Origin of the sequence: Brevibacillus nitrificans, from assembly GCF_003710965.1 — a bacterium.
In the GTDB taxonomy this organism is placed as follows: domain Bacteria; phylum Bacillota; class Bacilli; order Brevibacillales; family Brevibacillaceae; genus Brevibacillus; species Brevibacillus centrosporus.
Genome location: NZ_RHHU01000002.1, coordinates 115,343 through 169,940, shown reverse-complemented (window position 1 = coordinate 169,940; position 54,598 = coordinate 115,343). Strand labels below are relative to the sequence as shown.

Here is a 54,598-nt window from a genome sequence, read left to right as displayed (position 1 = left end):
GGTGGGAAATGACTGTTCTCGCCTGCCAATTCCCCAATGCAAAAAAACAAGCGGAAGAAAGTCCACTGTGACTTATTTCCGCTTTTCTTCTTCCCATGAGAATACGGTTTTCATCAACGCTAAAACAAGAGCCTGATCCGTAGCAGGACGTTCAGAGAGCATGACAACAATTTCCCCAAGAGGGGTGTGAGGATCAAGCGGATCAATGGAGTGCAGGAGCTGCTCCAAGGAAGTCCCTAAGCTACGGGCAATTTTCAGCAGGGTCTCAAGGGTAAGGTTCTTCTCTCCCCGCTCGATTTGGCCAATGTAGTTGGTGTGCAGTCCAGACCGCTCACCCAACTGCTCCTGGCTAAGCCCTAGATCTAGACGGAGACTGCGAATTCGATCACCTAGCATTTTTGCGAGTTGTTTCGTACTCTCTTCCATTTGGTCCCACCTCAAGTCAAGCGTACTAGAGGGGAAAAACCATTTACACACACTATAAATAGTAATTGACTATCAAATAACACCTATAAGATAATATAGGAAGATTCTACTAAATCCGATGAAATCTTCTATGTTCCGACAATCATTCATACAAAAATAGATAGGCTAAAAGTCATCAAGGGAGGATGCTGAAGGAATGGGAGCAGGGAAAAAGATACTCAACGGCGTGAACAAGTTTTATGGTTTCATGACCAGTCTGGGTATCATCGTATTAGCTGTTTGGCTCATCGCTTCATGGATGGGGGTGGATGTACAGGGAAAGATTGAGGAAGCCGCTGATCCAGGCAAAAAGTATGTGGAGGCCATCAAGAGCAGTTCCCTACAGCAGTACTCAGACGAACCAATCGGTGAGGTGATGGAATACTTACACTCCGAACCAAAATGGACGTATACCGAGTCGAATGGGAAGAAATTTGTAGAGTTTTCCGGCCTGTACTACTCGGAGATGGAAAACTATGAGTTACAACTAAAGTTTGAACTCAACGATAACGGCACATTTAATGTGTCCTACGTTGCAGTGGACGGGCGACTCCTAGGGAATTTGGAGGCAATGGAGTTTTTGACGAAAACCTTCAATGATTACGAAACCATTCGTCAGGCAACCGGTCAACTTACTAATAGCTAATGGTAATGAATAAAAATCAATGACGAAAAGTTTTGTAATGGAGCAAAGTATCAACGAGACATGCCAAGGAGGAAAGGGAATGGGTGCGATTGTAAAATGGGCCATTGGCGGAGCCGTCGTTGGTGTCATCTACTGGATGTTCAACTACAAGGACGTTGATTTCTTGGTTGCCCTCTTTTTAGGTGCTGGTGTGGGCATCATGATTCGAAAATGGCTGTTCCGTGTATTCTGGCAATAAACCATAATCCAAAAACAAGAATGGGATTACCTTCTGCAACATCGGGAGGTAGTCCCTTTTTGTATTTCTAAGGGGGAAAGAACATGAGGACGATCAAAACGAAGCAGGATCTGCGTTTGATTCGCGCAGCGCAGGTGTTTTCCGTTACATTCACGGGGTACCTGGAGGAAGAATTTCTTGGTCTGAAAGAGGCATTTGACTTCGACGGTTTAGACGAGGCGTTCACGCTAGAAATGTACGGCTACATGGTTGTCTTGGAGCTAGGAGACAACCTCCGGGATCTGTCCGTAGTTGGTCTAGACAGGGAAACAGGAGGACTCATTGGTAGCCTGCCGGAGTTTGTCGAGAAGGTGGAACGCAACAGTGAGTGCTGGTACAAGGTCGTCGTTGTCTACTCCAATGAATACGCAATGGCCTTCTATGTTCCTGAGATCGTCATAGTCGATGACGAAGAAATAAAAAACTGGTTAGAGGAGAATGCAAAATGAAAACGATAAATGAAGCATCAAAACGGGTAAACATTGTACGGATTCAAATGGTACGGGAATCTAGCCTCCTGTACCCGCAACGCCGCATTCGGATGGCAAAGGATGTCGTAGGACTGTTCCAGTCGTTTCTTCAGGAATCGGATCGCGAAATATTTTTCCTCCTAGCACTTAATGTTAAAAATGAGCCAACTGCCATTCACACGGTTTCGGTTGGGTCGTTGGATAGCACGATCGTTCATCCAAGGGAAGTGTTCAAGGTTGCCATTTTGTCGAACTCTGCCTCGGTAATTGTTGCCCACCTTCATCCAAGTGGTGATCCCACTCCTAGCCAGCCTGATCTAGACGTGACAAAGAGGCTCCAAGAGGCGGGGGAGTTGCTGGGTATCCCTGTTTTGGATCACATCATTGTCGGTACAGAGGGTGCCTACGTTAGCTTGAAGGAAGGAGGGTACATGTAAGGATGGAAACGCGGAAAATGTTTTCTTCGGAAAGATACGTAACACGAGGAGTCAACGAAGCCGTTCCGTTTGAACTGCAGCTCATACTGTGGAGCATCCTTGAGAAAAGACAAGAAAGGGGCGATCAGTTGGATTACCTCCAAATTTTCGAGCTTTCTGCAGAGTGGGTGGATGGTGAGCCGTTGCAGAAGGTCGTGAATCGGCAGGAGCAGCCAATCCATCAGGAAGCTTTTTACGTGGATCACATCGAGAATCTAGCTATCGGGGTAACGGTTTGGATCATGGATTCAGGGAAGTACAGTACAGCCTTACTTCCCGAAGAAAATTGAGGTGGTGATCTGTTCGCAGTCAAGAAAGGCTGATTGAAGCAACATGGTTTGAAAGGAGGAAGCAGTCATGCATCCAATACTACAAGCAGTAATCTGGGATATAGCAGAACGAGTCCTTGATGGAATGAGCAGGGAGGAAGCCATTGCACAGGTAGCGAATGAGCATGGACTCATGGCAGAAGATCTTCACACGCTGTTACAGTAAACAAATGAATCCAGCCTCGTGCAGAGGGGAAGGAATCATGGGCAGACGTTGTTTGCCCTCTTTTTTTGCTTTCACACACGGAGGAACATTTTGATAAAGTCGACGTCGATGTCGACGTTTAGGTCGACTTTTTACGAAATGGGGGAAATCGAACAATGGAACACATGGGAATGTTTCGCAGAAAAAAGAGAAATCTCAACCTGACTGATAAAAACAATGGGAATCATGCAGATCATGGCATTGATTGGGATAAGGGGAAACAAAGCCAACATGGTGGTGAGGATCAATTTCCCCTTTATTGGGGGGAATCCGAAATAGACGAAGAGGAGGAAATGGAGGATGAACATAATCAGACATTCGAATCAAGCGGGCAAAGCGAAAAGAGGGAAATGTCGTTCGAGATGTTGAGTGGGTTCACCAAAAGGCCGGACTTCGAAGCGAACAATCAGAAGCTGACCATTTACGTAGAAAAAGCCCTCATGGAGGAAATTGGGAAGCTGAAGAAAGAGCGATACATCAAGAGCTATAGTTCATTAGTAAATGAGGCAGTGAAGCAGTATTTGACCACAAAACGCTGACGATCAAAACAAAGAAACTCAAGCGTTGAAAAGCGTGCAGGGTTACTAACTTCAGGGGTACAATAATAGGAGCAAAGGAAAAATAACCGAGGTGAAGGGATATTGCGTGTATCCGTCTCTTTCTTACGAGAGTGGAAAGGGAGGGAATCATTGCCGTTTGAAAGGTTAGGAGATAAAGGAGTTTATATGGGAACCAGTCATGAACGTGAGATCTTGAAATACATCGATCAGGAACTGCAAAACGGCGGTATAAAACCGTATAAAATGCGAAAGCTGTTGACTATTAAACTCTACGTAGAAGGGGGAAAACCAGCAGAAATTGCGGAAGGATTGGGAGTAACCCTACGAACCGTTCAAAGAAACATATCCGGATTCAATGCGACAGGATTATCGTTTTTACGAGATAGTAAGGAGCCTGGAAATAGAAACAAACTGGATGGAGATCAAATACAACAGTTAAAAAACGATCTGAAGAGAAACCCAGAGGAATTTGGATTCTTAATGCCAGAATGGACAGCTCCTTTACTCGTGAAACATATCAAGAATACATTCAAGGTGAAATTGTCGGATGAGAGTTGCCGAAACATGCTCGCAAGTGTAATGGCTAACGAACGGAAAGGGACACCTTCCAGTAAAAGAAAAGCTTTCTCTGAAACGGTGTCAGCAATGCTTCTTGAAAAGAAAGATATTTGGGCTGTGACGAGCATCTATTTAGGTATTCGGCAAGGTGGAAAAAATAAACGTGGCTTATACCCTTACAAAGAGGAAGATCTGATTAAAACACCAGTGGAAATAGAGATGGCCAAAATAGATTTAACGGATAAGGCCAGAAAAGAAATCGTCCACTGCGCTCAGCATCTTAAAACCAAGGCGTTTGTCTATCATTATCAGAGCGCTTTTGAAGAAGATACATTTGCGATGGAGACGATTCTGAAAAAAATTGTGAAGAATAGTGCCCAGGACGAAATCATCCTTCTCATGGCCAAAAGTAGTTTCAACAAAAGGTTACTATCTAAGATAACAAACAAGAAGGGAAAGAGGAGCATCCGCGTTCTATTTGCCCCCTTTGGTGCTAAAGAATTACAGTCGCTTGCTTTTATAAAGGCTAATCTACTAGCACGCTTTAAATTGATGGATAAAAGAAATAAGCGAATAAAAGTGATAAATCAGACCAGGAAGGAGAGCATCATTCGTTATCTTGAAAGGCTAAGTCAAAATGAATAAACGACATAATTGTTTGGTTTTTAAAAGTGTCATGAAATTCATTGTATAGGCCGTTTACGGCTTATTTTTTTTGGTTTTCATCAAGTCTCTTTTCTTTCCCTACTTTTATTAGCAGAAACTGCTGCCGAATAAGGAACATGGCATGAATGGCTGCACTTTGAAGCCGAACCTCGTTTTTTTGTAATCTAAGAGTGCAAACAACAAGACCAGTCATTCTAGCCAAACAAAATAATGGAGGAAATCACAAATGACATTTGCTCTAAAGAAAGGCTACCCAGTCCATCCACAGGGTGAGTTTGAGTCCGTAATTTCAGGAATCTGGATGGAAGAGGATTGTGAAGTGGAGGTAAAAGGCAAGAAAAAGAAGTCTGATCTCATCATGATCGAGTACAAAACAGAACACGGAAAACTCACACAGCGCTACTTTCCAGTGATGGAAGAGGATACCGACCTGGGAAAGGTGGTGAAAACGATCAATAATGACAAGATACCGGATGAAATCAATGATCCAGAAGATTTCTTTGAAGGCAAAACGATTGGAATTGTTGTGAAACACAACAAATCGAGTACATCAGGTCGCACATTTGCCAATGTTGCTGAAGTTTACAGCATGAATGATGACGGCCACGAAGAAATGGATCAGGACGAACCGGACGAAGATGATGATGACTTAGATCTGGAAGATGAGCTAGACGAAGCATCGGATGATACCGTGTCCGATGAAGATATTGATGACGAGTTCCTAGAAGACGACCCAGCGCCAAAAAGGTCTAAACGGCACAATGCGTCAAACTGGACAAGCAACTCTTACGATGACGAGACAGACGATTTCACCGATTGATGGAAATCGTAATTTACTCAAAGTAAAACGCTCTGCCAACTATAACAGTAAAAAAACGGAGGTACTAACCATGACAGCATTCAATCATCCAATCACTCTCAACATTCAAGTCTATACCAATCAAGAAAACGGTATTTCTACCGTACAGGTTCAAAGCGATGGGCAGCAATCTGTTCAGGAAGTGGTTACTCAACCCACTGATCTCGAGGCAATGAGACGATTCTATGAGGATTCATGGGGGTTGATCGTTCTGCGCTTTACCAATTACAAAGGCATCCTGTTTAGTGAACTGCCACGAGAAGAGGCATCAAAGGGGATCCAAGAGATACAAACATCTCTCTGGAATCTACCTGTGCGTCCAAATGCCATTGTCGATGGAGATGGGGACTTCACTGTAGCGTGGGTGGTTCCCAACGATAGAAGATTCTGTGGATTTAGCGCGGAAGATCTGAATCGGGTGAATGACAACGTCATAGCAACCATCGCCTCTTTGGGATTGACTACACCTGAATACGGGGACATCGGCTTGGTAGAAGAGCTGTTTTCACTTCCGGTGGATCAGTACGATGAGCACGTAGAGAAACGAGCGAAACTGGAGGCATTTGATCGTATGGCTGGTCTACAGATCGTGGTTCGTCAGACTACCTAAATCATAGCAAACCATTGGCTAAAAGAGTGAGCAACGTCACTCCCCTATTGGGGGAGTGACCCTCAAAAAATCAAAGGAGGGTCTCCCATGCCCAAAAATAATATAACGACCGAGATGAGGGAAGAGGCACTACAGTTTTATGTAGACCATTTCAGAGGTTATTATCTGGAAGCTTGTTTCACTGACTATAAAGGAATGGAATTGGATCAGCTTCCGATAAGTGTGGCATCTCAATGCAAGCAGAGGATTGTTGATGCTTTGAAGCAACTACCTGTACTGCCTTTTCATATCCAGCAACGTGAGGATCGTGTATCTGCAATGTGGTGCATTCCGTTTGGAAGGATGTTTCTCCCATTTAATGACGACGCGTACTGCATAATGATGAATAACTTTTTCGACAATGTAGCCACCACGATCGGAATTAGTACACCAAAAATGGGCAAAATTTCGAGATTCCATGATTCAGATCATTTTGAAAAGGAAGATGTACAAGTTCGTGAACATTTCCGACTCATTAAGCCACTTCTGAAATTTGATGAGATGTGTGGCCTGCGACTTACTGTTGGGAACCTTTCGAAATCATTAGTCAAAGACAGCTAAACTCAATCTTTTCAACGGAAAACTGTAAATAAACCATTTTTTAAACATGTACTATATCTTTGATTATCGGGATGTGTACCTGAAAGGGATGCATCCCATCCATATCAATCCAGGAGGAAAGAAAAATGAGACTCAGAGAGGCAGCGGATCAGTTTATTAAGCACCTGTCAGCCGCAGAGCGAAGCCAGCAGACCATCAGTGGCTACGGGAAAGACCTGCGCATGTTCAATCAGTTTTTGACGCAGTGGTACAATTGCGAGCCGTACCTGGAAGATATCGTAGCTAACGATATCAAGAACTACTTGGTGTGGCTCAAAGAAGTGCGGAATAATGCACCGGCCAGCCGATCAAGACACTTCCACACCATGCGTTCGTTCTTTTCCTACGCGTACCGGAATGAGTGGGTGCAGCGTGACGTATCGCTTTCGGTGGAAGGCGTGAAGATCCCACAAAAGGAACGGGCATATCTGTCCGAAGTCGAGGTGAAACAGTTGTTAAATGCCATGAACCATCCTCTGATTCGGCTGATCGTGGAGACGATGTACCGGACAGGCCTTCGGGTCTCAGAATGTCTGAACCTGACAATGGATACAGTTGATCTTGATAACAAGGTTATCCATGTTGTGGCCGGAAAAGGAAACAAAGACCGTTTGGTACCCATCTCTTCAGCCTTGCTGCCTTTGCTTCAACAGTATGCGACTCATGAACGGGTCACCACCCCTTCCCCCTACTTCTTTGCTACGAAAAAGACGGGGAAAGTGTCTCCTGTTTACGTCAATCATCATCTCGGAAAAGCAACAAAGGCGTTGGGATGGAAGAAGCATGTAACGGCACACATCCTCCGTCACAGTTTCGCCAGCCAATTGGTGAAGAAAGATGTGGGCTTGGTACAGATTCAGAAGCTGCTCGGTCACAGTTCGCTGAAAGTCACCAGCGTCTATACACACAGCAACCTCGAACAACTGAGTAAAGCGGTCAACGAACTATAAAAAGGAGGTTATAACCATGGCAATCGAACAAGAGAATCTACCCGTCTATGATGATCGGGTCAAGGAAATTCTGCACGGATTGACTGAGGGAAAAACGAGAGAAGAATTGGCTGAACGGTATGAATACAGTGACTACCGTTCGCTAGACATGTATATGCGGCGACGTAACTTTACATGGGATCGGCAACGCCAGAACTATGTTCCTGCCCACTCCCGGCTGGATGGACAAGATCTGGACTTGCTTATCAGTGAATCTTCCAAAGCAGCACAAGTCATCTCCCTCTTCAAAAAGGAGGGAGCGGATGCCAAAACCATCTCCAAACGGTTGGGATTCGGGGATCACCGGGAACTGGCAGCGTACATGAAGGGGAAAGGATACGCCTGGTCAGCTGAAAAGAGTAACTACGTCAAGCAGACGGGCACCCAGCAGGATACGGAAGCATCGAGTGAGCGAAGCGAAGCAGCTCCTGACAATCCGGTTCCCTCATCGAATGCCACAATGGTAGACCTTCCTGGATTGTCGCGATTCCTGCCGATCCTGGAAATGCTGGAACGAAACCGAGACAGGTTAGTTGACCTACTTACTCCAGCATCTGAAACCGGAAACATCCCACGCTACGTGATTCCAGGTGTGTTTGTCACTAAGTCGGTTCACATGACCAATACACTGGACCAATTGGTGCGGGATTTTAGCAGGGAGAAGAACATGAGCCAGCGTGATATTTTCGTTGTGGCGCTTATAGAGTTTTTCCGTCGCTACGGGTACGAACGGGAAGTGGAGACACTTTTGGGTCAGCGATAAAGGTGATTGTCTGTGTGGCGGAATCGGCGGTGCGGTCGGTGCAAAATCTCTTGAACCTAGTGTTACCAAGGGTTGGCACCGCCCCGCTCATCGTCTCACAGCCAAGCGTCAATGGTTGGCCATAGGTTCTTTTTTTTCAATCCATACAAAGGGGGAGCATACAGGTGGCAAGAGAAGAGGGCAAGATTGGGAGAAAGAAGGGGAGGTTGGTTAGCCTTGCCAATGGCGAAGAGGTTGACCTAGGAGCGGCGATTGACGTTGACCAATACGTGACCAATTTGGACACAGGAGAAGTGACGGTTCAGTTGTCGTTTATGGACAATGAAAAACGCGTTCGTAGATCGCTAAAGAGAAACGAGCTTACGAAAGGCGGTATAAGCCAATTAACGCGGTATGGTGCAGATTGTTGGCCGGAAGTTGCGGACGCATACGTGTCCAATTTACGGAAGCAGATCACCAAAATGAAGCGAAATTATGAGCATAGCAACGTAGGGTGGGGAACATACGAGGAACAACCGGTGTTCAAGTTACACAAGGGAATTGGCTTTCCATCTACCTACGATGGGTTGAAGTATGATCTAAAACCAAAAGGCACACTCGATTCATGGTGCCAGATGATACATGAGGAAGTCCGAGGGAATCGCTGGCTAGAGTTTGCTCTTGCTGCGGGGTTCACAGCTCCACTGCTTTCTATCCTAAAAGAAGAAGCCCATATGGATTCATTGTTCTTCAATTTCTATGGTACAAGCAGTACGGGAAAAACGCTTACGACGCGGTTAGCAGCCAGTATTTTTGGCCTACCCGATACGGGGAAAAGAGGATTGCTGGTTACTTGGTACGGAACCGATCAGGGGATATTATATAATCTGCATGGCAACTACGGGGTACCCATTGTGATTGACGATACTTCCATGATGGAAGAAGGAAAAGATCTGACGCAATTCGCTTACACGGTTGTAGCGGGGCTTGCTAAGATGGCACTCACGTCACAGGGAACGAAAAGGGAGCAAGATGACTGGATGACCACCATTTTCTCCAGTTCCGAAAAGTCCATTTTTGAGGAAACCGATCAACGATCTGGAATTCGAGTTCGCTTTTTTGAAATTAATGAACCCGAGCTGACTCGATCAGCGGAAAATGCGGAGCGCATTGAGCAGGTGATCCTCAAAAACTATGGTCATGCGGGACCGATTTATGCAGAACATTTGCTGAAGATTGGGAATGAAGAGATTCAGCGTCGCTGGAGAAAAAGCCGTCAGGACTTGTTGGCACGATTGGAGGAGAAGGATAGCTTTACAAAACGCATTGCCGGTAAATTGGCGATTGTGAAACTCGCAGGCGAATTGGCGAATGAAGCCCTCCAATTAGGACTAGACTTGAATCAGTTAACGGAAAGCCTGTTGCACATCGAACGAAAGTCGATGAGTGAGCGAAATAAGGGAGACGAGGCATATCAGTTCATCATGGAGTACTTTGTCCGTAATCGGTACAAGTTTTTCCGTGATAAAAGTGATTGGGACAAGAACAAGCCGATTGTCGGGAAGTACGTGGAGAAAAACGGGATCGTCACGCAAATTCAGATTCCCAAGGAAGAGTTTGAAAAACTGATGAAACAGGGAAAATTCAATGTTGAGCAGGTCGTTGCCAAGTGGAAAGAGTCAGGTCGGCTGATCCACGAAACGGGAAAAAACACCCTGTCGCGTGTGTTCCAACCAGGGGTACCGAAGATGCCACAGTACGTCTTTAAAGTGGAGACAATCAATAACGATGAAAAGCAAACGAATAGAGCGGAGAAATCTGCTGTTCATGAGCAATCATCTGACAGAGAATTACGACCGATTAAAAGCAAGACTCCTAAAGCACAGGTGAAGCGTACTCAGACCCAAGGAGGTTTTTCACTCCAAAAGAGGTCAATCCCCGAATGGATGAAGGATGCGGGACAGGTTCTACTGGAAAGCGAGTAAATGGGAAAGGTCTGCCGATGAGGTAGGCTTTTTTGTTTTTGCGAAGTGCTTAAAGCATATCGAAGGTCAACATCTCTCTTTCAAAGAGATCGTACCCGTCAAAACAATCGGCAGTACGATAAAGAGGATCGGTAGAAGCGTTGAGCCACATGGGAGGTGGGCAATTCGCTTTGACCGATCCGCCATTTGGAGAAAAAAGGACAATCTCAAAGTTTACCATTGATCTGAACGAGTGTTCTACTTAATAAGCTACGTTTTTTGAAATAAAACCCTTAGTGAATGTTCCATCGCCATTTGGATAAAGCACAAACCAGAAGTTTTTATTCTCACCTATTGCTGCAAGAGGGGTAAATTTAACAAATGAACCAAGGGAATTTCCTTGCGCAGAAGGGATATTAAACAAATACCCCTTATCCAATCTGACACTAATGACCTTCGGTGATATGGTCTTAAAGCTGGTTGTATTATTCTTTGACACGTATAAGGCTGTCTTTCCAAACACGACCGCGTACCACCCAGATAGATTCACATTATCCAATTCTAGCGGTGTACCATAGGGGAGGAACCCTATGAGGTTCTCTGCTTTGTTTTCAGTATCTTTAAGCAGCGGTGCTTTCTCAACAGCAATAATCACTACGGTCTTCCCAAAGGTTGGTTTCACCATAGGAACTTGTGGACTTGGTGCTGGTACTAAAGTCGAGGGTGGTACGGGTAAAGGACGAATTGTATATTCAACAAAAGTGGAATTCCAGATTGGTGCTTCTTGGTTTACGTCGGGCAGGATGACTTTGGATCCCGCACCTGCGAAGATTCCTGGTGAGGAAATAAAAACTGTTTTTCCCTCGTACATCCAAATGGAGATCACTCCAACGCCGTATTCAATCATGTACATATCTCCGTTCGCTCGAACTACAAGGGCTTTACTATTGTTGTCCATGACCTTGTGTAAGTAAACGCGTTCAAATGAGGTAGCTGATGCTGGAGAAATCAGGGTTAACAATAAAAGTAAAGTAAGACAACCGATCGACCATCTTCGCATTTTCATCATCCTTTTTTGCTATTGCTTGGTCTTATATAGAACCTTATGCCGTTGAAGAGAAGAAAATGGTTTCCAGGCACTATTTTTGTAGTGACGAACCGGCCAGAAGCACCCTGTGGAGCAATAAGTGGGTCGGTGGGAATCCTTGAGCCATATGGGATGGGGACAAATCGCACCGCTCACTCCGCCAATCGGGGAAGCTAGCGCACACGGTGGCTTATTAAGAAGTTACGCCAGAGGATACCTTTTGTGGTGCGATAACCGGGTCGGTGGGAATCCTTGAGGGACATAGGCTAGGACCAAATCGCACCGATCGCCCCGCCAATCGGAGAAAACAAACGCGCTAATGTCTCGCAGAAAAACGATACAGTGACTGCCCATAGTGGAGGCAAGGACCTTTCATAAAAATGTACCGACTGCACCAACAGCGTCGGTGGGAATGGGAGGGTAATCCTCTAATGAGATAGGTTAGAACGAATAAAGAAGGATTATATGACAATGATAGAGGAACCAAGGCAAATGAATGTAGGATGAGAGATCGTACTACATCTAAAATATCTTCATAACCATAGGAGGAACGAAAGACGAAAGGTGGCTACTTGAGCCACCCAGACAAAAAAGAACAAAAACGAGGGGTGGAGAAAGAAGCTGCCTTTCGGAAAAAGTGGATTAGGGATAAATGATTTTATCTTTATTATTTTATTTATATTTATATATAATTATATATATATAAATATATAGGTATAAAAATAGATACAAAAAATCTTGTCTACATTTTCGTTTTTATCCCCTGAAAACAGCGGAGCGATCGGTGCGATTTTGCGAAATCCTATGGGAGACATGGGATCTCAGCGACCCGCTCATTGCACCGGATTGGGACAACCTGCGTGGCGAAAGTATATGTACCAAAACCTTTAGAAAACCAAAATGTAGTTGCCCTATTTTCCAAAACATGTAGAATTCCATTCTTTTGAGTTGAGTTTCTTCCATTATATATAGATCAACAAAAGACGCTGAATCATGTTGGTGGAATTCGATGGGAGACAAGGAGTTTGAGATTAGGATAAAATAGGATTTTTCTGCTTAATGTTGTGCTATTAACGCTAAACAACTGGTAGTTAAGTTTGGTACTGCAGTTGATGAAGACACTGTTTTGGATGCAGCAGGTGCACTTAAAGCCAACGTTTTCAAAAGCAATGGTACTGGCCTGACTGGAACTGGAGAGTTCAGTGCAGATTCTAAAACTCTTACTATTACACTGACTGGTACTTCCGAAGGAACTTACCTGTTCTCTGTAGCTAAGGATACAGTTAAGTCTTCAACTGGTGCGTTCATCGCTGAGTACAACGAAAAAGTATCTTACACTGACTCTGTAGCTCCTACATTGGTTGGAACTGAAACAGTTAATGCTTCTACTGTAAAAGTTAACTTCTCTGAGCCAGTTAAGAGCTTTGGAACAATTTCCGCAAAATTGGCAGATGGTACAGACCTTTCTGCACTAGTTACTGCTGGTGCTTCTATCGATGGAAATGCCGTTAAGTTCAACCTGAGCAATGCTGGTATTCCTTCTGGTAAAGCTATCAGCGTTACTTTTGTAGGTGTAACTGATCACGGTGATAACTTGGTAAGCCCTAACCCAGTTACAACTTCCTTCACAAAAGGAATCAATGATGGTGTAGCTCCAACAGTTACTGCAGTAACTCCTGTAAACGCTAAGAAATTTGAATTGAAGTTGAGTGAGCAAGTTGAAGGCCTCACTGTAGACGACATTGAAATTGGTGGCGTTGCATTGGTTGCTGGTACTGATAAATTGACTCAAGATAAAACTGATAAGACTAAGTATGTTGTTGAGTTGAGTGCTGCTCAACAAGGTCTTGTAACTGTATCAATCGCTGCTAACAAATTTACTGATCTGTCTGGTGAACAAAATGCCGCGTTCAGTAAAATTGTGAACTTTACTACTGACTCTGTATTGCCAACTCTTGCTTCTACAAGTGTTGCTAAGAAAGACGGTAAAGAAGTATTGACTCTGACTTTCAGCGAAGATGTAACAGTTAATGCTGGTGCAGTAAGTGCTACAGCTAAGAAGGTTGTAGACTTTGTTACTTCTAATACTACACTCTCTTTCAACGCTTCTGATGTTAAAGCAGTTGCAGGTTCTTCGAAAGAGTTTACTATTGAATTGAACAAGGTTACTGAACCTGCTTCTGCACCATTGGTACAAGGTGCTTCTTACACTGTTGATCTTCCACTTAACTTTGTAACCGACACTGCTGGAAATCAAAACGTAGCTGCAACTGCAGCATTCACATTTACTCGTGGTACCGATGCTGATACCAAAGCACCTGCACTCGATACAACTTTCGATGCTGCTGAAACAGGTGATAACGTTGCTAGCAACGGTATTCTGGTTGTGGATACCAACACACTTCAAGTAAAATTTGACAAAGCAGTTGATGGTGCATCCGCAACAAATGCAGCTAACTACAAAGTTACTGGAGCAACTGTAACATCTGCTACATTGACAGCAGGTAATGTTGTTGAACTAAAATTGGCTGCTGATTCAAACACTTACACTGGTCTTCGTTCCGTAGAAGTTAGTGGTGTTAAGAGCAAAGATGGCGTTGCTATGACAACACACTCTACAAAAGAATACCTGAAAGAAAATGTTCGTCCAACTGTTTCTAGTGTTGCAGTTACTAGCATCACTCCGGATGACCCAGCAACTACACCTGCAGACGAATCTGCTTCTGTAGTAACACTCACTTTCAGTGAAGATGTTGTAGCTGGCGCTGGTGACGCTGCAGACTTTGACCTTTATGTTAAAGGTGTAAAAGTTACTGGAACAACTATTACAACTGCAGTTGGCGGTGCTAAAGAAATTGTAGTAACTATTGCAGGTAAAGCATTGTCCGAACAAGACTTTGCTAACGGTGTAACTTTGAAGGCTAAAGCAACTGCTGATATTGCAGATACTAACGGCAACAAAGCTAACATTACTACTGCTATTCCAGTTAACCTGTAATATCGGTTTGAAAGGGTCTACCTCGAAAGGGGTAGGCTTTTTCTTTTTGTTTGATTAAATATCCTTAAATTTCTGCTCTTTTTACTGAAAAAAAAAGAGCCTCTTTGGGCTCTTATCCTCCATACCTCTTCAAAAAATCCTCCACTGCCTTATTCATAACATCCTTCACCGTGTAACCTGTATTGTTTACGAATCCAGTCAGTCTATCCGAGAGCTGTGCCTGGATCTGTACCGTTTTCGTTACCGATGGTCCCCTATAGCGCTTCATATAGAGATCCTTTGGCTGATCAGTCACCATCATTAGCAACTGATCTTTATGCTGCAGAATTTCTTTGAGATTTTGAACCAGATCCATCGGCAAAACTTCCTTGTTTCTTTCCTCTTTCCTCACAATCTTCAGTTCTACCAAGTTCCCATTTGTTTCTTGCAAGTTCTTATCAGTTTCTTGGAGTGCCTGGCTTGTTTCTGTTTGCTGGCTATCATTTGCTATTGTCTGGCCATTTTCTTGTAATACATTGCCTGAATCTGCTGGCATATTTACAACCTTTGCTTGTTCCATATTGTTGCCATTTGCAAGTAAGATGTCTGAAGAAGATGAGGATTCGATAGACTTCAACAGCGGATCTTTCACATAATTTTTTAATGTCCAATCGAAACGGTAGCCGTGACGGCGCATATAGCCACTAACGCCACCTTTACCTTTATAACCAAGCAGATCAGCGATTTCCTCAGCAGAATGTCCCTCACGAAACAAATCAAGTATCACTTCAACGCGTTCATTCGATTCCACAGCTTGTACCTCCTATTTCCTATCATGATAGTTTTTCCAACGCTTCACGCAGATGCTCAGGCGTTGTATGTGTATAGATGGATGTTGCCCGAGGGGAAGCATGTCCAAGTAATTTACCGATCCGTAGCAAATCCACTCCGTGGTCCTTGTAAAGCGAAGTAGCAAATGAATGTCGTAAGACATGGGGAGTGACCTTCTTTGTAATGCCGGCTTCTTGAGTAGCCTTGTGCAGAATCACTCGTATGTAGCCGGTCGTGATCTTTGTCTCTGTTTTTTTGGTTACAAAGAAATGTGGATCACTACTCTTAGGCCGCACATGTTCTAGGTATTCTTTTAAAATCGGAGCTAGCTCTGGATGAAGGGGAATAATCCTGTATTTGTCTCCTTTTCCATGCCATACGGTTATAGTTGCCTCTTCGAGATTTACATCATTGATTTTTAGATTAGCCAACTCAGATACCCTAAGTCCTGTGTAACGCAGCGCCTGGATTAAGGTGTAATCTCGTCTACCGTGATCTTGATCCTGAGAAATGGCCGATAAAATGCGTTCTATTTCTTCCTTGGTGATAAAGCGAGGGATACTTTCTGGTTTTTTTGGCGCATCGATTTTCAGACTAGGGTTTTTGCTGATGTACTCTTCTCGTTCGAGGAAACGGAAGAATGAGCGAAAGGTAGCCACAGTACGGATGATACTGTTCGTCTTATATTGCTTTTCCTCGGCGACGTATCGTAGATACGAACGCAAATGAAATGGCTCTATTTCGTCAACAAATGGTTCCACTTTCCATCGCTCCAGGTAAAACCGGTGAAACTGCGAAAGATCCTTGTGGTACCCTGTATAAGTTTCTTTGCTTCGATTAACCTCAATTTTCAGATAGGTAACAAACTCATCTATCGCTTCAAATAATGCAATCAAATGAAAACACTCCTTTTTAAAGTTTAATTTTGCATGCAATTAGCTTGTATCGTAAAACATGGAAAGTGCCCCCAAAGTTCAGTTATTTCTTGGTTAAAGAAAAAGGCATGTCTATCGAATATTGGAAAAGGCCAAGACTTCTTCTAGATCTATAACGCGTATCAGTAGTTGGGTTGAATCAGGAAGTCTTGGGAGCTGCACTGATACCCGATTCTTCACCTGGGTTAGATTGATACCAACCTTTCCGAATTTCTCCGAGGAGCGAACAAGGTCTTCCAGACAAACAGAGAAAGAGAGGATATCTTCGGGAATCTCATCCACGTCCTTCTGTTCAAAGTCTTGATGAACAGAAAAGTATACGATTTCTTTTTCCCAAACGTCTTTATCTATGGTGACTACAAGCCAGATGGGATATGATTGATCGTCTTGATACTGGTTATACATCGTCAGAATCATTTTGCGTGTAACTCCTTCTGTTGTTTTCTATGTATTGCCAATTCATACAATGATTTAGTTTCGTCTGACCAATTAGAGGGGTCGGCCCTGCGATATTGATTTCTAACCTCGTTTTCAAATTTAAGCTGCTGCTTCCCGGAAAAGACACGGCGTTGTATCTGTTCCCAGCGCTTTCTAGCAAGTTGATGAGTAACCCGGAACTCTGAGGAGAGAACATGTATGATGTCGGCCTCATGTGAGGGCAGGTGGATCTGCTGTATCATGTAAAAAGGCAAGGCAGCGTAAAGTTGAAAATGATTTGCTTGTTCTTCCTGTAACTCCAAGAGCCCCCTGTTCATAGAAAGTTGATTACCAGTGTGTAGTAAGATGTGACTAAGCTCATGGAAGAAAGCTTCACGTGATTCAATAGAAGGTTTGTTGGCGTTTAGGAATACAGCAGCTCGATAGTCATCCCATATACCTTCTTCTTTTGCGCCTGGTAAAGACACAATAGTGATCCCGAAGACATCAGCTATTAAGTCAATGTCAATGTGGTCCGGAGATAAGATGTTATGTGATCGGTATAAAACCTCAACCTTATTTTCAAGAAAGGTTTTGTAGTAGAAATGTAACATGAAATTAGCTCCTAACCAAACGTATGTTCTGTTTTTGTTTCAAAAGAAAAGCCCAAGTACGGGCTATTTTATTTGTCTTTCTTTTTTAGGCTACGGAAGATTTCTAGTTGCAGATCTAGTTGTTTTTGTAGAAACTCTTTTTCCTCGTCAGTGGTGTTTTCAGGGAGCTCTAGAAAGGCTCTGTTTACTTGTCCATTTGAGTACGTTGATGAGGGATCGTTGGATCTACCTAGTAGGTAATCAGTGTTAACTTCAAAAACATCAGCCAGCTTTCCGAGTGTTTCATCGTCTAATTTCCGTTCCCCACGTTCGTACATACCAATAGCACTTCCAGAAACGCCAATCCTCTTGCCCAAGTCTTCTTGCTTCCATTTCCTTTTAGATCGTTCAATCCTAATTCTGTCGCCAACCGTTGGCATATTAAATCACACCCGTTACAACGTATTGTTGTATTTAGTATATCAAAAACAACAGAATGTGAAAATGAATACAACAAATTGGAGTATTTTCATTGACAAACAACAATTCGTTGTTTATTATAAGGACAGATATAACACATATTGTTGTTTGGAGGTGATGCCAAATGAGTAAGAGAACCAATTTAATTTCACGTAGAAAGCAACTTGGGTTACTTCAAAAAGATATTGCTGAGCAGATTGGATGTAGTACAAGTGCATATGGAATGTACGAAACAGGGGCTAGAACTCCTGACCTCAATACTGCCAAACAGATTGCTGATGTTTTAAAAACTACTGTTGAACAAATTTTTTTTGAAGATAAAAACAACAAAATGTGTTATTCAGCGCCGGAACCAGCGTGACTAGGAGGTACATATGAACCAATCCGATCCCAAAAAGCTTCAAGAAATCTTATCCCAACACAGACCAGTAGACCTTAAGTTAATGCTTTCACCCGTTAGACGAGCACCGACGCCACTGCGTAAAAGCCACCGGCCAGACGGCAAGAGACGAAAATAGCTCTGTCGGTTAAAGAAAAACCCTCGGTGAGCAGCCGAGGGAGTGTCTGGAAGATGAGCACAGTTTCATTGTACTTAGAAAACCAAATAGAAAAGAGGAGAACAGATGAGGAACAGTAACGCGCCGGTTAGCATTTACTCGCGGTCTCGGATCAGCGATATTTGCGAATACGCCTTCCGTCACCAAAGGACAGGTGAACATTTGACGTATGAGACGCTCGGGAAGAAGATCGGTCGATCGGCCAGGTGGGTTTCTGATGTAATAAACGGCCGAGCGACTCCGATGCGGGAGGACGCTGAGGATTTTGTCCAAGCTTGTGGCAATCATTATGCAATCCGAATGATTAAGCATCTGTATGGTGATGCTCCTCCGCCAACTGATCCACGTTTGATGGCTAGTCTGACGGTGTCACTCAATAATCTGATCAAACAATGCCGGGACGTTATCAAGGAGGCAGAAGTCGTGATTGAGTGGGAAAGAACCAGGCGCCCATGGCAGCCGGTCACTCAGGATGACGAACGGATTTTGACGCACCTTGGCAAACAAATCGAGGACCTTTTCCAAGCTGGTGACGACGTACATATCCTGATGGACGAGCGTTACGGAATTGATCCTGCGATACACCAACACAATTGGTTAGTTGAGGCGAGAGCGCACGAAATCGTTGTGAGAGATCCACGAGAATTAATGCGACGTGAGCGCCAAGAAATTCTATTTACAGGAGGGACACTTCTTTGACTGCATATTTGGGGCCAGAAACCTTGGAGATCCTTTCTGCAACGGATCGGGACACTATCCATACTGCTCTGATTGAGAAGGCCAGGCGGGATGCTCTTACACCAATCGATTTGCTGAAAGATAAGCGTTGGATACTTGCCGCAAAGATCAAGCGTGAGCAACCGGTGGATGAGGAAGAGTTGGGATGGATTATCAAGTCATTAAGGGAAAGAGCTGACCATTCTGAAAGTAAGGGGATGACGATGAACCCAGTGTATGACAGGGCAATTGCAGACAAGGTCGCAGAAATCAAGCAAGCGCGTGAGCAAATGATGGTTGAAAGCATAGCTTCTCGTTACAAAGAAAAAACCGCCTGCAGCGAACAGACGGCTTAGAAAAAATTCGATATCGGAAGAATACCACAATTCTACATAGGAGGACAAGTCATGAATCTAGATGATCGATTGAAAGAGAAAGGTATCGTGTCCAATGAGCTGCTGGGTGGTCAATTTGAGCGTATGGCCACATACAAAACGGATGGAACGCTCCGAATAGAGTCAACACCAGATTTTATTGCTGGGATCGGGTGGTCACCTGGTCAAACGATCGTATTGCAAAACTGGGATGAGATATGCCGCCTGCGTGATTTTCTGAACGGGTTGGTCCCTATACCGGTGTCAAAGCAGGAGGAGGGTTACCTTGAACGCGCCACTGCTTGACTTCCCAGAACACATTGAAAAGACGGAATTGATACGGCAGCAACAATTGCTCCCTTTGGCCTTCGATTCAGATGAGAGAACGGACAAATTAGCCTGGACTGTACGCGATGTGATCGAAGAGTTGGAACTCTTGATTGATATGCGTGCGACGATGGTGACGGGGGAATTCCAAGAAGGTGTAAGAGACCAGGCAAGACGGTTGTTCAAATAGTCGAAACCGGGGCTAATCCCCCTGGTCTGCCGGAGATGACCGCCCGGCACTGATGAGACAGGTCATACATAACGAGGTGAAAGAGTGGCGCAGGCAAGGAACTGCAACGGTCGCGTAGAGGTTGGGGCGCGGCAGCCTCGTGACTAAAGGTAAGGAGGTGAGATTATTGAATAAGCGGCTTCAATCCGATGATGTTCAAATATCTGAAGATAAGAAGAAGTGGATGCAAGCAGTTGGGATAAGAAAGTTTCATCGCCCAATGAGATATTACTCTCGAGCCGGTCACATTTATTCAGAGGAACACATAAGAGATACCCCGCTAGAAGAATTAATAGCAGGGTACGAAAAGACTTTCAAACAAACTAAATAAACGGGATCAACCCTTTAATCTTTGATAAGTAATCTAAAACGCTATCTAATCCGTTCTTGAATCTGTTTTCCATGTAGACTACAGCGGAGTCTGACAAGATCACAACGTATGCAATATCGTCTGCATAAAGGTTATCGAGGAGTCCTGCTCTGCCTAACTCTTTGCAGGTTTCGTCAACATCTGCATGGGACATATTCGGGATGATGTTCTGTTGAATATCTACCGAGCTTCCAAACATTTTAGCTTGTGCCTTAGACATACCGTCCTTCTTTTTCAAGCAATAGTGTTTATAGAGAAGGCAAATAAGGGCATCAGCATCTCTAGTTAAGTTTGTATCCAAGATTATCACCTCGTCTGCGGTTAGATTAAGAGAAATCGCTAATGATTCTATTCGACACGATTTTGGAAAAACCTACAAAAAATAATAGACCCAGCGCGGCAACGCTGAGTCTTCGGTCTTGATGCACGATTGGGAATCAAATTTATCGTAGCGGATAGACCCCCAAAAAACAAGTGGGAGGTATTTGCTTGAAAGTAACAATTGAAAAGCTGGTCATCAACGAATTTAAAGGCCACCGATATTTAGCAATCCAAGGTGGTCACCTAGTCGAAATCGAGGGTGACAACGGAAAAGGAAAGTCAACGATCGCGGATTCGATTTCCTGGCTACTTTACGGAACAGACGCAATGGGCATTAAGCTCGATCCTCTGCCCACCACATACCAGGGAGCTGAAACATATGTGGAAGCCCTCATCCATCTTGATCAAAAGCCTGTTTTGTTCCGGAGAACATTGGCCGGCGGCAAAACATCCTATCACCTTAACGAAGAGCCAATCAAGGCAAAACAATTCGAGGAATACATCAAGAGAATTGGTCTCAGGGAACAATTCCTCTCTCAATTCAATCCTATGTTTTTCACAGCACAGCATTGGGAGGAGCAGCGCAAGCAGCTCACTCATTATGTCCAGGAACCAACGAATGGCGAGGTTCTGGCAGAACTGTCTGCCGTCGAAAAAGACATGCTTGAGCCGGAGCTGAAGAAGCGTGAACTGGATGCTATCGAGAAAATCGCGCGCGAGACTGCCAAGAAATCCGAAGCGGAAGGAACAGCATTACGCGCTCGCATCCGTACCTTACAGGAGCAAGGCGAGGCCGACAAAGCTACCATTGAAGCTTGCCCGGTCGCGTTCAATCAGGTCGATGAACGAATGGCTGAGATCCGCGAAGAACTTACGCAGACGACGTCCTCAGGCATCAAGCAACGGCGGGTAGATCTTCAACGGGATATTGATCGCAAAATGAACGATGGTCGCCAACTCAAGAGTGAAGCTGACTATCTGGCCACACAGCCTGTTCCAGATATGTGCCCAACATGCAAGCAGGGGCTTCCACATTCTCACATAGAGAATGTGATGACAGCCCAACAGGTAAAGATCAACGAAAAGAAAACGGCGATGCTGAACCTGAAAACGGAGATTCAAAAGCTTAAGGCAGATTTGGACTTGCTGCCAGAAGACGAAGCAATCTTTGATCCAAAGCCGTTTCTGGACGAAATAGCGATGCTCGAGCGGGTAAAGGCTGCGGCAGCACGGATCACTGAAATGAACCAGAAAGTAAACGAAGCAGAAGAAGCAGCAAAGACGCAAAGCAAGGCATTCGCACATGCCAACTACATGATCAGCTGCGTGAAAAACTTCCGTGCCAAGCGTGCAGAACTGATGGTGATGAAAATCAACAATCTCTTTACCACAGTGTCGGTCCGCCTGTTTGATCATGTGAAATCGACAGATGATTACAAGCCAACGTTTGAGATAGAGCGCGGCGGTGTTCCATTCAGGTTGCTGTCCCTTTCGGAAAAGATGAAAGCAGGCCTGGAAGTAGCCACAGCCCTTATGAATCTGTCCGGTAATCACTTTCCAGTTTTCATCGACAACGCAGAAAGTGTTGTGGAGATCCCGAGGGTTCCGTCACAAGTATTCATCTCTCGCGTTGTGCCTGGTCCTTTGAAAATCGAAACTACTGCTAAACAGGAGGCGAAGGCTTCATGAGTCAAAACGCTATCGCGCAGGTGGCTACAAATAATGTGGTCCCTGCTTTCACCAAGGAAGAGCGCGATACGCTAGTCAATACTATTGCGCGCGGTGCGACACCGCACGAACTATCCTTGTTCATCAACATGTGCCAGTCGGCGCAATTAAATCCGTTTCTGAACCAGATCTACTTCATCAAGTACGGAGACAAAGCCAACATTCAGATCAGCGTGGAGGGCATCCAGGCGATCGCAAGGCGCCGTGAGGATTTCGCTGGCTTTACGGCAGAGGTTGTGAAAGAAAACGACCATTTTCAAGCTGATGTGATAAAGGCCGAGGTGGAACATAAGGTTAATGGATTTACCCGCGGGAAGACTGTCGGCGCGTACTGCATTGCTCATCGTAAAAACTTCCCTTCTGTATTGGTCCTGATCGGTAAAGAAGAAACGAAGGCGATGGAGACAGGTAACAACAAGAACATGTGGGCCAATTACTACGATGACATGATTCGCAAACATGCGATCAAGCGAGCGTTAAAGCTCCAGTTCGGTATCGAGATCGGAGAGGACGAGCAGCAGAGCGAGCCCACCTCCAGCATTCCGACGTACCAACCAGACCAATCCAAGCCAGTGATTGATATGACGCCTACGAAGACGATCGAAGTCGAAGAAGGGGAGCGTATCGATCCAGAGGTCGAGATGAAAAAAGGATGGGAAGAAATTCGTAATCTGAGTGAGCAAATGCAGTATACCGAAGATGATCTGAAGGCATTCATCAAGGAGAAAACCGGAAAAACAGCTCGTCAATTGAAGCTTCCAGAAGTCATTGGCCTCCGAAAAATTATGGAGCTCGAGATCGCTTCACAAACCCGCGGCCAGCACAACGATGGACAAGCGGATGAAGATGATTTCAACCTTTTTGACCAGCCGTGAGGGGGAAACGGGATGAAGACACGGGGATTACAGCTGAAAGAAAAGCAGTTCCTGAAGCACCTATTGCCAAAGCTCCAACCGGACAACTGGTTGATCCGGAAGAAGCTGCCGACCGAATGGCATCTGGAGCATAAAGTGACGGGGACGAAAAAGGTCGTTCCTCTCTGCTCCGCGTGACTGTGGGGGTGAGAAGCATGAAAGGTCAAGAATACGAGCTTCGGTTCATGCGCTGGAAGGTCTCAAAAACCTTTCGGCGCAACGGTGAAGAATGGGCGGTGCTGAAAGGCAAGGGGAGAAGAAAGCTCCACATATGGGAAGTCCCCTTGACCTTTCTGGAGGTAGTGAGCCATCGACGAGTGTCATGAGAGGAGGCAGGGGATGGGCATATCAGAATACGGGACAACGGGGTTTTTTGTCCTCCCCCGTTCATCCTGGCGATCAAAAAGGGACAAGCTGCTATTTTTCGACTTGGTCGAGCAGGCGAACTACAAAGATACGGCTGGATGTAAGCGGGGGCAGCTCATCACCTCTACACTCCAGTTGTCGAAGGATACAGGATGGACGGATAAGCAAATCAGGGGTTCATTGGATCATTTGAAGCTGCAGGGGCTCATCTCAATCGAGTCTTTCAAGGATCGTAAGAGGGGAATTCGGATTACCATCATGCATTACGACCAGTTCCAGAACCTCGATTTTTACACCAAAAAGGGCGAATTAAAGGACGAATTAAAGGGCGAATGCGAGGGCGAATTAGCACCTCTAGAAAAGCCTTTAGCACCAATGGTTCATGGCACATCAAAAGAGGATGAGGGCGAATTGAAGGGCGAATACAAGGGCGAATTTGAGGGCGACTCCTTAACTACAGTATTAACTACAGATAAACAACAAAAAGAATTAAAAGACTTATGCGAGCAATTGGCAAGTTTGGAGCATGTTGAATCCTTTGTTGACTCGCAAATGCTCGTCAACCCCATATCCACTTTGCCAAGAAAACTCTTCACTGAATACTTCAACACCATCCGCCTGACGAGAGCAACGGGACGGATCGCAACCAGCAAAGCCAGGAAGATATGGGACAAGATTTTGTCGTATTGGCAAAACAAGAAACTGGCAGATAACCCGGACGGTCGGGCAGCTATTATCCTATACGCACTCAGTGTTCACATCATGCAGCATGACGATAAGCCGGAAGAATACACCTACGGAATTATCAGGAGAACGACTGAATACGAAGCTCGTCAGAAGATGCTAAAGCTCAGGAATCAGGGAGGTGCAAGCCGTGAAGTCGCTCCAACAGGTACTGACTCAGGACGGGCAGAGTATCACCAGAAGCGTAGAAGTTTCTAAACCGCCTGCAAGGAAGTGTCCTCATTGCGGTACACATCTTGAACCGAAACGCTTTGAGATGTTTGGTCAAGTCAGATGGGGCTCCGTTACCTGCCCATGCGAAACAAAGGCAAGAGAGGCTCTTGAGGCGGAAAAGAAGCGACGTGACTGGCTAACCTTATGCCAAGAGTTTACGAGCCGAGACAAGCTTATCCCAAGAGCAACGCTTGGGAACTACAGCAGGCGCCCTGGACGAGAGAATGCACTCAAAATAGCTCAGAACTTCGCGGATACATACAGCGAGTGGCAAAAAGAGCGTCCGGGTTTGGGAATATACATCAACGGTACAAATGGCCTTGGAAAGACCCACCTGCTCACCGGAATCTACAGGGACTTGATCGGGCAGAGAGCATCGGCAGTATTCATGACGACCTATCACATGTTCCAACGGTTCAGAGAGGTTGCCAAGGTAGAGGATTACGAGTACGAGCGTCGGCTCCTGAAGGTCCTCTACACCTGCGATGTTTTACTCTTGGACGATGTGGGTGGAGAGGTCCCATATGACTCCCGAGCAGAGAAATTGCTGGACGTCATTAATGCGAGAAGCAAGAAGCGTCCCATCATTTACTCCAGCAACCTGACACCAGAAGGGTTGGAACACTGGATGGGTAATCAGGGCACGAGGATTGCAGATCGCATCTTTGAAAACTCGGTCACCGTTACGCTGAATGGAGAAAGCGAGCGCGGCCTTATCAACGACAGACATCATGACTGGCTGGCTGGGAGGGTGAAGGGGCTTGGATAACATCGCGACAGAAACCGAGTTAATCAGTCCATCCCTAATGAGTATGCAGGCTGAACAGAGTGTAATCGGAGCGCTGTTTTTGAATCAAACATACTTCCCATTGGCATTCTCTATCTGCATGCCAGAGGACATGTATTCCACTCAGCACCAGCACATTTTTAAGACGATGGTGACACTCAATCAAAAGGGTCGGCCTATTGACCTTGTTACAGTTACATCGGAACTACAGGACGACAAGCTGTTGGAGGAAGTGGGGGGCGTCACGTATTTGACAGAGATCGCGCGGTCCGTTCCCACTGCGGCCAATGTTGAACACTATGCCCGTATCGTTCGTGAGAAGGCAAACCTACGAAAGCTTTATCTGGCTGCTCTCCGGCTGCCGAGGCTAATCGAGGAAGAGGTAGACCTGGCGGCTGCTGTGGAGACCTTGGAAAAGACGCTCCAAGAAGTAGCTGTGAGTTCCCAAAGCAAAGGATTTCGTCCTACCAAGGATGTGCTGCTCAATGTCTACGACAGCATCGAGCAAAACGCGAATAACGAACTGGGTGAGGTAACAGGTTTGCCAAGTGGTTTCCGAGACTTGGATCGGCTAACACGAGGCTTGCAAAGATCTGATTTGATCATCGTTGCAGCTCGTCCTTCGGTAGGAAAAACAGCTTTTGCATTAAATGTCGCACAGAAAGCAGCAGATGAAACAACAGATCCAATCGCTATTTTCTCGCTGGAAATGAGTGCGGAACAACTTCTGCAACGTATGATCTGTGCGGAAGGCAACATCGAGGCAGAACGATTAAGAACAGGCAAACTGCAGGCTGATGATTGGCTGAAACTCACGAACAGCATTGCCAGTTTATCCAAGAAACCGATCTTCATAGACGATACCCCTGGTATTACGGTAAGTGACATCAAAGCGAAGGCCATGCGCCTGATGAACGAACACGGTGGTAGGCTTGGGGCCATCCTGATTGATTACTTGCAGCTGGTACGATTGAGGACCAAGACGGGCAACAGACAGGAAGAAGTCTCGGAAATCTCAAGAACTCTCAAGAGCATTGCTCGAGAACTAAACGTACCCATCATCGCATTGTCGCAATTGAGCCGGTCCGTCGAGCAACGGCAAGACAAGAGACCGATGATGTCAGACATTCGGGAATCGGGCTCCATCGAGCAGGATGCGGACATCGTGGCGTTCCTCTATCGGGATGATTATTACGACAAGGAGTCGGAGAACAAGAACGTGATCGAGGTCATTATCGCGAAACAACGTAACGGCCCAACTGGAACCGTCGAGCTGGCTTTCCTGAAGGAGTACAACAAATTCGTTGATCTAACACGCCAGATGAGTATCAAGGATGTTCACGGTGGCCAAGACGATGAGGAGGATGACGATGCTCCATGGCGGAGGAAATAAACGGAGTGACTGAAGTAATCCCGGTAAAGGTACCAATCCCAGCAAAATTGCTAGCAATAACAGACATGAATAAGCGATCAGCTGCTATGAAAGAGTGGTGGGCTGCATACGCAAAAAGGTACCCCGATTACAAAGCTGTACGAAAAGACAACCATTTTGTTTACATGGTGAAACGAAAAGGAGGAGAGACATCTTGAGATTATTGCGAGAAGTTTTATTGAGCAAATTACTGCGACTTGGAATAACAGAAGCATGCGGTAAGCCTGTGGAAGAGGCATCCCTGGCTGAGCTTCAGGATGAGTGGGCTCGATTTGAACGGAAGCGCAATGAACGGAGAGGCGCTTGATCCCATGATGAGTAGGTTGATTATCCCTCTGCTGATGGAAAAGAGACGCCGAAACAAAACGACAAAGCAGATGGAAAATATTTGGGTCGTGCCTACATGGAACCACCTTTACACGATCGTTCAAAATCGGCCAACGCTCGGTAAATGGGGGCAACTGTACAAAGAGCGGGTGTCGGAGGCTGCTGTGGATTGGGCAATGGATTACGATTGGGAGCCGGTAGTAGGCCGGAAAGTAATCCTTCGCGTTTGGATCTACTGGAACGACGCCAAGTCGAAGGACTGTCATAACACGGATAAAGCTTGGGCTGATGCTCTGGAAGGGATCATCTACGAAGATGACAGTCAGGCATTGATTCAGTATCAGGATTTTCAAATTGACCGGGTAAACCCGCGAATCGAAATAGAGCCGATTGCTGGCGGTCTGATTGAGAAGGACAAGCTCACACGAAAAAACAAGCCATCTAAAAATCAGTTAGTACTCGACATATAAAAACTGAGGGAGAGTGTGGAAGATGAGCTACATGGAATTTAAACCGCTGGTGAAGAAAGTAAACCTGAAACCAAAGGGTATCGTTGAGATTGTTTTGGAAACGAGCATTAGTGATCTGCAGGGCAAGATTGATCCGCTGAGCAGCATGATCGATCGCAGAGCGGAAGCGACGCTAGATTCGCTGGTTGTTAACTATAACGTTGCGATTAACACCCAAACCAATAAGCCTGTGATTGGATACAAAGTGGACGACACTGGAATTGTTCATGAAGTGAAACCAGAGGGAGAACAGCTTGAAGCGGAATTGGGTCTGCCGAAAGAGAAAATCCCGACAAAAGAGGAACAAGAAGAGGCAGAACGTACCGTCATCGATGATTTCATTCGCGAGGGATTTGCTCCACAATTTGATGATTTGCCTTATGACTTCCAGAATATCATTTCTCGGAAGCTGGCGGGTGAGACTTACATGAAAATTGCTTCTGAACTTGAAATGTCGAGTGGTAAGATCGTGGATCTTGTCGACCAGTACCGCAGCCGTGTCGCTCCGATGGCATTGAAATGGGACGAGTGGAGAAAGGGCAAGGATAAGCCAAAGGCAGCAAATGACAGCGAAGAAAAACCAGTCGCACAAGATGACGCACCAGCTACGGACAATGAGCAGGAACCGGCAGCACCTGCTGAAAATGGTGTATCTGATAGCCACGAGTTTGCCATCTTTGATGACGAGGGCGAGGAGGTAGACGATTCCCTACCTGTGTTTGGAGAAACGTCGAAAGAATCTGGAGATGTGGACAGTGGTGAGAACGTGTCGGTAACTCCAGAGGCAGAGGGCACCATCGATAAAGAGGCAGTAGAGAACTTCATTCTGAGCGGACAAGCTCCAGTGTTCGAAGAGATCACATACGACTTCCCTGCATTGCTCTCCCGCCGACGCGGTGGCGAGACTTGGATCAAAATTGCTGCATCTATCAATATCTCTTCCACCAAGCTGCAAGCGGCGTGGTCGAAATACAAGAAGCTCGTAGCTGAACATTTGGCGAAGCAAAACGGGGAGGAGCCAGGGGCAGCGTAATGCTGCTCCACTCCCCAAGAAAGGCGGGATCATATGACAGCCATAAAACCTAAACCGGATCACCCTTGGAAACGTGGAATTATCACCAGACAGGTGAATGAACATATTAAGCAGTCGATCGTTAACCCGAAAGTGAACAATTGGAAAGTTGGCGGAGCAAGACAGCCTTGGAACGGGAGGGGGACGAAATGAAAACAACTTTTACCTCCCTGCACCTTTTCTGCGGAATCGGCGGAGGAGCGTTGGGATTTCAACAAGCGAAAGAGGAATGGCGCGGAGCGGTAGGACAAATCCAGACAGTTGCAGGAATTGATGCTGACCCAGACGGCTGCGCGGATTTTGAAAGGATCACTGGAGCGCCAGCATATCGAATGGATTTGTTCAGCAAGGAGCAATATCGTGCTTTTCATGGGCAGGAGCCTCCAAATGACTGGCAGGAGGTCGGGCAAGATGATATTTGGAGGGCTGCAGGTAGTCGTTCACCTGACATCGTTTTTACCAGCCCGCCCTGCAAAGGGTTCAGTGGTCTGCTTCCGGAAAAATCAGCAAAAACAATGAAGTATCAGGCGCTAAATCAGCTGACAGTCAGAGGCTTACGCTTATGCCTGGAAGCATTCGAAGATGATTTGCCGGCCCTTTTCCTTTTGGAGAATGTCCCTCGAATTACCTCAAGAGGAGCTGCGCTGCTTAAAGAGATCAAACAGCTTCTCAACAAGTATGGCTACGTTTTCCACGATGAAAGTCACAACTGCGGAGAAATTGGAGGTCTTGCCCAGCATCGTCGCCGTTATCTCCTGATCGCTCGTAATCCTCAAAAGCTTTCTAATTTCATATACAAACCGCCTTTCCGACGTGTTCGAGCTATCGGAGAAGTGATCGGACCACTACCGTTGCCGAATGACCCGGCAGGGGGTGCGATGCACAAGCTGCCGAATTTGCAATGGAAAACGTGGGTAAGGTTGGCTCTTATTCCGGCTGGGGGAGACTGGCGGGACCTCGAAAAGATTGATTGGAAGAACTATAGGATTGCCTATGAGCCGCGTAAAGGCGCGATGGGGGTTGGAGCATGGGATGAGCCAAGCGGAGCCGTTACAGGTGCCCCTGGCTTCGGGAGAAGTAACAGCATGCAGGCCATTTCGGATCCACGTTTGAAACTTGAGAGCATGTATCCAAGCGGTTATGGGGTGCAGGATTGGGAGAGTCACTCCCAGACCATTCGTTCAGCAGGACGAATCATGAATGCCCCTGTTTCTATCTCTGATCCGCGATTGAAAGAGAGAGGTAGTCGTCATCCAGGGGTTTACCGGGTTGAAAGTTATGATGAATCGGCATCCTGCGTCACGGGGACCCGATTTGGAAGCGGCGCTCCTGCGATCAGCGATCCGCGAACAAAATTCAAAGACGGAACACATGGAGCAATTTATCGTGTCATGCGGTACAACGAAGCTGCTAACACGATAACTGGAGCTGCTCGCCCTAACAATGGCGCGCCTTGCATCGCAGACCCACGCCTTGGTGTGGATAAGGGATACACGAACAAACGCCAGATCCTTGCCTGGGATGGCCCGGCCAGTACGGTGACCGGTACACCTGACATTCAATCGGGAGCACAAAGCATAGCTGACCCTCGCCTTGGATGTACGCCTCGATCCGGAACGCTGGGGGTACAGAGCTGGGACGAGCCTGCCAAGACTGTTATCGGCAGTGGTGATATTCATGCTGGAGCCGCAGCAGTAGCTGATCCACGCATTCCTGCTGATAACGAGAGGGGAACGTGGATCATCATTGCGGAAGATGGCACATGGCACCGACCTCTTACCACTTTTGAGTTGGCAATGCTGCAAGGTTTCCCTGAATTGTTGCATGACGGCACACCTTTTGAGCTGGTAGGTAGTAATGATGCCAGATGGAGGGAACGTATCGGGAATGCAGTGCCCCCAGCGGCTGCCAAGGCGATAGCAGAAACCATCTTACGATCGATGTTGGCAGAACAGGATGGGACATGGATGATGGCTGCGGAGGAAATTTGGGTGAAACCCGAGGAACAACCAGAACCAGCCCAATTGGTTCATTGAGGATAGCGTTGACCGTGGCCGCCAAGTAGCTCTCGGATATGGTTGTAGACCCTGACATGTAGATCTGGGAAGACCAAAGCTACCTCACCGTCATCAAGGTGCAGTCGATCGGATGGTTGCTCGATAGCAAACGGAATCTCCATAGCTGTCAGTGCTTCTTTCAAGTAACTAATCTCTGACCAAAGGACAGAGTAGTAGAACGATTTTTCCAATGTACCCAACTCCTTTGTGGTCATTATGCCACGAGGAGTTGAGACAAAAAAACAAGGGATTGTCTCCCTTGTTATGGAGTCTATATTCTGCCGTCCTCTAAAAAAAAGTTACTGTATAAGAAAGATATTCTAGTTGCATGTCGCATTTCGTCAGTCATTGCTTCAAAGAAAATTTTCCTGACGAAAGGGTCATTCGACCCGAGGTAGACTTTTTGATAAAATTCCGCTGCTTCTTGTTCGTCATCCATAGCCTTCTTTAGTCCAGACACATAATCAGTTGGTAACTTTCCGTGGTGCACACTCGGTTCTTTACCAGTGAGGTGACGATACAAATTCGAGAAGTTTACGATGTGCTCAGTTCTTTCATCACTCTCGATTTGCTCAATGTACTTTCGGTGATCAGGAGGCGCCATTGGTATTAATGCACGATAAAACTGAATCGCTTCATACTCACCTTGAATCGCCTTTTGCAAATCTTGGATGAGTTGATAATAGTCATTTCCACTGGACATAAAATCATCTCCTAGGCAAGTTATCCATTTAGCCTATTCATCGGAGCAATTATTTGTATGGGCAGTTGCCCATACCAGAATTAACAAAATGTGTAGGGAGGAAAGAGAGATGGAAGCAGTTACCGCAAGAGCAGTGGCGTCTGCTAAATTCTACGGGTTTAAATTCTTTGAGGTACACCTTAGAAATCCCGAGAATCGTTTAGTCGGAATAGTGAACATGCACCTTAATCATTTGAAAGAAAAGGGCGTAGTCAAAACACTTAACTCATTCAAAAAGTTAGATGCTTGGCTTGAGACGGATGATGGCTTGAATTATGCCAAAGAGCTGCTCGCGAAAAAGAAGCAGAGAGAAAGAAGCTACTTATCACAATAGTTATTGAGGGAAGAGGGCGAGAACGTGGATAAAGAAAAGGTTTGCGTGATGTGCAGGAAGCGCGAAGGGCAGAATCTTAGCACAGCAGGGCGCTGGTTCTGCCAACCATGCACAGATTCATTGGAGCCTGTTGAATCGGAGGAGGATGACGAATGACCGAGCAGCAAATCGTTCTAACTCTGGCAACTAAGATCATGGGGTGGAAACGTTACGGAGAAACAGATTTTTGGTATGGCGATAACGGTAACTTGTTTGATTCGTCTCTTTGGAACCCACTCCAAAACATAGCCGATGCGTGGATGATTATGGAGAAAATCAAAGACACGGATATTGGAGACGACTTTGATGATATTATGGATCACTTCAACCTAACGCAGATCACGCCTGAGAAAATCGGCAGAACAGTATATTGCTTAACACAACGGTAATTATGATAAATGGAGGCGAATGGTATGGAATTCAAGATTTTCGGAGTAGGCGAGGATTATACGACATACGTAGTATCGCAAACGAAAGAAGAGGCTCTGGAACTATGCAACTCACTCGTTAGAGAAGAGGACCAGACGCCAATCGAAGAGGTGTCAGAAGTTTCTTTCGAGAGTAGCGGAAGATTCGAAACAGAGAGCGGTTACCAAGAAATGACGTTCGGGGAGTTTTTGGGCAAAGATTTCGTTTATGAGAATCCGACGATCATTTGTTGGAATGAGTGATTAACACATCACACGATGTGATAAATCAAAAATAAAACACCCAAATTTAATTGAGTGTTTGCAATTACAACGTTCGTTTTATTATGTTAATGGTCATTTGTATCTAGTATCAAAATAAATTCTTCAACGTCTTCAGTGCGTGCGTTGGAAAACCCCTTGTCCTCGCCGGAAATCTTGAAATTGCATTTTTGTAAGACGCGGATAGAGGCGATATTGTCTTTGGCAACACGGGCATAAAGGGGCCGCGTCTTTACGTGATCCAGAAACTTTGAGAGTGCTTTGGTTGCGATGCCGTTGCCCCAGTATTCCTTTCCGATCCAATAACTGACTGCTGGCACACCGAACTGTTCAAAGTTCGAGATGTGGCCAACTATATGCCCATTGAAGAGTATAGTCTTTTTTTGGATAGTTTTGTCGCCTAAAACCTTGACCCAGTGGGCAGTGAATGCATCCCGATCTGTTGGGTCCTTGGCAGTAAAGGCTGCCATATAGTTTGCTGCTGAGTCAAGTTGTTGCACGAAAAATACGGGAAGATCCTCCTCTATGACATCTCGTAACTGGACATCGCTTGTCACTATGTTTTCCAAAAAAATCACCTCTTGTAATTAATTGAAAAAATTATAACAGACAGATTGTTTCAAAGACAAATACGGTTATTTAACACATCATTACTTTTGATAAGGAGTGAAAAGAATGGGTACAGCAATTGAATGGACGGACGCAGTTTGGAACCCAGTCACAGGCTGCAGCAAGGTATCAGAGGGTTGCCGCAATTGCTATGCTTTTGCACTCCATGACATGCGGCACAAAGCGTTCCAGGAGGGCAAGAAGCTGCCGCAGCAGTACGCAAAGCCTTTCGGTGAAATTCAGCTTTTCCCGGAGCGATTGGATCAACCGTTGAGGTGGAAGAAGCCGCGCCGGATATTTGTTAATAGCATGAGTGATCTATTTCACGATCAAGTACCAGATGAGTATTTGGATCAAGTTTTTGCAGTCATGCTGGCATGCGCAACCTTGGAAGTAAGGAATCACACCTTTCAAATTCTCACAAAACGACCAGAAAGAATGCTGAAATACTTCACTGACCGGGAACCATCAGAATTGGTAAAAGCATGGGCAAAGGCTGGTGATGGCTGGATTCACGTTGGGGATGGAGACATGTATTTCTCTGAATACATCGGATCTCGGACCAGATACGAATGGAATGAGGATGGAACAGCTAAAGCAGGTAGTGAATTCAAACCATTCGGACACCTATCGGGAGTATTTCCTTTACCGAACGTCTGGCTTGGGACAAGCGTAGAGAATCAGAAAGCAGCAGACGAACGAATACCGTTGCTTTTGCAGATACCTGCAGCTGTGCGGTTCCTGAGCTGCGAGCCGTTGCTGGGGCAGGTTGATCTTGAGTTTTGGACGCAATTCGAGCATCCAGACAATGAGGGATATGGCTTGGAGGCCATAAAAGGCTTGGGTTGGGTGATTGTCGGAGGTGAGTCGGGAACGAACGCAAGACCGATGCATCCCGAATGGGTAGAAGGCTTGAGGGATCAGTGCGAGGAATATGGAGTGCCGTTCTTCTTCAAACAGTGGGGAGAGTGGGCGCCGGTGCATGAATTACGCTGCAATGAGCCAGGAATCAAAGGGAAGCAGTGGTTCAATTTTGACCCTGACACATCCGTCTGCAGGATCGGCAAGGAAAGAGCAGGTCGTCTTATGGATGGACAGGAGTGGAACCAATGTCCGGGAGGGGATCGGGATGCAAGCAGGACGTGAAAATAAATTCCGAGGGATGGACATCGCAGGAGAATGGCATTACGGGAATTTGGCAGTTCTTCGCAAAGCATACAGAGGCATCAAGGCTGGGAGCTACATATCAAACGAAGCAGGAGTACCATTTGCTTACGCTGTTAGACTGGAAACAGTTGGGCAGTATTCCACTATCCTTGATATGAACGGCAAGGAGATCTACGAGGGGGATATTGTGCAATACAAGATGGGCGAGAATAATTGCGTCGGGACTATAAAATTCGGAGAATACGAGCAAGATGGAAGCGGTGGGGAATATAACACAATAACTTGCTTGGGCTTCTTCATTCATCGGCTGAAGATCATTCCAACGGTGTGGGATATCGAATTTGACGGACCATATTATCGTGAAGAAGAACAGCAAGTATCACCGAGTAAGACTGAGATCGTTGTTATTGGTAACGAATGGCAAAACCCTGAACTTATGGAAAAGGGTGCGTAATGCAAGCGTGAGATAAAAAAAAGCCCCCAAGCGGGAGCCTCTAAACGTTTTCTTTTGCCAAGAAAATTATACCACGGGCTTTCCGCGAGGGGGAATGAAAGATGAGCGCACAGGTACAAGAGCAAATGTCATTTCTGCAACCGGTAAACGAGACAGAAGTCAGAAAGGCAGTTGTGAAGGAACTGAAAGAATACAAAGCCCTCCGTGTTGCTGTACAAAACAAACAGGAACTTAAAGAGAAGGGCATAGGTCAACTGTTTCCACGGCTCCAGCAAACAGAGACGATTAACGAGCTAAAGGCGAAACAAATAGAACGAGCGTTGCAATACTCTTTGGATGAGATAGAGCGTCGGATCATCGAAGAGAAATATTTAAGCACATCCAGGGTAAAAGACATCACGGTGTATATAGAGCTCAATCTTACAAAAGACCAGTATTATGAGAGGAAAAAAGACGCAATCGCACAAATTGCTAGAGCACTCGGTATGATCTGAGTGCCTTTTTTATGCTGAAAATCGTCGACAAAATCCCGACAAAATACGGGATAAAACCCGGACAAAATCAAGGATATTTTGCTGGACGTTTTTACCAACGCGAATCGGTAATCTTGAGTCAAGAGCAAGCCACACAAGCTCTTGGGAGATACCGTATCGCTCCCTTATCAAAACGGTACTCGGGGCGAAACGTAGGGATGATGATCGCTGCAGTCAACCAGGCAGAGCAGCAGGAGTCCTATTTGCGCGCATGACGATGAGAGCATGCACATTCCTATCAGGAGTGTTAGGTGCGGCGGACGCTACGGAGGAATAAGATCTTCTGTTTGATCTTTGTGTATGTGTCCGTCGTGATCACGATTCACATGACTCCCATCTGCCTGGGTGAACGTTGAGAGCGACAACGTACTTTTGGGATTTACCGGACAGGGGATTACACGCGAGACCTACGGCTCCGGCCCCTTGCCAGTACCTCTCATACTTTGTACTGAATTAGCCTTATTACATAATGGAAATCCACACTATTTTCCAAAAGAAACTTGAATAAAATGGCATAGGTCTTTATATTTAGAGTTATGCAATATGAAAAGTAAACAATCATATTGCATTAAAAATTCATGGGAGGAGTTTGGTAACGGATGGTGGTAAATGAATGATGATCAGTAGTTTCGAAGGTAGTTTCGAAGGGATCGACGTGTAGTCAACTTTTGCATCTGAGTATTTAACCTGGTATATTGGCAGCTCCTTTGGTGAAAAATACCTATTTAGAGGAGCCGGATGGTAGAACGTTCTTTGAGTTCTTTCTCAGCGCACATATTCGCAATTAGTCATCTGAAAGGTCAACGACTGCCATTGTTGACCGAAAGCAAAAAAGCTCGCTAGGACTGCCATCCTAATGAGCTTTTTCTTATGTAGAGTAATTACTTGCGACCTAGACTAGCTAGCCTTGCTCCTACCCATCTCTATTAGTCAGAGAGACATTTTATGGTCTTACAGGGACTGCCATCCCCGGAGCCGATAACTTGATAGCCCTTAGCAACAAGTTTTTACCCTAGTGGAGTCGATATTTAGTTATTGTTAATGCAGCTTACAAGTCAATCGTTACTGTAGTAGGTTATGAAGGCCAAGAGCGTTCTGGCTGTTGTCATTAGAAACGTACCGATGTTCCACCAGGTGACGTTCTTCGTGTTGTCCGTATTCTTCTTCATTTTTGTTCCGTTGTTCTTTCTCATGCGCTTTTTCATACTCGCATACCTCCTCAAAGTAGGTGGGTAGCGACAGGACTATTCTACCAATTATTACAAGCGTATTCTAGTATAAATAGAAATTTATTACTATTGGGGGTGGGTGAAATGTAGTGCGTCAGTTTGTTGACACCGGGACGGGAGAATTATTCTATGAAGAACAAATCCTCCGGCGAACCGATGAAATCGTAAAAGTATTCCGGCCCGCTGGCCGCAGTTCAAAATTCGTAAAGATCAAAGCCAGCCAGAAGGCAAAGCGACGGCTCAGGAAGCTGTCACTCGCTGAGGCTGGTTTTTTGTTGAAAATAGCGCCGTATGCCAGTGAGGGAACCAACCTCCTTGAAGGCGATAACGAACGCGGCCAGAAAGGCATTCCTCTATCAGTAAAAGACCTGGCACGCATCGCTGACTGCTCCTACCCAACAGCCCGCAAGATAGTGAAGACATTCATTGAGCTGCACGTCTTACGCCGAACCGATCTGGAAGGACGGTCAGCATTAGCAATCAATCCGTTATATGCTCTCAACGGGAAGACAGCAGAAGCGTGGCTCCTGCAGCTGTTCAAACAGGAGATCACTGAAGCTGGCGAAGACCCCAATTTGGACTGAGGGGGTCGCCAGAAGCCAACAGGCTCCAAAGCCTTACCACTAAAAGCACCAGCCTCGTTTTTTACGGTGCTACGAAACGTATACTTTTTCGCCCGAATAGTAGTCGTTTCCTTACACCAAAAATATACGGCACCAGCCCAAATGCAACAAGGCTTTCAGCCGTTTAGGGGCTGGCAATATTCTTTATTCTTACTTTATTGCCACGAAGGAGCTGAACAGTATGGATATACGGAAAATACCCGTCTCAATGATCAAGGCTGCTGAGTATAATCCAAGGACCAATCTGCAACCCGGTGATCCCGAATATGAAAAGCTAAAGCGTTCCCTCGAGGAGTTTGGTTACGTTGAACCTCTTGTCTGGAATGAGCGTACTGGAAACCTCGTTGGTGGACATCAGCGATTCAAAATCCTGACCAACGAACAACATGCTGCAGAGGTAGAGGTCTCAGTCGTTAATCTGGATGACACCCGAGAAAAAGCGCTCAATCTGGCACTGAACAAAATCAGCGGTGATTGGGACGAAGAGATGCTTGCCCAACTACTTGCAGAGCTGAGGGATGAACTGGATGTCGAGCTAACTGGATTCGATACGGACGAAGTAGACAAACTGATTGAACAGTTTACGTTCAAGAGCGACGCTGACACAGAATTCACCAACAAAGAGCTCGACCTGGACGATTTCGCTGAGGACAAATTTGATTGTCAGTGCCCTCGATGCGGCTTTGTCTTTAATCCCAAAGACCCTATCCCTGTTGAAGAAGGGCATGACGAAGATGAAGCATGAATGGGATTGGAGCTTGGCTGATCTATCCAGCATCCCGAAGAACGGGCGAAAGGTTTTCTCCTGCTTCTCCTGTGGTGGAGGATCGACCATGGGGTACAAGCTGGCCGGATATGAAATGCTGGGAAATGTTGAAATTGACCCGCAAATGATGGCTCTCTACAAGCGGAATCACAAACCACGTTTCCCTTTTCAGATCCCGATACAGGAGTTTAAAGCAATCCCTGACGACCAGCTGCCGGCGGAACTGTTCGACCTTGATATCCTGGATGGCTCACCTCCATGCAGCGTTTTCTCGACAGCAGGTAAGCGCGAGAAGAAATGGGGGAAGGAGCATCACTTTAGGGAAGGGCAGGCAAAGCAAACGCTTGATGATCTGTTTTTCGACTTCCTGGATGTCGTGGAGAAGCTTCGTCCACGGGTAGTCGTGGCAGAGAATGTTAGGGGAATGGTCGTTGGTTTAGCAAAGGGCTATGTGGCCCTGGTCAAAAAAAGATTCGAGCAGTTGGGGTATAAAGCCCAGTTGTTTCTTCTCAACTCTGCGACGATGGGTGTGCCCCAAAAGAGGGAGCGCATATTTTTTATTGCTCATCGTCGGGATCTGAAGCTTCCGAAGCTTTCCCTGCAATTTCAGGAACAGCCTGTGCTTTACAAGGAAATACGATCAGGTAGGGGAAAGCCTCTTGATAAGAATGGAACAACTTTTAAACGGTGGGTCCAAAGGCGTCCATCTGATTGTAGCTTCGGTGATATCACAGAGCGTGTGGAAGGCAAGGAAAGCAATTTTAATACGATCATCATTCACGACGAACGTGTACCAAATACTATCGCAAGCAATTCATGGTTCGTCCGGTATGATGAGCCGTATTTCATCAGTGCTACCGATATTATTCGAATACAGACCTTCCCTCGTGATTACGACTTCATGGGAGCTGACGTACAATACGTTTGTGGGATGTCAGTCCCACCTATGATGATGAAGAGAATAGCGAAGCAGATATACCAGCAGTGGTTTGCAAAGTTGCCCATATAAAAGCAAAAGGAGGACGCGCGAACGTCCTCCTAAGCACCCGGGTAACCCCGGCTGAGATAGCGATACCTGCGGCCGCAGTTATAGTCAACACTCGCTATCTCGTTTTCCATTTTACAGGAAAGCCGAGGGTGTCACAATGAAAAAAGCAAACGAATGTTCTGTTTTGGACGAATTAGATTTAATTGATAGCCACATCGATTCGAAAACAAAGTATCGAAAGATTGTACAGGCAGCTATCGCTCAATGGGTCAAGGATTACCAGAGTGGTGCGATACAGGTAAACACTGTCAATGACCTGCGCATTTTAATCAATATGGATGCGGAGCTGCAGCGTGGGATTCTTACCAATAACAAGATGAAGAGTAACCGAAAGAGGAAGTAAGGATGAAGCAGACCAAACCATTCTATAAGAGTGCAGCCTGGCAGAAATGCCGGGCTATTGTTTTGTTGCGAGATCACTACTTATGCCAGCCATGTTTGAAGCGAGACCGAATTGTTCCAGCAGACTTGGTGCATCACATCAAGCATCTTGAGGATGAACCTAATCTTGCTTTGGATCCTAACAATCTGGAGAGTGTGTGCAATTCCTGCCACAATAAGCTTCACCCTGAGAAGGGAAGTGGCAAGAAGGGAGAAGTAACGAGACCTGGTCTACGGGTAATCAAGGCAACTGCGAACGAGGAGGTATGGTGATTTTGAAATGTCCACTATGCATGTTTGACATTGAAGTCCTGGCAAAAGGAACAGCACATGATCATATTAAGCTTCATGGCTACTGCGGTAAGTGCGACGCAGTGATTGAAGTCGTTTGTCCTGAGTCCAGCGTTCCAGTAAATAGCCCCCCCTACCCTCGAAGTTAGGAAGAGGATCTAGGGGGACCGGCGGGGGACCTTCGTTTTCACCAAAAACAAATTTTCCATGTGAGGGGGGGTATCATGTATAAGCCTAAAAAGATCATCAAGGATCCCGAAGCAAAGAAAATGTTCAAAATCGTCTCTGGCGAATTGGAGAAAGAGGGAAAGCTCAACGACAATACGATCATGATCGTGGATAACATGGTGCTGCTCGAGCAATTGAAGCAACAGCATTTTGCAGACATAAAAGAGCGCGGTGTGGTTGAGCTGTTTATCAATGGCTCTCAAGAAATGTTCCGAGAAAATAAATCGGTAGACAAAATCCTGAAAATCGTGGAGCAGCAAAGAAAGCTGCAGGCGGAATTGAAACTGACTCCGGCGTCCGACAAGAAGGTAACCGGGGCGGTGAACGAGAATGGTGACGATTTCGAGGAGTTCTAGTCTACAGACAACTCAGTACGCCATTGGTGTTACTTCTCACCTGATCGTCGCCTCCAAAAAGGTGTACCAAGCCTGCCAACGGCATTTGAACGACCTGGAGAGACAAGGAACAAAGGGTTTTCCTTACGTTTTTGATGAAGAAAAGGGGTTTCGTCCGGTTCAATTCATCGAGAAGTTCTGCCGACCTTCACAAGGGGATTTCAAACTGTTGATTCTCCAGCCTTGGCAGCACTTCATTGTGGGATCGCTATACGGCTGGATTCACAAGGATACTGGTCAACGGCGGTTCCGCGAATGCCTGATTTTCGTTGGTAGGAAAAACGGAAAGACCACGTTGGTATCCGGGTTATCCCTCTATGGAGCATCAAAAGACGGTGAAAACGGGGCGCGAGTTTACCAGCTGGCGAACTCCATGAAGCAGGCAAGGTTGATCTTTGATGAGTGCAAGAGCATGGTGAACAAATCGAAACTGCTGAATAAGCACTTCCGGCCACTGCTCCATGCGATCCATTTCGATAAGACACTTTCAAAGATTGAGCCACAAGCGTCCGATAGCGAGAGGCTGGACGGATTAAATTGCCACTTAGGGATATTTGATGAAATCCATGAATACAAGGATTACAAGCTGATCAACGTCATTAAAAATAGCCGATCTGCTCGGAAACAGCCTTTGCTCATCTATATCACGACTGCTGGATACCAGTTGGACGGGCCACTCGTTGAATACTACGAGAAGGCTGCAAATGTACTAGAGGGATCGAACCAGGATGAGCGTTCTTTCTACTACATCGCGGAGTTGGACGAAGAGGACGATCTGGATGACCCACGCAATTGGATTAAAGCGAATCCTAATCTTGGGGTCTCCATTGATTTGGAGGAGATGATTGGGGACTGGGAAACAGCGAAGCAGATTCCTAAAGAGAGAAGCGATTTCATAACCAAACGATTCAACATTTTTGTAAAATCTGGCGAAGAATCGTTTCTGAGCTATGAGGTAATCAAACGGAACAACAAAGAAATCGACATCACGCAACTGTATGACAAATCCTGTATTGGTGGATTCGACTTGTCGGATTCAGAAGACTTCACCAGCGCCTGCTTGGAATTTCCGATTACGGAGACTGGCGAGGTTTTTGTCCTTTCTCACTCCTGGATCCCGGCAGCCAAGGTGTTCATGGACAACGAGAAAATCCCCTATCGGGAATATGAAGAGATGGGGCTGCTCACAATCATCAAGGGTGACTACGTCAAAAAAGAGTACATCTATGACTGGTTTGTGGAGCAGTCTAAACGATTCAACATTGAATTGATCACCTATGACCCAGCAAAGGCATTCGGATTAGTGGAATCTCTGACTGCATATGGCTTCGCCACTGAGTTGGTGAGGCAGGGGCATCTTACACTTGGGCCGGCGATGGATGATGCTAAGGAGCGATTCTTGGACGGCAAAGTGATCTTTAATAATAACCGGCTATTCCGTTGGTATTTAAACAATGTGAAGCTGGTTGATGATAGAAATCGGAATAAAATGCCTACGAAACAAGGTCGCTACCGTAAAATTGACGGGTTTGCGGCCTTTTTGAATGCACATACAGAGGTTTTGAAGGTTCTGGAGTCAGCTAAACCGACTGGTGATATTCAATTCGTATCCATCAATGAACTGCTAAGGAGGTGAGAAACAAATTGAAACTCGGACAAAGGATTATTACCGCCTGGAATGTCTTACGAGGAAAGGACAGCATCCTCAATTTCGAGAAATGGTTCCGGAATGGTCGATCAATCTTCTGGGGCCAGACGGGAGGCACGCTAGCGACAAATGAGACGATTTTCTCGGCCGTTACCCGTTTATCCAACACGATGGCGAGCTTACCCCTCAAGATGTACAAGGATTATGGCGTCATAAACAACCGTATCGCGGACATGATCTCCAATGCTCCCAATCAGAACATGACCTCTTTCGATTTTATTCGGACAATGGAAGCTTATCGAAATACAGAAGGAAATGCCTATGCTCTTAAAAAGTACAACAGTCGTTACCAGGTTGAATCACTGAATATCTTGGATCCTTCCCGGGTTGAGCCTGTACTGGAAGAAGGCTCTGGGGAACTATGGTATGAGATCAATGGAGATAACGGCAGGTATTACGTCCACAACATGGAGATCATCCACGTCAAACATGTTCATACAGCAGGTTTTAAAGGGATCTCACCAGTGAAAGTGCTCGCAAATACGATTGCCTATGACCAAGAGGTCAGGAAGTTCAGCCTGGAGCAGATGGATACCGCGATCAAGGCATCGTTTATTTTGAAGATGGCGACGCATCTCGGAAAAGAAAAGAAGGAGGAGATCCTGAATAATTTTCAGCAATTCTACAAGGACAATGGTGGTGTACTGATTCAGGAAAGTGGTGTAGAAATCGAGTCGATTTCCCGGAGTATCATTGACACGAAAGTGTTTGAGGTAGAGAAAATCACCAAGTCACGGGTGGCTATGGTGTACAACATGCCTTTAATCTTTCTAGGAAGCTTCGAGGGAGTAAGCTACAACTCAATGGAACAGCTGTCAATTGACTATCTGACGAACACGATGACACCTATCGTTCGTCAGTACGAGCAAGAATTCAACCGAAAACTGCTTACCAATGGAGAGCGTTTGGCTGGACTGTATTTCAAGTTCAACCTAAACGCTCTTTTGCGTGGAGATATGCAAACGCGAGGCGAGTTCTATTTCAAGATGATTCGCTCTGGAGGCATGAAACCGAACGAGATGAGGGCTTTGGAGGAAATGCCGCCAGAACCAGGAGGCGACACACTCTGGATGAGTGGGGACCTCTATCCGATCCACGAGCAAGCCATGAAGCAGAGAAAGGGGGTGAACGGAACATGAAAAAGTACTGGGAATTCAAGAACAAAACGACAGATGAGGCGGATTTATATCTATACATCGAGATTGCCTCTTGGGGTGGTGGTGGCTATGCTCATTCCGCTAAAAGCTTTAAGCAAGAACTGGATCTGCTGGGCGAAATCAAAACGCTTAATGTGTACATTAACTCCCCAGGAGGGGATGTATTCGAGGGTGTGGCGATCTACAACATGTTGAAGCGACACAAAGCACAAGTGAATGTGCATGTGGATGGGCTGGCGGCCTCTATTTCTTCTGTGATTGCGATGGCTGGCGATACCATTTACATGCCTTCCAACGCCATGATCATGATTCACAACGCATGGATGTACACCTCTGGAGATTCCAATGAGCTCAGAGCAGCGGCTGACATGCTGGATAAGGTGAACGTCTCGATCAGGCAGTCTTATTTAGATAAAGCAGGCGATGCGATCAGCGAAGAGGATCTGATCGCTCTGATGGATCAGACAACATGGCTCACTGCTCAAGAAGCCTATGACTACGGACTTTGCGATATCGTAGGCGAAGCTAAACAGATTGCGGCAAGTGTGAACGCTGAATTGTTTGCCAGGTATCAAAATGTACCTGAAAACATCGCAAAAATTGCTCAAAAACAACCGGAAAATAGCCAAAACGAGCAAGAAATACGCCAAAAACTCATCCAAGAATCTCGTGCAAACGTAGAAAATCTAACCACATACCTAGGAGGAATACGACTATGAACCTGTACGAATTGAAAATGGCATTGAAAACAGTAGGCGATCAACTGAAAGACACGGAAAATCAAATTGTCGTCAAAGCTGGCGATCCATTCACCCCGATTGAAGATGTCCAAGCGCTCAAGGCGAAGAAGATTGAGCTGCAAGAACGTTTTAATGTCTTGAAAGATCAACACGACCAGGAAGAAGAGCAAGTCCGCGCTTCTCTGGAACGAAGTCGGACTCACTTGGATGGCGTTGAAGATCCGAAAGCCAAGGTTACAGCAGCAAAGGCCGAGCTGATCCGCGCCACCATTCGCAGCCGCGATGTATCTCCTGACGTGAAAGCAGCACTTGGCGATCGCAATTCAACAGGTGGCGAAAAGATTCTCCCTTCGACCATGACAAAAGAATTGCTGCATGAGCCATTTGTCAAAAACCCACTGCGGAATACTTCGACATACACCAATGTCACCAACCTAGAGATTCCGAAGATTACCTTCACCCTGGATGACGATGATTTTATTGCAGACACGGAAACAGCGAAAGAGATCAAGGCTGAGGGCGACGTCGTATCGTTCGGTCGTAATAAATTCAAGGTGTTCGTGCCACTTTCTGAAACGATCCTTGCAGCTACAGATACCAACTTGGTCCAGACAGTAGATCAGGGATTGGAGAGTGGTTTGGCCGCAAAAGAGAAGAAAGTTGCCTTTGCGAAGACACCAAAAGCAGGCGAAGAAAGCATGTCTTTCTACGGTGCAGGTATCAAAGAAGTCACGGGAACAGATAAATACAAAGCGATTAAAAACGCCATTGCAGATCTGCACGAGGACTACCGCGAAAACGCAAAGATCATCATGCGCTATGCGGATTACTCCGAGATCATCGAGACGTTGGCAAACGGCAATGCCACTCTTTACAACGCGCAGCCTGAGCAGGTTTTAGGTAAACCAGTTGTGTTCTGCGACTCTGCTGTTGATCCAGTCGTAGGTGACTTCCGTTTTTCTCATTTCAACTACGATCCACAGATGATCTATGATCGCGACAAAGACGTCAAAACGGGCGTGGAACTGTTCGTTTTGACTGCCTGGTTTGATCATAAAATCAAACTAAAATCCGCATTCCGTGTCACCAAAGTGGTACCTGAAGTTTAATCCAAGAACGGGGGCATGACGCATGCCAACGGTTACCGAGTTGAAAATGTACCTGCGAATTGATGGGAGTGAGGATGATGGGATCCTCACTCTTCTTATGGGGGCAGGCGAAGAATACTTGGCTGATGCAGGTGTACCCGATACGGCGAAAACAACTAAGAGATATACACTCGCAATCATGTTGTATGTAGCACTTCATTACGAGAATCGCGATCCAGGCGTATCGATTGGAAAGCTGAATTTTGCTTTTGAAAGCCTCATATTACAGCTGAAAAGCTAAGAAACGGAGGAAGCACGTATGAAAAAATACCCGGTAAAGCGGGAATTCATCGATAAAAACACCAGTGTCTACTATGCAGCGGAGTCAGTCTATGAAACCGTCGATGCGGATCGAGCAAAATACCTGCAGGAGCGCGGCTACATTGGTGAAGCTGAGAAGAGTCGAGGCAAAGGAACAGAAGTAAAATCTACTGGCGATGGTGCGGTTAATGAACCCAGCGAAGCTTAATAGTCGGATAATCATTCAACAGAAAACCAGTCAAACCGATGGCGAGGGCATTGCAAAAGGTGTATGGATGGACTTCACAACGATATGGGCTGGGAAAAAGCCTCTCAATGGTCGGGAATTCTTCGCTGCTGGTGCTGAAAATGCAGAAAAAGTTGTTAGATATGAGGTGCGCTACCGAACGGACATTCGGACGGATATGCGAATCATTGACCAAGGGCGTGTTCTAGACATTACGAGCGTGCAGGAAGACCCTTATGAAAATCGAACCAGGACGCACATCATGGCGAAAGAAGGTCCACTGAATGCATAGTGAACATGAGCTTACGGGTATTGATGAAATCCTGAGAGCTGTACGCCAGAGGTTGGAGGCTGGATCTGCACGAGTTGAAAGAAATGCATTGAAGGCGGCCGGCGAAGCAGTCGCTGGAAGCATGCAGCAGAAGGTAGCCGTTTCAAACTTGAGCTATGCCCGCCATACCCGTGACAACATAACTGTTAGCGGTATTCGAAGAAAGGACGGTCTCAAATATGTCCTAATCGGTCCGAACAAGAAAGTCTCTTGGCGCGCTCACTTTATCGAATTTGGAACATCCAATCAATCTGCCCAACCGTTCATTGAACCTGCCTTCCGAGAAAAGAAGGATGAAGCCCTGCAGATCCTTGCAGAAGAGCTCAGGAAGGGGTTGAGAATTAGATGAATACGGACATGAAAGCGACTGTACGTATGGCGCTGCTGGAGAATGCAGCGCTTATTTCCTTATTGGGTGGCGAGCGAATCTATCAACTCGCAGCGCCCAAAGCAGAGGAGTTTCCGCGAATTACTTTCTTTGAACTAGATAACGCCAGTACACACTTTGCAGATGATAAGGCATTTGCAGCTGGCATTTCTATTCAAGTAGATGTATGGAGTAAAGACAGCACCTCGGCCATCACGGAACAAGTAAATATCACCATGACAGAATTGGGATTTGTCCGAACAAGCGCCATGGATCTGTACGAGCAAGAGAATGCCATTTACCATAAAGCGTTGCGGTATCGCACGCACAAGGAGGAGTAAACATGGGCAAAGGTAAAGGTGTCCGAGTAGGTTTGGACAAGCTCCATTATGCTCTCATGACCGACGAAGCCACGGAAACATACGCAACACCGGTTCCTATTCCAGGAGCTATTACTGCAACGATCTCACCTGAGGTGAACAGCGAAACGCTGTATGCGGATGACCAAGCAGCTGAAATAGCCACATCTTTGGGAGGAGTTGAGGTAGAGATCAACGTGAAGGACCTACCATCTGATATTCAATCAGTGATTCTTGGATCTACGATTGATGAAAATGGTGTCATGATTGACAGCAAGAATGACAATCCGCCTTACTTAGCTCTCGGATTTCGGAGCAGAAAATCGAACGGAGAGTATCGATATTACTGGCTTTTCAAAGGGAAATTCACACCGGCGGAAGAGGAATTCAACACCAAAGAAGATTCTCCGTCCTTCCAAACGCCAACAATCACTGGATCATTTTTGCCTCGAGAAAGCGATGGCCAGTGGCGTGCACGTGTCGACAGCGATGATGAGGGGATTAAGCCGGCAGTGATCACAAGCTGGTTCACGAAAGTCTATGACGGCGTAGCCATTGTTTAATAACAGAGAGGCGGCAGCAAGTGCCGCCTTTTCTATTTGGAGGGATAGACGTGGAAATTACACTCAAGGCTGAAAATCAGGATAAGACATACTCATTGAATTTCATCTCAGGTCGAGCGCTTCGCAAAACCATTGAAATGCAGAAGAAATTCAATGCGAACTCGTTGGATGAGACAGCCCTAGATACGATGGTCGATTACGTTGTCGACTTGTTCCAAAACCAATTTACGCGAGATGAATTTTATGATGGCATCGCTGCAAATAAGATTATTGAAACCATTGTTGGATGCATCAATAGCGTAATCGGTCAGACTTCCAATGCGATGGGAACGGATCCAGCCTCCCCAAACGTGTAGACGAGGACTTTGACCCTCTCGATTTTGTCAAAGAAATTTATTTGGACCTAATAAACAAGGGATGGTCACTGCCAGAGATTGACGGCATGGACATCCTTTTTTATTTGGAGATTGTTCGTTTTGCGAATAAAGAGAAGGCCCAGAAATCGGTAGCGATCGATGAAGTCGGCTTTCTGTAGGAGGTGAGTAGATGGCAGAAAGTATTGAAGTCGGTGAACTGGTTGTCAGGTTGGGCCTAGAAGACGCTGGTTTAAACAGTAGCATGGCCGCACTGGATCGACAGATGAAAGTAGCACAGAGCCAATTCGAGCGTTCTGCAGCAGGATTAGATGAAGTTGCAGATGCAGGTACACGTCTACAAATGGAATCCGATGCGTTGAACAATCAACTTACTCTTCAAGGACAAAAAATCGGACTACTCAACAGCCAGTATCAAGAATTGGTTCGTACCAGAGGAGCTGACTCACGCGAAGCTCAGCAGATGGAAGTCCGCCTCAATAACATGATCCGCGATTATCAACTCTTGCAGCAGAATCTAAACCAAGTGAACGGCGAACTGCAGCAGCAAACCATGATATGGGGACGACTGAGTCAGTCCTTGAGCCAAGCAGGAGAAAAGCTAAAGACAGCCGGGGAGAGCATGAAATCAGCGGGAGATTCCATGTCTACTGGTTTGACAGTGCCACTTACATCACTTTCCCTGATGGCTGGTAAGGTAGCGTCGGACATGGAGGGATCGGCTAGTAAGATAAAGGCTGCTCTGGGAGCCACTGCAGAAGAGGCAGAAGGACTAGGGGGAGTGGCGAAAGAAGTTTGGTCCGCTGGTTTTGGTGACAGCTTGGAAGAAGTAAACAATTCGATTATCAAAGTGAAGCAACAGATCAAAGGTCTAAATGAGGGTGAGGTCAAAAGCCTTGCAGAAGATGCGTTGATCCTTCAAAAGACATTTGATGCAGATGTAAATGAGTCTGTTCGTACCGCCAGCGTGCTGATGAAGAACTTCAACATTGATGGATCAAGGGCAATGGATCTGATCACCGTAGGATTTCAAAAGGGCGGCGACTATTCAGGCGAACTGCTAGATACTCTTCGCGAGTACGGTCCGCAATTCGCCTCGATGGGAAAAAGCGCTGACGAAATGCTCGCGATCCTCATCGCAGGAGCTGAGAGTGGGGCCTGGAACCTTGATAAAATCGGGGACAGTGTCAAAGAGTTCAATATTCGCGCACAAGATGGCAGCAAAACCACAGCTGAAGGGTTTGCTGCCATTGGTTTGAATGCCGACCAAATGGGCAAAGCCATCGCATCGGGCGGATCGGAAGCAAATGCAGCCTTCCAGGCAACCATCGCAGCACTCGCATCTATGGACGATCCACTCAAGCAGAATCAGGCTGGCGTGGCCCTCTTTGGTACGCAGTGGGAGGACGTACGAAGCAAAGTAATCCTAGCCATGAACACGTCAGCCAATCAATTAGGGGAAATCGAAGGAGCAACGGAGAAGGCCGGAAACGCCATTCAAGATAATTTTGGAACCAGAATGACGAAGTTCTTCCGTGAGATTCAGCAATCCATGGAACCTTTGGGAAAAGTCTTGCTCAACATGGCGGAACAATGGATGCCTAAGTTATCGGCGGCTTTAGCTGGTGTTTCAAACTGGTTTTCTAATTTAAGCCCCGGAATGCAAACGGCAATTGTCGTTCTCGGGGGGATTGTGGCGGTCATTGGACCCGTCCTCATGCTGCTTGGATCCCTTGTCACATCCATTGGATCCATCATTACTGCCTTCTCAGCAGTTTCAGGGGCAATTGCAGCCGCAGGTGGTGTAATGGCAATCCTAACGGGTCCAGTAGGTATAGCCATTGGTGCGATTGCAGCATTAGGAGCAGCTGTTTACCTCATATACGACAATTGGGAACCGATCAGCCAATTCTTCATTGATCTCTGGAACGGCATTGTCACTTCGTTAGCCTCTGCTTGGGATGGGATTAAAGAGTTTTTTACCTCATTCTGGGGGTGGCTACAATCTTTCTTTGCGGAGTGGGGAGTTGTGATCCTTGCTGTCATCGCACCTTTTATCGGGATCCCCTTATTGATCCAACAACATTGGGATGAAATCAAAACGTACCTGTCATCGCTTTGGGATAGCGTAAAGCAGGCTGCCAACACTGGATGGGACTTGATTGTTTCCACCATCATGGCGATCGTTACTCCTTTTGTAACGGCAGCCATGACCATTTTCAATAGCATGAAGGATGGTCTGGTGTTGATTTGGGAAGGGGTCAAACTGTATTTCAGTGGCGTTTGGGAAGCTATCAAGAATGTATTCTTAGGTGCTGTCCCACTGATCTACGATTTGGTCACGGGTAATTTCACACAACTCGTCGTGGATGCACAGCTAATCTGGGAAAACCTGCAGACAGCATTTGCTCAAATATGGGAAGGAATCAAGCTCATCTTCTCCGGGGCATTGGAAGCGATCAAAGGCTATGTAACCTTGGCTTGGACGACAATTAAGTCTCTGACAGAAACGGTATGGAACGGGATCAGGTCGTTCCTCTCCACGGTTTGGGCAGGCATACAAACACTTGTGACAACGACTTGGAATGCAATCAAAACAACAACGGTTACTGTCTGGAATGCGATCAAGACCTTTCTTTCTGAAGCGTGGGATAAAATCAAATGGTTTTTTACGGAAGGTCTTAGTGCCGCCAAAGAAGCAGTTGTTAATGGCATGAAGCAGATCAAAAGCGACTTCATTACCTACATGAACGATACGATCACTGAGATCAAGGAGTTTACAGATGACTTCATTGAAGCCGGTGAGGATTTTGTCATTAGCCTCTGGGACGGAATCAAAAGCAAAACGTCATGGCTGTGGAAACAGTTAAAGGGCTGGATCGATGGTCTCGTCAGCCAGATTAGAGGCGCGCTTTCTGGAGGGGGTTCATCTGGAAGTGGGGGCAACAACACTGGCGATTCCAGTATGAGTGGTGCGGGTGGCGGTGGATCAGCACCTGGGCTAGCAACTGGCGGTACGGTGACAAAATCCGGGCTTACATGGGTTGGGGAAAACGGTCCGGAATTGCTTCATTTACCGAGAGGTTCCCAGGTTATTCCGAACTACGATATCCCAAAAGTTGGTGCCCAGGCGATCGATTACAATGCTCTTGCCAAGGCAATGGCAACGTTTATGAAACCAACCATTAACCAAACCAACACATTCAATAGTCCTACGCCTTTGACACCTGCCGAAACAGCGAGAAAGAACTTGCAGGTGTCTCGCCAACTGGCACTGGAATGGGGGATGTAAATGCGGAAATTGACGTTTACAAATACAAGAGGCGAGAGTGTCATTTTAGGCAACACTCGCCCTTTTCTGGTTACAAAACTTGAAGGCACCGGGGCCGTTGACGCAGACATTCAGATGCAAAAGTCACCCTTTCAAGATGGCCGTACTTTCATTGATAGTCTGCTGGACGTTAGAACTGTAAGCATCGAAGGGGCAATCGTCGCCACAGATCTGTTAGAGCGAACAAGTCGCCGTAAGAAGCTCATTTCGGTGCTCAATCCCAAGCTTGGTCCTGGCACGTTGCGATATGAGTATGACGGTGGTGTGAAAGTGATCCAAGCGATCCCGGATATGTCACCGACTCTACCGGACCGACAGAACAGCCCGTTTCAAAAGTTCCTGCTGACACTCATCTGTCCAGAACCGTTCTGGTTGGACGAGAAGGCAAGAGAGTATGAAATGTCCGACTTTGTGGGTGGCATGCAGTTTCCTTTACGACTGGGCACCATGTTCTCCATGCGGGGAAGCAAGCTCGTGTTCAAGAATGCTGGAGACGTCGAATCACCGATTGAGATTCAGTTCAGCGGAGCTTGCCAGAATCCGAAAGTGACTAACCTGACAACTGGCGAATTCATTCGCGTTAATCGGGAGATCAAGGCAAACGAGACGTTAATCATCACGACTGCTTTCGGTAACAAGCGTGTGGAGATTGACGATGGGGACGGGAACGTACAAAACGCTTTCCACTACATCGATCTGGACTCTACCTTCTGGCAAATGAAGAAGGGTGACAACAAAATTCAGTACAGCACGGATGATGGGGCCACGAACGTAAAGGTCAAGATCATCTGGAAGCAACGCTACTTGGGGGTGTAGGCATGGCTGAGTATTATCGTTTTTTCGATTCGACAGACGAGGATCAGCGCGAGTACCGCGCCTCTGAGTTTGCCGAATACTTCAATCTGTTTTTGACCAGCGGTGTATTCCACACGGATGACCGGCTGCGCGTCTTTGGTACCGGTACAAACATGCAGGTTTTGGTTGAAGAGGGGTACGCTTTTCTCTTGGGCTATATGTACAAAATTGCGAATGGAGCCAAGTGCCTGACGATCGCAAATGCCGATCCAACAAACGACCGCATAGACCGGGTGGTTGTTCGCTTGGACTTTAACGAGAGAGTGATCACAGCAGAGGTGAAGCAAGGGGTACCGGCTGCGGTACCAGTTCCGCCTGGCTTAACTCGCACGCAAACCGTACACGAAATATCGCTGGCACAAGTGCGGGTGATTGCCGGGAAGTCTTTCATCGAACAGTCGCAAGTGACTGACGAACGGTTAAATCAGAGTGTGTGCGGGTTGGTATCCTCGCTAATCACGATTCCGACCGATGACATGTGGCAGGATTGGGTAGCAATGAAAGACCTAATAAATGCAGATTGGCTCTCATGGTACAGTCAGGCAAAAGCAAAATACAGCGAGGTTGCCTATCAAGATAGCAAGAAAATCGCTTTCTACTTCGGGGGCTAAAGGAAAGGAGAGTTGATTGGAATGGTAGGGAGAACAAGACGATTATTTCAAGGAATCGTATCAGGCAATCCAGCTGCAACGAATACCTTTACCGTATCAGTGGCTACAACAATACGAGGAATCTGGCTAAACAACAGATCAGCTGCCAGTGTTGAATTTAGTTTTGCAGTTGTGCCAAAGAACACGGCAAAAGGTGTTGAACACGAACTTCTAAGCGGCATGGAAGTGGTCGGGAAGATTCCTGCGATCGATGGCGATGTATTAAATCTGGAAGCTGGCGACACAGTCCATCTTTGGTGTAATACCGCAAGCGTCCTGAACTGCTATATTTCAGGAATGGAGATGGAATAAATGGGATTCAATAGATTCAGCGGTTTTTCGTCGTTCGCCAGCAGCATGAACATCGAAAACCTCAAGCAGACACTTCCCTTGTTGCCGGGGGAAGCGGTCAAGTTGGGCGATGTTTGCGAAGTGACGAAGGGGTACGTCAGAAAGACGAAGAGAGAAGCGATTTTACAAGGAGCAATTTCAGATGTTATCACGAAAGAGCCTAGTTACGCCATTAAAGCGTACAAGATCGACGAGACCTTCACGCTTTTGGCGTATGTTATGCCGCCCTCTTCAATAGAAGTCTTGCTGGTTGAACATAACGCAGATGGGTCGATCAAAACACCAACGAACACAGCGCTGTCGTTCGTATCTGCTTACGGCTACACACACGACTTATTTATCGACAAGCTGCCAAACGGAAAGTTTGTGATATTCACGAATGGACTTTTGTCAGCCTACGTTGTCAATGTAGACATGGCGACGAAAGTGATCAGCCTGGTTGCTAGTCGTGCGATTGAAACGGGTACGAACTATGGGAAGGATAACTTCTGGGTAGAAAAAGTCTCCGTTTCTCCCGATATCGTCAAGTACATGATTTTTTACAATCGCGGTGCTGGGAATGCAGGAGTCTTGTACACGGTCGTTTCGTTCAATTTAACTACCAACGCTATCGACGTACCAACGACGCCGATAGCTGGAATTGACGCAAACGTCAAGACTGGGGTAGCAGGCATAAGGCTATCCAAAAACAGATACTTGCTTGTGACGAACGAATCGCTGATCACGACCTGGAATGTTTTTGACTACAACCCAGCGACCGACAAAATAACGGTGGTCAAGAGCAGACAGCAACTAGGTTCATCCAACAGTTCAGGGTACACACAAAGAGAAGTTTTGCTTTTGCCTTATGCAAAGAATAAATTCCTGATCCTAAAGAGTATCTACCATCAAGCGTACGGAAACTATTACGCCTACTATATGTACGTCACTTACGACGAAATAACAGGGACGCTGACGTTGGACGCAGGTAGTCGCGCTACCTATCCCCTTCCTTACGGAGTAAACGACGGCGATAGCAATTTTATGTCAGTTCACAGGTTAGCCAAAATCAGCTATAACACGTTTTTGCTTGTGGGTGCAGAAGTACCGACGACTGGATCTATAAGAGGGACGAGGGCGGCATTCTTCCAGCTGAACAGACGTTCTGACGGTACGCCAGAAGTGAAGCTGATCAAACAGTTCGACTACACGATCAACAACGCGACAGAAGTCAGACCTGACATCGTTCCTTTTGGGATAGATAAATTCCATCTGTTCTTCTGTCATAACATCACCGGTGGCGAAAATATCAAGATGGTCGATATATCAGCAAGGGGGTCGATGCCTGTCGGGTTGGCAACACATGATGCTTCTTCTGGAAGTGTCACGATCCAGTTGAAAGGCGTTCTGAAGGGGCTGAACCTGGCATGTGGACAGACATACTACTGTAATGAGTTCGGCGACTTGTCCTATACGGACGGGGCGGTTCTTGTCGGAACGTCTATATCAGCTGATACACTCCTGATTCCAGGGATCATCAACAACGAGGTAATTCCGCAAGATTACTAGGGAGGGGGAGCAGTCATGGATATGTCGTACCAGGCAGACAGCGCGATCCAGACACAGAAGGTCGTGCAGCTGAAGCCGAACGGAAAGATCGCAAACCTTCCGTTTGATAGCAATTTGAACAATCCGAAGGACGTAGGAGTCATCGCGTCTGTCAGGATGGTGAATATTGAAGCGACGAAGGTATTGAAACTGACAGATACGCTGTATCTGCAAAGCTATGTCAACTACGACGAAGCCAATACGCCAGTACGATTCATTCTGTGGGAGAAGCAGCCGGACGGA

74 protein-coding genes and 1 other RNA gene (2 of these 75 cut by a window edge) are annotated in these 54,598 nt (G+C 46.2%); 63 read left to right on the top strand and 12 right to left on the bottom strand.

Annotated elements, in window-relative coordinates; genetic code table 11:
• On the top strand, positions 1 to 71 hold the 3' end of the coding sequence (locus EDM59_RS01860; RefSeq protein ID WP_122922081.1) for a hypothetical protein. Its footprint begins 211 nt before the window's first position; 71 of the gene's 282 nt are visible here — the last part of the coding sequence; its start codon lies beyond the left edge, outside the window; its stop codon occupies positions 69 to 71.
• Between the two features lies 1 nt (position 72).
• On the opposite strand, the gene EDM59_RS01855 is transcribed toward EDM59_RS01860, so the two are convergent.
• Positions 73 to 426 carry a helix-turn-helix domain-containing protein gene (locus tag EDM59_RS01855; RefSeq protein ID WP_122922080.1) on the bottom strand — a complete coding sequence of 118 codons (354 nt, stop codon included), beginning with the start codon at positions 424 to 426 and terminating at the stop codon, positions 73 to 75.
• A gap of 196 nt (positions 427 to 622) precedes the next feature.
• On the opposite strand from EDM59_RS01855, the gene EDM59_RS01850 reads away from it, so the two are divergent.
• From EDM59_RS01850 to EDM59_RS01800, 14 genes are all read left to right on the top strand, one after another.
• Positions 623 to 1,111, top strand: coding sequence for a hypothetical protein (locus tag EDM59_RS01850; RefSeq protein WP_122922079.1), 489 nt, complete (start codon positions 623 to 625; stop codon positions 1,109 to 1,111).
• Positions 1,112 to 1,190: 79 nt separating this feature from the next.
• On the top strand, positions 1,191 to 1,349 hold the full coding sequence (locus tag EDM59_RS30890) for a hypothetical protein (protein ID WP_183192773.1): 159 nt from the start codon (positions 1,191 to 1,193) through the stop codon (positions 1,347 to 1,349).
• Positions 1,350 to 1,432: 83 nt separating this feature from the next.
• Entirely contained in the window at positions 1,433 to 1,837 is a 405-nt protein-coding gene (locus EDM59_RS01845) for a hypothetical protein (RefSeq protein WP_122922078.1), read from the top strand.
• Complete coding sequence (locus tag EDM59_RS01840; protein WP_122922077.1) at positions 1,834 to 2,295, top strand: JAB domain-containing protein; 462 nt, start codon at positions 1,834 to 1,836, stop codon at positions 2,293 to 2,295. Before EDM59_RS01845 ends, EDM59_RS01840 begins: the two co-directional genes overlap by 4 nt.
• 2 nt (positions 2,296 to 2,297) lie before the next feature.
• On the top strand, positions 2,298 to 2,624 hold the full coding sequence (locus tag EDM59_RS01835) for a DUF960 family protein (RefSeq protein ID WP_122922076.1): 327 nt from the start codon (positions 2,298 to 2,300) through the stop codon (positions 2,622 to 2,624).
• 67 nt (positions 2,625 to 2,691) lie between these two features.
• On the top strand, positions 2,692 to 2,829 hold the full coding sequence (locus EDM59_RS30885) for a hypothetical protein (RefSeq protein ID WP_183192772.1): 138 nt from the start codon (positions 2,692 to 2,694) through the stop codon (positions 2,827 to 2,829).
• 332 nt (positions 2,830 to 3,161) lie between these two features.
• Positions 3,162 to 3,407, top strand: a complete 246-nt coding sequence (locus EDM59_RS30815; protein ID WP_148040819.1) for a hypothetical protein — start codon at positions 3,162 to 3,164, stop codon at positions 3,405 to 3,407.
• A gap of 102 nt (positions 3,408 to 3,509) precedes the next feature.
• Entirely contained in the window at positions 3,510 to 4,631 is a 1,122-nt protein-coding gene (locus EDM59_RS01825; RefSeq protein WP_148040818.1) for a helix-turn-helix domain-containing protein, read from the top strand.
• 247 nt (positions 4,632 to 4,878) lie between these two features.
• A complete protein-coding gene (locus EDM59_RS30880; RefSeq protein WP_183192771.1) occupies positions 4,879 to 5,472 on the top strand; it encodes a hypothetical protein in 594 nt (197 codons plus the stop codon).
• Positions 5,473 to 5,542: 70 nt separating this feature from the next.
• On the top strand, positions 5,543 to 6,121 hold the full coding sequence (locus EDM59_RS01820; protein ID WP_122922073.1) for a hypothetical protein: 579 nt from the start codon (positions 5,543 to 5,545) through the stop codon (positions 6,119 to 6,121).
• Between the two features lie 87 nt (positions 6,122 to 6,208).
• Entirely contained in the window at positions 6,209 to 6,721 is a 513-nt protein-coding gene (locus EDM59_RS01815; RefSeq protein WP_122922072.1) for a hypothetical protein, read from the top strand.
• A gap of 125 nt (positions 6,722 to 6,846) precedes the next feature.
• Positions 6,847 to 7,710: a tyrosine-type recombinase/integrase gene (locus tag EDM59_RS01810; protein WP_122922071.1), complete on the top strand. Its 864-nt coding sequence runs from the start codon at positions 6,847 to 6,849 to the stop codon at positions 7,708 to 7,710.
• A gap of 16 nt (positions 7,711 to 7,726) precedes the next feature.
• Positions 7,727 to 8,512 (top strand): hypothetical protein, encoded by a 786-nt coding sequence (locus tag EDM59_RS01805; RefSeq protein ID WP_122922070.1) that lies wholly within the window; start codon positions 7,727 to 7,729, stop codon positions 8,510 to 8,512.
• Between the two features lie 164 nt (positions 8,513 to 8,676).
• Complete coding sequence (locus EDM59_RS01800; protein ID WP_183192770.1) at positions 8,677 to 10,476, top strand: DUF927 domain-containing protein; 1,800 nt, start codon at positions 8,677 to 8,679, stop codon at positions 10,474 to 10,476.
• Positions 10,477 to 10,717: 241 nt separating this feature from the next.
• On the opposite strand, the gene EDM59_RS01790 is transcribed toward EDM59_RS01800, so the two are convergent.
• Complete coding sequence (locus EDM59_RS01790) at positions 10,718 to 11,362, bottom strand: hypothetical protein (protein ID WP_122922067.1); 645 nt, start codon at positions 11,360 to 11,362, stop codon at positions 10,718 to 10,720.
• 1,306 nt (positions 11,363 to 12,668) lie between these two features.
• On the opposite strand from EDM59_RS01790, the gene EDM59_RS01785 reads away from it, so the two are divergent.
• Positions 12,669 to 14,540: a hypothetical protein gene (locus EDM59_RS01785; RefSeq protein WP_122922066.1), complete on the top strand. Its 1,872-nt coding sequence runs from the start codon at positions 12,669 to 12,671 to the stop codon at positions 14,538 to 14,540.
• Between the two features lie 112 nt (positions 14,541 to 14,652).
• On the opposite strand, the gene EDM59_RS01780 is transcribed toward EDM59_RS01785, so the two are convergent.
• From EDM59_RS01780 to EDM59_RS01760, 5 genes are all read right to left on the bottom strand, one after another.
• Positions 14,653 to 15,330 (bottom strand): hypothetical protein, encoded by a 678-nt coding sequence (locus tag EDM59_RS01780; RefSeq protein ID WP_122922065.1) that lies wholly within the window; start codon positions 15,328 to 15,330, stop codon positions 14,653 to 14,655.
• Positions 15,331 to 15,352: 22 nt separating this feature from the next.
• Positions 15,353 to 16,246 carry a tyrosine-type recombinase/integrase gene (locus tag EDM59_RS01775; protein ID WP_183192769.1) on the bottom strand — a complete coding sequence of 298 codons (894 nt, stop codon included), beginning with the start codon at positions 16,244 to 16,246 and terminating at the stop codon, positions 15,353 to 15,355.
• Positions 16,247 to 16,357: 111 nt separating this feature from the next.
• Positions 16,358 to 16,702: a hypothetical protein gene (locus EDM59_RS01770; protein ID WP_122922063.1), complete on the bottom strand. Its 345-nt coding sequence runs from the start codon at positions 16,700 to 16,702 to the stop codon at positions 16,358 to 16,360.
• On the bottom strand, positions 16,699 to 17,316 hold the full coding sequence (locus EDM59_RS01765) for an ImmA/IrrE family metallo-endopeptidase (RefSeq protein WP_122922062.1): 618 nt from the start codon (positions 17,314 to 17,316) through the stop codon (positions 16,699 to 16,701). The genes EDM59_RS01770 and EDM59_RS01765 overlap by 4 nt, the downstream gene beginning before the upstream one ends.
• A 68-nt stretch (positions 17,317 to 17,384) precedes the next feature.
• Complete coding sequence (locus EDM59_RS01760; RefSeq protein ID WP_122922061.1) at positions 17,385 to 17,735, bottom strand: helix-turn-helix domain-containing protein; 351 nt, start codon at positions 17,733 to 17,735, stop codon at positions 17,385 to 17,387.
• A 164-nt stretch (positions 17,736 to 17,899) separates the two neighbouring features.
• On the opposite strand from EDM59_RS01760, the gene EDM59_RS01755 reads away from it, so the two are divergent.
• From EDM59_RS01755 to EDM59_RS01725, 7 genes are all read left to right on the top strand, one after another.
• Positions 17,900 to 18,136: a helix-turn-helix transcriptional regulator gene (locus tag EDM59_RS01755; protein ID WP_122922060.1), complete on the top strand. Its 237-nt coding sequence runs from the start codon at positions 17,900 to 17,902 to the stop codon at positions 18,134 to 18,136.
• A 262-nt stretch (positions 18,137 to 18,398) separates the two neighbouring features.
• Positions 18,399 to 19,031, top strand: coding sequence for a helix-turn-helix domain-containing protein (locus tag EDM59_RS01750; protein WP_122922059.1), 633 nt, complete (start codon positions 18,399 to 18,401; stop codon positions 19,029 to 19,031).
• Positions 19,028 to 19,405: a hypothetical protein gene (locus EDM59_RS01745; protein WP_122922058.1), complete on the top strand. Its 378-nt coding sequence runs from the start codon at positions 19,028 to 19,030 to the stop codon at positions 19,403 to 19,405. Before EDM59_RS01750 ends, EDM59_RS01745 begins: the two co-directional genes overlap by 4 nt.
• Before the next feature lie 51 nt (positions 19,406 to 19,456).
• Positions 19,457 to 19,729, top strand: coding sequence for a hypothetical protein (locus tag EDM59_RS01740; RefSeq protein WP_122922057.1), 273 nt, complete (start codon positions 19,457 to 19,459; stop codon positions 19,727 to 19,729).
• On the top strand, positions 19,710 to 19,940 hold the full coding sequence (locus EDM59_RS01735) for a hypothetical protein (protein WP_122922056.1): 231 nt from the start codon (positions 19,710 to 19,712) through the stop codon (positions 19,938 to 19,940). Before EDM59_RS01740 ends, EDM59_RS01735 begins: the two co-directional genes overlap by 20 nt.
• An RNA gene (locus EDM59_RS01730) (hammerhead ribozyme type II) lies at positions 19,939 to 20,007 on the top strand. Before EDM59_RS01735 ends, EDM59_RS01730 begins: the two co-directional genes overlap by 2 nt.
• Positions 20,008 to 20,106: 99 nt before the next feature.
• Complete coding sequence (locus EDM59_RS01725) at positions 20,107 to 20,310, top strand: hypothetical protein (protein WP_122922055.1); 204 nt, start codon at positions 20,107 to 20,109, stop codon at positions 20,308 to 20,310.
• On the opposite strand, the gene EDM59_RS01720 is transcribed toward EDM59_RS01725, so the two are convergent.
• Positions 20,303 to 20,650 carry a hypothetical protein gene (locus tag EDM59_RS01720; RefSeq protein ID WP_221176032.1) on the bottom strand — a complete coding sequence of 116 codons (348 nt, stop codon included), beginning with the start codon at positions 20,648 to 20,650 and terminating at the stop codon, positions 20,303 to 20,305. The two genes, EDM59_RS01725 and EDM59_RS01720, sit on opposite strands and share 8 nt — an antisense overlap.
• 188 nt (positions 20,651 to 20,838) lie before the next feature.
• Between EDM59_RS01720 and EDM59_RS01715 the strand changes: the two genes are divergently transcribed.
• The 10 genes from EDM59_RS01715 (at position 20,839) to EDM59_RS01670 (ending at position 30,798) form a co-directional block, all read left to right on the top strand.
• Entirely contained in the window at positions 20,839 to 22,359 is a 1,521-nt protein-coding gene (locus EDM59_RS01715) for an AAA family ATPase (RefSeq protein WP_183192768.1), read from the top strand.
• Positions 22,356 to 23,273 (top strand): RecT family recombinase, encoded by a 918-nt coding sequence (locus EDM59_RS01710; RefSeq protein ID WP_122922053.1) that lies wholly within the window; start codon positions 22,356 to 22,358, stop codon positions 23,271 to 23,273. The genes EDM59_RS01715 and EDM59_RS01710 overlap by 4 nt, the downstream gene beginning before the upstream one ends.
• 12 nt (positions 23,274 to 23,285) lie before the next feature.
• On the top strand, positions 23,286 to 23,450 hold the full coding sequence (locus EDM59_RS30875; RefSeq protein ID WP_183192767.1) for a DUF6906 family protein: 165 nt from the start codon (positions 23,286 to 23,288) through the stop codon (positions 23,448 to 23,450).
• A gap of 201 nt (positions 23,451 to 23,651) precedes the next feature.
• Positions 23,652 to 24,620, top strand: coding sequence for a hypothetical protein (locus EDM59_RS01705; RefSeq protein WP_122922052.1), 969 nt, complete (start codon positions 23,652 to 23,654; stop codon positions 24,618 to 24,620).
• On the top strand, positions 24,553 to 25,404 hold the full coding sequence (locus EDM59_RS01700; protein ID WP_122922051.1) for an ATP-binding protein: 852 nt from the start codon (positions 24,553 to 24,555) through the stop codon (positions 25,402 to 25,404). Before EDM59_RS01705 ends, EDM59_RS01700 begins: the two co-directional genes overlap by 68 nt.
• A gap of 37 nt (positions 25,405 to 25,441) precedes the next feature.
• Positions 25,442 to 26,815, top strand: a complete 1,374-nt coding sequence (dnaB, locus tag EDM59_RS01695) for a replicative DNA helicase (RefSeq protein WP_122922088.1) — start codon at positions 25,442 to 25,444, stop codon at positions 26,813 to 26,815.
• A 193-nt stretch (positions 26,816 to 27,008) separates the two neighbouring features.
• Complete coding sequence (locus EDM59_RS30870; RefSeq protein ID WP_183192766.1) at positions 27,009 to 27,161, top strand: hypothetical protein; 153 nt, start codon at positions 27,009 to 27,011, stop codon at positions 27,159 to 27,161.
• A 4-nt stretch (positions 27,162 to 27,165) separates the two neighbouring features.
• Positions 27,166 to 27,651 (top strand): RusA family crossover junction endodeoxyribonuclease, encoded by a 486-nt coding sequence (locus EDM59_RS01685; RefSeq protein ID WP_246010863.1) that lies wholly within the window; start codon positions 27,166 to 27,168, stop codon positions 27,649 to 27,651.
• A gap of 22 nt (positions 27,652 to 27,673) precedes the next feature.
• Complete coding sequence (locus EDM59_RS31340; protein WP_246010861.1) at positions 27,674 to 28,723, top strand: hypothetical protein; 1,050 nt, start codon at positions 27,674 to 27,676, stop codon at positions 28,721 to 28,723.
• Between the two features lie 188 nt (positions 28,724 to 28,911).
• On the top strand, positions 28,912 to 30,798 hold the full coding sequence (locus tag EDM59_RS01670) for a DNA cytosine methyltransferase (RefSeq protein ID WP_122922049.1): 1,887 nt from the start codon (positions 28,912 to 28,914) through the stop codon (positions 30,796 to 30,798).
• Here EDM59_RS01670 and EDM59_RS01665 read toward each other — a convergent pair.
• Positions 30,792 to 31,034 carry a hypothetical protein gene (locus EDM59_RS01665; protein WP_246010856.1) on the bottom strand — a complete coding sequence of 81 codons (243 nt, stop codon included), beginning with the start codon at positions 31,032 to 31,034 and terminating at the stop codon, positions 30,792 to 30,794. The genes EDM59_RS01670 and EDM59_RS01665 overlap by 7 nt on opposite strands.
• Positions 31,035 to 31,090: 56 nt before the next feature.
• Positions 31,091 to 31,522: a ferritin family protein gene (locus EDM59_RS01660; protein ID WP_122922047.1), complete on the bottom strand. Its 432-nt coding sequence runs from the start codon at positions 31,520 to 31,522 to the stop codon at positions 31,091 to 31,093.
• 109 nt (positions 31,523 to 31,631) lie between these two features.
• Here EDM59_RS01660 and EDM59_RS01655 point away from each other — a divergent pair, with 109 nt between their 5' ends.
• The 3 genes from EDM59_RS01655 to EDM59_RS01645 all read left to right on the top strand — a co-directional run bounded on the left by EDM59_RS01655 (position 31,632) and on the right by EDM59_RS01645 (position 32,605).
• The gene (locus EDM59_RS01655; RefSeq protein WP_122922046.1) at positions 31,632 to 31,895 is read left to right on the top strand and encodes a hypothetical protein; all 264 of its coding nucleotides are present in this window, start codon (positions 31,632 to 31,634) and stop codon (positions 31,893 to 31,895) included.
• Between the two features lie 152 nt (positions 31,896 to 32,047).
• Positions 32,048 to 32,323: a BC1872 family protein gene (locus EDM59_RS01650; RefSeq protein ID WP_122922045.1), complete on the top strand. Its 276-nt coding sequence runs from the start codon at positions 32,048 to 32,050 to the stop codon at positions 32,321 to 32,323.
• Positions 32,324 to 32,347: 24 nt separating this feature from the next.
• Entirely contained in the window at positions 32,348 to 32,605 is a 258-nt protein-coding gene (locus EDM59_RS01645; protein WP_122922044.1) for a hypothetical protein, read from the top strand.
• Between the two features lie 86 nt (positions 32,606 to 32,691).
• Here the strand turns inward: EDM59_RS01645 and EDM59_RS01640 are convergent, their stop codons facing one another.
• On the bottom strand, positions 32,692 to 33,192 hold the full coding sequence (locus EDM59_RS01640; RefSeq protein WP_122922043.1) for a GNAT family N-acetyltransferase: 501 nt from the start codon (positions 33,190 to 33,192) through the stop codon (positions 32,692 to 32,694).
• Between the two features lie 106 nt (positions 33,193 to 33,298).
• Between EDM59_RS01640 and EDM59_RS01635 the strand changes: the two genes are divergently transcribed.
• The 4 genes from EDM59_RS01635 to EDM59_RS01620 all read left to right on the top strand — a co-directional run bounded on the left by EDM59_RS01635 (position 33,299) and on the right by EDM59_RS01620 (position 35,601).
• On the top strand, positions 33,299 to 34,378 hold the full coding sequence (locus EDM59_RS01635; RefSeq protein ID WP_122922042.1) for a DUF5131 family protein: 1,080 nt from the start codon (positions 33,299 to 33,301) through the stop codon (positions 34,376 to 34,378).
• Complete coding sequence (locus EDM59_RS01630) at positions 34,362 to 34,853, top strand: YopX family protein (protein WP_183192765.1); 492 nt, start codon at positions 34,362 to 34,364, stop codon at positions 34,851 to 34,853. The genes EDM59_RS01635 and EDM59_RS01630 overlap by 17 nt, the downstream gene beginning before the upstream one ends.
• Before the next feature lie 101 nt (positions 34,854 to 34,954).
• The gene (locus EDM59_RS01625; protein WP_122922040.1) at positions 34,955 to 35,347 is read left to right on the top strand and encodes an ArpU family phage packaging/lysis transcriptional regulator; all 393 of its coding nucleotides are present in this window, start codon (positions 34,955 to 34,957) and stop codon (positions 35,345 to 35,347) included.
• A gap of 11 nt (positions 35,348 to 35,358) precedes the next feature.
• The gene (locus EDM59_RS01620; RefSeq protein WP_122922039.1) at positions 35,359 to 35,601 is read left to right on the top strand and encodes a hypothetical protein; all 243 of its coding nucleotides are present in this window, start codon (positions 35,359 to 35,361) and stop codon (positions 35,599 to 35,601) included.
• An 840-nt stretch (positions 35,602 to 36,441) separates the two neighbouring features.
• Here EDM59_RS01620 and EDM59_RS30865 read toward each other — a convergent pair.
• A complete protein-coding gene (locus EDM59_RS30865; protein ID WP_183192764.1) occupies positions 36,442 to 36,591 on the bottom strand; it encodes a hypothetical protein in 150 nt (49 codons plus the stop codon).
• A gap of 113 nt (positions 36,592 to 36,704) precedes the next feature.
• On the opposite strand from EDM59_RS30865, the gene EDM59_RS01615 reads away from it, so the two are divergent.
• From EDM59_RS01615 to EDM59_RS01505, 23 genes are all read left to right on the top strand, one after another.
• Positions 36,705 to 37,199 carry a hypothetical protein gene (locus tag EDM59_RS01615; protein WP_122922038.1) on the top strand — a complete coding sequence of 165 codons (495 nt, stop codon included), beginning with the start codon at positions 36,705 to 36,707 and terminating at the stop codon, positions 37,197 to 37,199.
• A 220-nt stretch (positions 37,200 to 37,419) separates the two neighbouring features.
• On the top strand, positions 37,420 to 37,983 hold the full coding sequence (locus EDM59_RS01610) for a ParB N-terminal domain-containing protein (protein ID WP_122922037.1): 564 nt from the start codon (positions 37,420 to 37,422) through the stop codon (positions 37,981 to 37,983).
• Positions 37,973 to 39,013, top strand: coding sequence for a DNA cytosine methyltransferase (locus EDM59_RS01605; protein ID WP_122922036.1), 1,041 nt, complete (start codon positions 37,973 to 37,975; stop codon positions 39,011 to 39,013). The genes EDM59_RS01610 and EDM59_RS01605 overlap by 11 nt, the downstream gene beginning before the upstream one ends.
• 136 nt (positions 39,014 to 39,149) lie before the next feature.
• Positions 39,150 to 39,395: a hypothetical protein gene (locus tag EDM59_RS01600; protein ID WP_122922035.1), complete on the top strand. Its 246-nt coding sequence runs from the start codon at positions 39,150 to 39,152 to the stop codon at positions 39,393 to 39,395.
• Positions 39,396 to 39,397: 2 nt separating this feature from the next.
• Positions 39,398 to 39,706 carry an HNH endonuclease gene (locus EDM59_RS01595; RefSeq protein WP_122922034.1) on the top strand — a complete coding sequence of 103 codons (309 nt, stop codon included), beginning with the start codon at positions 39,398 to 39,400 and terminating at the stop codon, positions 39,704 to 39,706.
• 242 nt (positions 39,707 to 39,948) lie between these two features.
• Positions 39,949 to 40,308: a P27 family phage terminase small subunit gene (locus EDM59_RS01590; RefSeq protein WP_122922033.1), complete on the top strand. Its 360-nt coding sequence runs from the start codon at positions 39,949 to 39,951 to the stop codon at positions 40,306 to 40,308.
• Positions 40,283 to 41,983 (top strand): terminase large subunit, encoded by a 1,701-nt coding sequence (locus EDM59_RS01585; protein ID WP_122922032.1) that lies wholly within the window; start codon positions 40,283 to 40,285, stop codon positions 41,981 to 41,983. Before EDM59_RS01590 ends, EDM59_RS01585 begins: the two co-directional genes overlap by 26 nt.
• An 8-nt stretch (positions 41,984 to 41,991) precedes the next feature.
• On the top strand, positions 41,992 to 43,194 hold the full coding sequence (locus tag EDM59_RS01580; protein WP_183192763.1) for a phage portal protein: 1,203 nt from the start codon (positions 41,992 to 41,994) through the stop codon (positions 43,192 to 43,194).
• Entirely contained in the window at positions 43,191 to 43,931 is a 741-nt protein-coding gene (locus EDM59_RS01575) for a head maturation protease, ClpP-related (RefSeq protein WP_122922030.1), read from the top strand. The genes EDM59_RS01580 and EDM59_RS01575 overlap by 4 nt, the downstream gene beginning before the upstream one ends.
• A complete protein-coding gene (locus tag EDM59_RS01570) occupies positions 43,928 to 45,061 on the top strand; it encodes a phage major capsid protein (protein ID WP_122922029.1) in 1,134 nt (377 codons plus the stop codon). Before EDM59_RS01575 ends, EDM59_RS01570 begins: the two co-directional genes overlap by 4 nt.
• Before the next feature lie 22 nt (positions 45,062 to 45,083).
• Positions 45,084 to 45,341, top strand: a complete 258-nt coding sequence (locus EDM59_RS01565; RefSeq protein WP_122922028.1) for a head-tail connector protein — start codon at positions 45,084 to 45,086, stop codon at positions 45,339 to 45,341.
• Positions 45,342 to 45,359: 18 nt separating this feature from the next.
• Positions 45,360 to 45,569: a hypothetical protein gene (locus EDM59_RS01560; protein ID WP_122922027.1), complete on the top strand. Its 210-nt coding sequence runs from the start codon at positions 45,360 to 45,362 to the stop codon at positions 45,567 to 45,569.
• Positions 45,550 to 45,879, top strand: coding sequence for a phage head closure protein (locus EDM59_RS01555; protein ID WP_183192762.1), 330 nt, complete (start codon positions 45,550 to 45,552; stop codon positions 45,877 to 45,879). The genes EDM59_RS01560 and EDM59_RS01555 overlap by 20 nt, the downstream gene beginning before the upstream one ends.
• Positions 45,872 to 46,267 carry an HK97-gp10 family putative phage morphogenesis protein gene (locus EDM59_RS01550; protein WP_122922025.1) on the top strand — a complete coding sequence of 132 codons (396 nt, stop codon included), beginning with the start codon at positions 45,872 to 45,874 and terminating at the stop codon, positions 46,265 to 46,267. Before EDM59_RS01555 ends, EDM59_RS01550 begins: the two co-directional genes overlap by 8 nt.
• On the top strand, positions 46,264 to 46,626 hold the full coding sequence (gene gp17 / locus EDM59_RS01545) for a tail completion protein gp17 (RefSeq protein ID WP_122922024.1): 363 nt from the start codon (positions 46,264 to 46,266) through the stop codon (positions 46,624 to 46,626). The genes EDM59_RS01550 and gp17 overlap by 4 nt, the downstream gene beginning before the upstream one ends.
• Positions 46,627 to 46,628: 2 nt before the next feature.
• Complete coding sequence (locus tag EDM59_RS01540; protein WP_122922023.1) at positions 46,629 to 47,207, top strand: major tail protein; 579 nt, start codon at positions 46,629 to 46,631, stop codon at positions 47,205 to 47,207.
• Between the two features lie 50 nt (positions 47,208 to 47,257).
• On the top strand, positions 47,258 to 47,563 hold the full coding sequence (gene gpG, locus EDM59_RS01535; RefSeq protein ID WP_122922022.1) for a phage tail assembly chaperone G: 306 nt from the start codon (positions 47,258 to 47,260) through the stop codon (positions 47,561 to 47,563).
• A 190-nt stretch (positions 47,564 to 47,753) separates the two neighbouring features.
• Positions 47,754 to 50,873: a phage tail tape measure protein gene (locus EDM59_RS01530; protein ID WP_122922021.1), complete on the top strand. Its 3,120-nt coding sequence runs from the start codon at positions 47,754 to 47,756 to the stop codon at positions 50,871 to 50,873.
• The gene (locus EDM59_RS01525; protein WP_122922020.1) at positions 50,874 to 51,728 is read left to right on the top strand and encodes a phage tail family protein; all 855 of its coding nucleotides are present in this window, start codon (positions 50,874 to 50,876) and stop codon (positions 51,726 to 51,728) included.
• A 2-nt stretch (positions 51,729 to 51,730) separates the two neighbouring features.
• Entirely contained in the window at positions 51,731 to 52,378 is a 648-nt protein-coding gene (locus tag EDM59_RS01520; RefSeq protein WP_122922019.1) for a hypothetical protein, read from the top strand.
• Positions 52,379 to 52,399: 21 nt separating this feature from the next.
• Entirely contained in the window at positions 52,400 to 52,729 is a 330-nt protein-coding gene (locus EDM59_RS01515; protein WP_122922018.1) for a hypothetical protein, read from the top strand.
• A complete protein-coding gene (locus EDM59_RS01510; RefSeq protein ID WP_122922017.1) occupies positions 52,730 to 54,316 on the top strand; it encodes a hypothetical protein in 1,587 nt (528 codons plus the stop codon).
• A gap of 15 nt (positions 54,317 to 54,331) precedes the next feature.
• On the top strand, positions 54,332 to 54,598 hold the 5' end (the start) of the coding sequence (locus tag EDM59_RS01505) for a hypothetical protein (RefSeq protein WP_122922016.1). Its footprint extends 1,197 nt past the window's final position; the window shows 267 of its 1,464 coding nt (coding positions 1–267); it begins with the start codon at positions 54,332 to 54,334; the stop codon falls past the right edge of the window.

Excerpts from the sequence above, each read along its gene's own strand:
- EDM59_RS01705 (WP_122922052.1), top strand. The coding sequence starts at position 23,652 with ATGGGCATATCAGAATACGGGACAACGGGGTTTTTTGTCCTCCCCCGT.
- EDM59_RS01625 (WP_122922040.1), top strand. The coding sequence starts at position 34,955 with ATGAGCGCACAGGTACAAGAGCAAATGTCATTTCTGCAACCGGTAAAC.
- EDM59_RS01665 (WP_246010856.1), bottom strand. The coding sequence starts at position 31,034 with ATGACCACAAAGGAGTTGGGTACATTGGAAAAATCGTTCTACTACTCT.
- EDM59_RS31340 (WP_246010861.1), top strand. The coding sequence starts at position 27,674 with ATGAGCTACATGGAATTTAAACCGCTGGTGAAGAAAGTAAACCTGAAA.
- EDM59_RS01840 (WP_122922077.1), top strand. The coding sequence starts at position 1,834 with ATGAAAACGATAAATGAAGCATCAAAACGGGTAAACATTGTACGGATT.
- EDM59_RS01565 (WP_122922028.1), top strand. The coding sequence starts at position 45,084 with ATGCCAACGGTTACCGAGTTGAAAATGTACCTGCGAATTGATGGGAGT.
- EDM59_RS01575 (WP_122922030.1), top strand. The coding sequence starts at position 43,191 with ATGAAAAAGTACTGGGAATTCAAGAACAAAACGACAGATGAGGCGGAT.
- EDM59_RS01740 (WP_122922057.1), top strand. The coding sequence starts at position 19,457 with ATGAATCTAGATGATCGATTGAAAGAGAAAGGTATCGTGTCCAATGAG.
- EDM59_RS01805 (WP_122922070.1), top strand. The coding sequence starts at position 7,727 with ATGGCAATCGAACAAGAGAATCTACCCGTCTATGATGATCGGGTCAAG.
- EDM59_RS30880 (WP_183192771.1), top strand. The coding sequence starts at position 4,879 with ATGACATTTGCTCTAAAGAAAGGCTACCCAGTCCATCCACAGGGTGAG.
- EDM59_RS01560 (WP_122922027.1), top strand. The coding sequence starts at position 45,360 with ATGAAAAAATACCCGGTAAAGCGGGAATTCATCGATAAAAACACCAGT.
- EDM59_RS01650 (WP_122922045.1), top strand. The coding sequence starts at position 32,048 with ATGACCGAGCAGCAAATCGTTCTAACTCTGGCAACTAAGATCATGGGG.
- EDM59_RS30890 (WP_183192773.1), top strand. The coding sequence starts at position 1,191 with ATGGGTGCGATTGTAAAATGGGCCATTGGCGGAGCCGTCGTTGGTGTC.
- EDM59_RS01845 (WP_122922078.1), top strand. The coding sequence starts at position 1,433 with ATGAGGACGATCAAAACGAAGCAGGATCTGCGTTTGATTCGCGCAGCG.
- EDM59_RS01820 (WP_122922073.1), top strand. The coding sequence starts at position 5,543 with ATGACAGCATTCAATCATCCAATCACTCTCAACATTCAAGTCTATACC.
- EDM59_RS01670 (WP_122922049.1), top strand. The coding sequence starts at position 28,912 with ATGAAAACAACTTTTACCTCCCTGCACCTTTTCTGCGGAATCGGCGGA.
- EDM59_RS01605 (WP_122922036.1), top strand. The coding sequence starts at position 37,973 with ATGAAGCATGAATGGGATTGGAGCTTGGCTGATCTATCCAGCATCCCG.
- dnaB (WP_122922088.1), top strand. The coding sequence starts at position 25,442 with ATGAGTATGCAGGCTGAACAGAGTGTAATCGGAGCGCTGTTTTTGAAT.
- EDM59_RS01555 (WP_183192762.1), top strand. The coding sequence starts at position 45,550 with ATGAACCCAGCGAAGCTTAATAGTCGGATAATCATTCAACAGAAAACC.
- EDM59_RS01550 (WP_122922025.1), top strand. The coding sequence starts at position 45,872 with ATGCATAGTGAACATGAGCTTACGGGTATTGATGAAATCCTGAGAGCT.
- EDM59_RS01765 (WP_122922062.1), bottom strand. The coding sequence starts at position 17,316 with ATGTTACATTTCTACTACAAAACCTTTCTTGAAAATAAGGTTGAGGTT.
- EDM59_RS01515 (WP_122922018.1), top strand. The coding sequence starts at position 52,400 with ATGGTAGGGAGAACAAGACGATTATTTCAAGGAATCGTATCAGGCAAT.
- EDM59_RS01600 (WP_122922035.1), top strand. The coding sequence starts at position 39,150 with ATGAAAAAAGCAAACGAATGTTCTGTTTTGGACGAATTAGATTTAATT.
- EDM59_RS01610 (WP_122922037.1), top strand. The coding sequence starts at position 37,420 with ATGGATATACGGAAAATACCCGTCTCAATGATCAAGGCTGCTGAGTAT.
- EDM59_RS01525 (WP_122922020.1), top strand. The coding sequence starts at position 50,874 with ATGCGGAAATTGACGTTTACAAATACAAGAGGCGAGAGTGTCATTTTA.
- EDM59_RS01620 (WP_122922039.1), top strand. The coding sequence starts at position 35,359 with ATGCTGAAAATCGTCGACAAAATCCCGACAAAATACGGGATAAAACCC.
- EDM59_RS30885 (WP_183192772.1), top strand. The coding sequence starts at position 2,692 with ATGCATCCAATACTACAAGCAGTAATCTGGGATATAGCAGAACGAGTC.
- EDM59_RS01685 (WP_246010863.1), top strand. The coding sequence starts at position 27,166 with ATGATGAGTAGGTTGATTATCCCTCTGCTGATGGAAAAGAGACGCCGA.
- EDM59_RS01710 (WP_122922053.1), top strand. The coding sequence starts at position 22,356 with ATGAGTCAAAACGCTATCGCGCAGGTGGCTACAAATAATGTGGTCCCT.
- EDM59_RS01815 (WP_122922072.1), top strand. The coding sequence starts at position 6,209 with ATGCCCAAAAATAATATAACGACCGAGATGAGGGAAGAGGCACTACAG.
- EDM59_RS01570 (WP_122922029.1), top strand. The coding sequence starts at position 43,928 with ATGAACCTGTACGAATTGAAAATGGCATTGAAAACAGTAGGCGATCAA.
- EDM59_RS01835 (WP_122922076.1), top strand. The coding sequence starts at position 2,298 with ATGGAAACGCGGAAAATGTTTTCTTCGGAAAGATACGTAACACGAGGA.
- gp17 (WP_122922024.1), top strand. The coding sequence starts at position 46,264 with ATGAATACGGACATGAAAGCGACTGTACGTATGGCGCTGCTGGAGAAT.
- EDM59_RS01770 (WP_122922063.1), bottom strand. The coding sequence starts at position 16,702 with ATGATTCTGACGATGTATAACCAGTATCAAGACGATCAATCATATCCC.
- EDM59_RS01645 (WP_122922044.1), top strand. The coding sequence starts at position 32,348 with ATGGAATTCAAGATTTTCGGAGTAGGCGAGGATTATACGACATACGTA.
- EDM59_RS01855 (WP_122922080.1), bottom strand. The coding sequence starts at position 426 with ATGGAAGAGAGTACGAAACAACTCGCAAAAATGCTAGGTGATCGAATT.
- EDM59_RS01510 (WP_122922017.1), top strand. The coding sequence starts at position 52,730 with ATGGGATTCAATAGATTCAGCGGTTTTTCGTCGTTCGCCAGCAGCATG.
- EDM59_RS01850 (WP_122922079.1), top strand. The coding sequence starts at position 623 with ATGGGAGCAGGGAAAAAGATACTCAACGGCGTGAACAAGTTTTATGGT.
- EDM59_RS01655 (WP_122922046.1), top strand. The coding sequence starts at position 31,632 with ATGGAAGCAGTTACCGCAAGAGCAGTGGCGTCTGCTAAATTCTACGGG.
- EDM59_RS30875 (WP_183192767.1), top strand. The coding sequence starts at position 23,286 with ATGAAGACACGGGGATTACAGCTGAAAGAAAAGCAGTTCCTGAAGCAC.
- EDM59_RS01750 (WP_122922059.1), top strand. The coding sequence starts at position 18,399 with ATGAGGAACAGTAACGCGCCGGTTAGCATTTACTCGCGGTCTCGGATC.
- EDM59_RS01530 (WP_122922021.1), top strand. The coding sequence starts at position 47,754 with ATGGCAGAAAGTATTGAAGTCGGTGAACTGGTTGTCAGGTTGGGCCTA.
- EDM59_RS01590 (WP_122922033.1), top strand. The coding sequence starts at position 39,949 with ATGTATAAGCCTAAAAAGATCATCAAGGATCCCGAAGCAAAGAAAATG.
- EDM59_RS01540 (WP_122922023.1), top strand. The coding sequence starts at position 46,629 with ATGGGCAAAGGTAAAGGTGTCCGAGTAGGTTTGGACAAGCTCCATTAT.
- EDM59_RS01635 (WP_122922042.1), top strand. The coding sequence starts at position 33,299 with ATGGGTACAGCAATTGAATGGACGGACGCAGTTTGGAACCCAGTCACA.
- EDM59_RS30865 (WP_183192764.1), bottom strand. The coding sequence starts at position 36,591 with ATGAAAAAGCGCATGAGAAAGAACAACGGAACAAAAATGAAGAAGAAT.
- EDM59_RS30815 (WP_148040819.1), top strand. The coding sequence starts at position 3,162 with ATGGAGGATGAACATAATCAGACATTCGAATCAAGCGGGCAAAGCGAA.
- EDM59_RS01585 (WP_122922032.1), top strand. The coding sequence starts at position 40,283 with ATGGTGACGATTTCGAGGAGTTCTAGTCTACAGACAACTCAGTACGCC.
- EDM59_RS01630 (WP_183192765.1), top strand. The coding sequence starts at position 34,362 with ATGCAAGCAGGACGTGAAAATAAATTCCGAGGGATGGACATCGCAGGA.
- EDM59_RS01790 (WP_122922067.1), bottom strand. The coding sequence starts at position 11,362 with ATGATTGAATACGGCGTTGGAGTGATCTCCATTTGGATGTACGAGGGA.
- EDM59_RS01810 (WP_122922071.1), top strand. The coding sequence starts at position 6,847 with ATGAGACTCAGAGAGGCAGCGGATCAGTTTATTAAGCACCTGTCAGCC.
- EDM59_RS01760 (WP_122922061.1), bottom strand. The coding sequence starts at position 17,735 with ATGCCAACGGTTGGCGACAGAATTAGGATTGAACGATCTAAAAGGAAA.
- EDM59_RS01660 (WP_122922047.1), bottom strand. The coding sequence starts at position 31,522 with ATGTCCAGTGGAAATGACTATTATCAACTCATCCAAGATTTGCAAAAG.
- EDM59_RS01520 (WP_122922019.1), top strand. The coding sequence starts at position 51,731 with ATGGCTGAGTATTATCGTTTTTTCGATTCGACAGACGAGGATCAGCGC.
- EDM59_RS01755 (WP_122922060.1), top strand. The coding sequence starts at position 17,900 with ATGAGTAAGAGAACCAATTTAATTTCACGTAGAAAGCAACTTGGGTTA.
- EDM59_RS01595 (WP_122922034.1), top strand. The coding sequence starts at position 39,398 with ATGAAGCAGACCAAACCATTCTATAAGAGTGCAGCCTGGCAGAAATGC.